This window comes from Halalkalibaculum sp. DA384 (genome assembly GCF_043951955.1).
Classification (GTDB): Bacteria; Bacteroidota; Rhodothermia; order Balneolales; family Balneolaceae; genus JAMQKA01.
In genome coordinates, this window is record NZ_JBINJE010000010.1 from 1 (window position 1) to 57,671 (window position 57,671).

At 49.5% G+C, this 57,671-nt stretch carries 51 protein-coding genes and 1 other RNA gene (1 of these 52 running past the window's edge); 29 read left to right on the forward strand and 23 right to left on the reverse strand.

The genetic code is table 11. The features are described 5' to 3' along the window. Positions 1 to 1,202: 1,202 nt before the first annotated feature. Positions 1,203 to 1,433, forward strand: a complete 231-nt coding sequence (locus tag ACG2E4_RS07470; protein WP_395257452.1) for a hypothetical protein — start codon at positions 1,203 to 1,205, stop codon at positions 1,431 to 1,433. A gap of 38 nt (positions 1,434 to 1,471) precedes the next feature. On the opposite strand, the gene ACG2E4_RS07475 is transcribed toward ACG2E4_RS07470, so the two are convergent. Then, the gene (locus tag ACG2E4_RS07475; protein WP_395257454.1) at positions 1,472 to 2,458 is read right to left on the reverse strand and encodes an endonuclease/exonuclease/phosphatase family protein; all 987 of its coding nucleotides are present in this window, start codon (positions 2,456 to 2,458) and stop codon (positions 1,472 to 1,474) included. A 188-nt stretch (positions 2,459 to 2,646) separates the two neighbouring features. On the opposite strand from ACG2E4_RS07475, the gene ACG2E4_RS07480 reads away from it, so the two are divergent. Beyond that, the gene (locus ACG2E4_RS07480; protein WP_395257456.1) at positions 2,647 to 3,111 is read left to right on the forward strand and encodes a response regulator; all 465 of its coding nucleotides are present in this window, start codon (positions 2,647 to 2,649) and stop codon (positions 3,109 to 3,111) included. A 6-nt stretch (positions 3,112 to 3,117) separates the two neighbouring features. Here ACG2E4_RS07480 and ACG2E4_RS07485 read toward each other — a convergent pair whose 3' ends face one another. Beyond that, on the reverse strand, positions 3,118 to 4,125 hold the full coding sequence (locus tag ACG2E4_RS07485) for a YhdH/YhfP family quinone oxidoreductase (protein WP_395276166.1): 1,008 nt from the start codon (positions 4,123 to 4,125) through the stop codon (positions 3,118 to 3,120). A 386-nt stretch (positions 4,126 to 4,511) separates the two neighbouring features. Here ACG2E4_RS07485 and ACG2E4_RS07490 point away from each other — a divergent pair, with 386 nt between their 5' ends. Continuing rightward, a complete protein-coding gene (locus tag ACG2E4_RS07490; protein WP_395276167.1) occupies positions 4,512 to 6,260 on the forward strand; it encodes a DUF2339 domain-containing protein in 1,749 nt (582 codons plus the stop codon). 64 nt (positions 6,261 to 6,324) lie between these two features. On the opposite strand, the gene ACG2E4_RS07495 is transcribed toward ACG2E4_RS07490, so the two are convergent. The 3 genes from ACG2E4_RS07495 to ACG2E4_RS07505 are packed head-to-tail and all read right to left on the reverse strand — an operon-like array spanning position 6,325 to position 13,061. Next, entirely contained in the window at positions 6,325 to 8,343 is a 2,019-nt protein-coding gene (locus ACG2E4_RS07495; RefSeq protein WP_395276168.1) for a hypothetical protein, read from the reverse strand. 48 nt (positions 8,344 to 8,391) lie between these two features. Continuing rightward, a complete protein-coding gene (locus ACG2E4_RS07500; protein WP_395276169.1) occupies positions 8,392 to 9,852 on the reverse strand; it encodes a SusD/RagB family nutrient-binding outer membrane lipoprotein in 1,461 nt (486 codons plus the stop codon). A gap of 32 nt (positions 9,853 to 9,884) precedes the next feature. Next, the gene (locus tag ACG2E4_RS07505; protein ID WP_395276170.1) at positions 9,885 to 13,061 is read right to left on the reverse strand and encodes a SusC/RagA family TonB-linked outer membrane protein; all 3,177 of its coding nucleotides are present in this window, start codon (positions 13,059 to 13,061) and stop codon (positions 9,885 to 9,887) included. Positions 13,062 to 13,749: 688 nt separating this feature from the next. Here ACG2E4_RS07505 and ACG2E4_RS07510 point away from each other — a divergent pair. After that, on the forward strand, positions 13,750 to 14,949 hold the full coding sequence (locus ACG2E4_RS07510; RefSeq protein ID WP_395276171.1) for an alpha/beta hydrolase family protein: 1,200 nt from the start codon (positions 13,750 to 13,752) through the stop codon (positions 14,947 to 14,949). Positions 14,950 to 15,044: 95 nt separating this feature from the next. Here the strand turns inward: ACG2E4_RS07510 and ACG2E4_RS07515 are convergent, their stop codons facing one another. From ACG2E4_RS07515 to ACG2E4_RS07555, 9 genes are all read right to left on the reverse strand, one after another. Next, a complete protein-coding gene (locus ACG2E4_RS07515) occupies positions 15,045 to 15,500 on the reverse strand; it encodes a HesB/IscA family protein (RefSeq protein WP_395257470.1) in 456 nt (151 codons plus the stop codon). An 18-nt stretch (positions 15,501 to 15,518) separates the two neighbouring features. Next, positions 15,519 to 16,202, reverse strand: coding sequence for a helix-turn-helix domain-containing protein (locus ACG2E4_RS07520; protein ID WP_395257472.1), 684 nt, complete (start codon positions 16,200 to 16,202; stop codon positions 15,519 to 15,521). Positions 16,203 to 16,344: 142 nt separating this feature from the next. Beyond that, on the reverse strand, positions 16,345 to 17,355 hold the full coding sequence (locus ACG2E4_RS07525; protein ID WP_395257474.1) for an NAD(P)H-dependent glycerol-3-phosphate dehydrogenase: 1,011 nt from the start codon (positions 17,353 to 17,355) through the stop codon (positions 16,345 to 16,347). Continuing rightward, positions 17,352 to 18,056, reverse strand: a complete 705-nt coding sequence (plsY, locus tag ACG2E4_RS07530) for a glycerol-3-phosphate 1-O-acyltransferase PlsY (RefSeq protein ID WP_395257476.1) — start codon at positions 18,054 to 18,056, stop codon at positions 17,352 to 17,354. The genes ACG2E4_RS07525 and plsY overlap by 4 nt, the downstream gene beginning before the upstream one ends. Positions 18,057 to 18,286: 230 nt before the next feature. Then, on the reverse strand, positions 18,287 to 19,165 hold the full coding sequence (gene lipA / locus ACG2E4_RS07535; RefSeq protein WP_395276172.1) for a lipoyl synthase: 879 nt from the start codon (positions 19,163 to 19,165) through the stop codon (positions 18,287 to 18,289). A 5-nt stretch (positions 19,166 to 19,170) separates the two neighbouring features. Then, positions 19,171 to 19,938 (reverse strand): lipoyl(octanoyl) transferase LipB, encoded by a 768-nt coding sequence (lipB, locus tag ACG2E4_RS07540; protein ID WP_395276173.1) that lies wholly within the window; start codon positions 19,936 to 19,938, stop codon positions 19,171 to 19,173. A gap of 46 nt (positions 19,939 to 19,984) precedes the next feature. Beyond that, positions 19,985 to 20,380, reverse strand: coding sequence for a GxxExxY protein (locus ACG2E4_RS07545; protein ID WP_395257482.1), 396 nt, complete (start codon positions 20,378 to 20,380; stop codon positions 19,985 to 19,987). A gap of 69 nt (positions 20,381 to 20,449) precedes the next feature. Then, complete coding sequence (gene lpdA, locus ACG2E4_RS07550; protein WP_395276174.1) at positions 20,450 to 21,871, reverse strand: dihydrolipoyl dehydrogenase; 1,422 nt, start codon at positions 21,869 to 21,871, stop codon at positions 20,450 to 20,452. A gap of 222 nt (positions 21,872 to 22,093) precedes the next feature. After that, positions 22,094 to 22,564, reverse strand: a complete 471-nt coding sequence (locus tag ACG2E4_RS07555) for a GNAT family N-acetyltransferase (protein ID WP_395276175.1) — start codon at positions 22,562 to 22,564, stop codon at positions 22,094 to 22,096. Between the two features lie 426 nt (positions 22,565 to 22,990). Between ACG2E4_RS07555 and ACG2E4_RS07560 the strand changes: the two genes are divergently transcribed. After that, positions 22,991 to 23,743, forward strand: coding sequence for a hypothetical protein (locus ACG2E4_RS07560; RefSeq protein ID WP_395276176.1), 753 nt, complete (start codon positions 22,991 to 22,993; stop codon positions 23,741 to 23,743). A gap of 72 nt (positions 23,744 to 23,815) precedes the next feature. Here the strand turns inward: ACG2E4_RS07560 and ACG2E4_RS07565 are convergent, their stop codons facing one another. The 3 genes from ACG2E4_RS07565 to ACG2E4_RS07575 all read right to left on the reverse strand — a co-directional run bounded on the left by ACG2E4_RS07565 (position 23,816) and on the right by ACG2E4_RS07575 (position 27,660). Next, complete coding sequence (locus ACG2E4_RS07565) at positions 23,816 to 25,432, reverse strand: peptide chain release factor 3 (RefSeq protein ID WP_395276177.1); 1,617 nt, start codon at positions 25,430 to 25,432, stop codon at positions 23,816 to 23,818. A 219-nt stretch (positions 25,433 to 25,651) separates the two neighbouring features. Continuing rightward, a complete protein-coding gene (locus ACG2E4_RS07570) occupies positions 25,652 to 26,518 on the reverse strand; it encodes a DUF72 domain-containing protein (protein WP_395276178.1) in 867 nt (288 codons plus the stop codon). Next, positions 26,509 to 27,660, reverse strand: a complete 1,152-nt coding sequence (locus ACG2E4_RS07575) for a serine hydrolase domain-containing protein (protein ID WP_395276179.1) — start codon at positions 27,658 to 27,660, stop codon at positions 26,509 to 26,511. The genes ACG2E4_RS07570 and ACG2E4_RS07575 overlap by 10 nt, the downstream gene beginning before the upstream one ends. 147 nt (positions 27,661 to 27,807) lie before the next feature. On the opposite strand from ACG2E4_RS07575, the gene ACG2E4_RS07580 reads away from it, so the two are divergent. Together ACG2E4_RS07580 and ACG2E4_RS07585 are read left to right on the forward strand one after the other, a co-directional pair. Next, positions 27,808 to 27,969, forward strand: a complete 162-nt coding sequence (locus tag ACG2E4_RS07580; protein ID WP_395276180.1) for a hypothetical protein — start codon at positions 27,808 to 27,810, stop codon at positions 27,967 to 27,969. 129 nt (positions 27,970 to 28,098) lie between these two features. Beyond that, the gene (locus tag ACG2E4_RS07585; protein WP_395276181.1) at positions 28,099 to 28,869 is read left to right on the forward strand and encodes a polysaccharide deacetylase family protein; all 771 of its coding nucleotides are present in this window, start codon (positions 28,099 to 28,101) and stop codon (positions 28,867 to 28,869) included. 100 nt (positions 28,870 to 28,969) lie between these two features. On the opposite strand, the gene ACG2E4_RS07590 is transcribed toward ACG2E4_RS07585, so the two are convergent. After that, positions 28,970 to 29,824 (reverse strand): transglutaminase-like domain-containing protein, encoded by an 855-nt coding sequence (locus tag ACG2E4_RS07590; protein WP_395276182.1) that lies wholly within the window; start codon positions 29,822 to 29,824, stop codon positions 28,970 to 28,972. Between the two features lie 275 nt (positions 29,825 to 30,099). Here ACG2E4_RS07590 and ACG2E4_RS07595 point away from each other — a divergent pair, with 275 nt between their 5' ends. From ACG2E4_RS07595 to smpB, 4 genes are all read left to right on the forward strand, one after another. Further along, positions 30,100 to 31,326 (forward strand): arginine deiminase family protein, encoded by a 1,227-nt coding sequence (locus ACG2E4_RS07595; RefSeq protein ID WP_395276183.1) that lies wholly within the window; start codon positions 30,100 to 30,102, stop codon positions 31,324 to 31,326. Between the two features lie 12 nt (positions 31,327 to 31,338). Continuing rightward, on the forward strand, positions 31,339 to 32,550 hold the full coding sequence (locus tag ACG2E4_RS07600) for a site-2 protease family protein (protein WP_395276184.1): 1,212 nt from the start codon (positions 31,339 to 31,341) through the stop codon (positions 32,548 to 32,550). Between the two features lie 202 nt (positions 32,551 to 32,752). Continuing rightward, positions 32,753 to 33,172 (forward strand): hypothetical protein, encoded by a 420-nt coding sequence (locus tag ACG2E4_RS07605; RefSeq protein WP_395257506.1) that lies wholly within the window; start codon positions 32,753 to 32,755, stop codon positions 33,170 to 33,172. Positions 33,173 to 33,382: 210 nt separating this feature from the next. Continuing rightward, a complete protein-coding gene (gene smpB, locus ACG2E4_RS07610; protein ID WP_395257508.1) occupies positions 33,383 to 33,856 on the forward strand; it encodes an SsrA-binding protein SmpB in 474 nt (157 codons plus the stop codon). A 424-nt stretch (positions 33,857 to 34,280) separates the two neighbouring features. Here the strand turns inward: smpB and ACG2E4_RS07615 are convergent, their stop codons facing one another. The 4 genes from ACG2E4_RS07615 to ACG2E4_RS07630 form a co-directional block, all read right to left on the reverse strand. Continuing rightward, positions 34,281 to 34,784: an OsmC family protein gene (locus ACG2E4_RS07615; RefSeq protein WP_395257510.1), complete on the reverse strand. Its 504-nt coding sequence runs from the start codon at positions 34,782 to 34,784 to the stop codon at positions 34,281 to 34,283. A gap of 204 nt (positions 34,785 to 34,988) precedes the next feature. Then, positions 34,989 to 35,368, reverse strand: an RNA gene (gene rnpB, locus ACG2E4_RS07620) — RNase P RNA component class A. Between the two features lie 491 nt (positions 35,369 to 35,859). Next, on the reverse strand, positions 35,860 to 36,597 hold the full coding sequence (locus ACG2E4_RS07625) for a zinc ribbon domain-containing protein (RefSeq protein ID WP_395257512.1): 738 nt from the start codon (positions 36,595 to 36,597) through the stop codon (positions 35,860 to 35,862). 18 nt (positions 36,598 to 36,615) lie between these two features. Beyond that, complete coding sequence (locus ACG2E4_RS07630; protein ID WP_395257514.1) at positions 36,616 to 37,671, reverse strand: Nif3-like dinuclear metal center hexameric protein; 1,056 nt, start codon at positions 37,669 to 37,671, stop codon at positions 36,616 to 36,618. A 235-nt stretch (positions 37,672 to 37,906) separates the two neighbouring features. On the opposite strand from ACG2E4_RS07630, the gene ACG2E4_RS07635 reads away from it, so the two are divergent. The 17 genes from ACG2E4_RS07635 (at position 37,907) to ACG2E4_RS07715 (ending at position 55,104) form a co-directional block, all read left to right on the forward strand. Continuing rightward, on the forward strand, positions 37,907 to 38,617 hold the full coding sequence (locus ACG2E4_RS07635) for a YggS family pyridoxal phosphate-dependent enzyme (protein WP_395276185.1): 711 nt from the start codon (positions 37,907 to 37,909) through the stop codon (positions 38,615 to 38,617). Between the two features lie 189 nt (positions 38,618 to 38,806). Next, the gene (locus ACG2E4_RS07640) at positions 38,807 to 39,127 is read left to right on the forward strand and encodes a hypothetical protein (protein ID WP_395257518.1); all 321 of its coding nucleotides are present in this window, start codon (positions 38,807 to 38,809) and stop codon (positions 39,125 to 39,127) included. Continuing rightward, on the forward strand, positions 39,124 to 39,396 hold the full coding sequence (locus ACG2E4_RS07645) for a hypothetical protein (RefSeq protein WP_395276186.1): 273 nt from the start codon (positions 39,124 to 39,126) through the stop codon (positions 39,394 to 39,396). Before ACG2E4_RS07640 ends, ACG2E4_RS07645 begins: the two co-directional genes overlap by 4 nt. 15 nt (positions 39,397 to 39,411) lie before the next feature. Next, complete coding sequence (locus ACG2E4_RS07650; RefSeq protein ID WP_395257522.1) at positions 39,412 to 39,762, forward strand: hypothetical protein; 351 nt, start codon at positions 39,412 to 39,414, stop codon at positions 39,760 to 39,762. A 54-nt stretch (positions 39,763 to 39,816) separates the two neighbouring features. Then, the gene (locus ACG2E4_RS07655) at positions 39,817 to 40,443 is read left to right on the forward strand and encodes a DivIVA domain-containing protein (protein ID WP_395257524.1); all 627 of its coding nucleotides are present in this window, start codon (positions 39,817 to 39,819) and stop codon (positions 40,441 to 40,443) included. Between the two features lie 442 nt (positions 40,444 to 40,885). Then, positions 40,886 to 41,722 (forward strand): purine-nucleoside phosphorylase, encoded by an 837-nt coding sequence (locus ACG2E4_RS07660; protein ID WP_395276187.1) that lies wholly within the window; start codon positions 40,886 to 40,888, stop codon positions 41,720 to 41,722. A gap of 195 nt (positions 41,723 to 41,917) precedes the next feature. Further along, positions 41,918 to 42,694 carry a hypothetical protein gene (locus ACG2E4_RS07665; RefSeq protein WP_395257527.1) on the forward strand — a complete coding sequence of 259 codons (777 nt, stop codon included), beginning with the start codon at positions 41,918 to 41,920 and terminating at the stop codon, positions 42,692 to 42,694. 133 nt (positions 42,695 to 42,827) lie between these two features. Then, positions 42,828 to 45,245 carry a DNA internalization-related competence protein ComEC/Rec2 gene (locus ACG2E4_RS07670; protein WP_395276188.1) on the forward strand — a complete coding sequence of 806 codons (2,418 nt, stop codon included), beginning with the start codon at positions 42,828 to 42,830 and terminating at the stop codon, positions 45,243 to 45,245. A gap of 60 nt (positions 45,246 to 45,305) precedes the next feature. Then, complete coding sequence (locus ACG2E4_RS07675) at positions 45,306 to 46,622, forward strand: AI-2E family transporter (RefSeq protein ID WP_395257531.1); 1,317 nt, start codon at positions 45,306 to 45,308, stop codon at positions 46,620 to 46,622. Positions 46,623 to 46,677: 55 nt separating this feature from the next. Further along, a complete protein-coding gene (gene xseB / locus ACG2E4_RS07680; RefSeq protein WP_395257533.1) occupies positions 46,678 to 46,890 on the forward strand; it encodes an exodeoxyribonuclease VII small subunit in 213 nt (70 codons plus the stop codon). A 9-nt stretch (positions 46,891 to 46,899) separates the two neighbouring features. Continuing rightward, a complete protein-coding gene (gene dxs / locus ACG2E4_RS07685; RefSeq protein WP_395257535.1) occupies positions 46,900 to 48,825 on the forward strand; it encodes a 1-deoxy-D-xylulose-5-phosphate synthase in 1,926 nt (641 codons plus the stop codon). 521 nt (positions 48,826 to 49,346) lie between these two features. Further along, positions 49,347 to 50,024, forward strand: coding sequence for a helix-turn-helix transcriptional regulator (locus tag ACG2E4_RS07690; protein WP_395276189.1), 678 nt, complete (start codon positions 49,347 to 49,349; stop codon positions 50,022 to 50,024). 95 nt (positions 50,025 to 50,119) lie between these two features. Next, positions 50,120 to 50,272, forward strand: coding sequence for a hypothetical protein (locus ACG2E4_RS07695; RefSeq protein ID WP_395276190.1), 153 nt, complete (start codon positions 50,120 to 50,122; stop codon positions 50,270 to 50,272). A gap of 27 nt (positions 50,273 to 50,299) precedes the next feature. After that, the gene (locus ACG2E4_RS07700) at positions 50,300 to 50,440 is read left to right on the forward strand and encodes a hypothetical protein (protein WP_395257539.1); all 141 of its coding nucleotides are present in this window, start codon (positions 50,300 to 50,302) and stop codon (positions 50,438 to 50,440) included. Positions 50,441 to 50,494: 54 nt separating this feature from the next. Beyond that, entirely contained in the window at positions 50,495 to 51,400 is a 906-nt protein-coding gene (locus tag ACG2E4_RS07705) for a CPBP family intramembrane glutamic endopeptidase (RefSeq protein ID WP_395276191.1), read from the forward strand. A gap of 110 nt (positions 51,401 to 51,510) precedes the next feature. Further along, complete coding sequence (locus ACG2E4_RS07710; protein ID WP_395276192.1) at positions 51,511 to 52,599, forward strand: HlyD family secretion protein; 1,089 nt, start codon at positions 51,511 to 51,513, stop codon at positions 52,597 to 52,599. A gap of 321 nt (positions 52,600 to 52,920) precedes the next feature. Beyond that, on the forward strand, positions 52,921 to 55,104 hold the full coding sequence (locus tag ACG2E4_RS07715) for a peptidase domain-containing ABC transporter (protein WP_395276193.1): 2,184 nt from the start codon (positions 52,921 to 52,923) through the stop codon (positions 55,102 to 55,104). Between the two features lie 211 nt (positions 55,105 to 55,315). Here the strand turns inward: ACG2E4_RS07715 and aat are convergent, their stop codons facing one another. After that, positions 55,316 to 55,903: a leucyl/phenylalanyl-tRNA--protein transferase gene (gene aat / locus ACG2E4_RS07720; protein WP_395276194.1), complete on the reverse strand. Its 588-nt coding sequence runs from the start codon at positions 55,901 to 55,903 to the stop codon at positions 55,316 to 55,318. Between the two features lie 364 nt (positions 55,904 to 56,267). Here aat and ACG2E4_RS07725 point away from each other — a divergent pair, with 364 nt between their 5' ends. Beyond that, positions 56,268 to 57,671, forward strand: the 5' portion of a protein-coding gene (locus ACG2E4_RS07725; protein WP_395276195.1) for a carbon starvation protein A. Its footprint extends 327 nt past the window's final position; the window shows 1,404 of its 1,731 coding nt (coding positions 1-1,404); it begins with the start codon at positions 56,268 to 56,270; its stop codon lies off the right edge, out of view.

The following is a 57,671-nucleotide window of genomic DNA, read 5'->3' on the forward strand; positions in this document are numbered from 1 at the left end:
TCAGGCGTTTTAATGGCCTTTTTTTGTTTCTTTTCCGCGCACAACGAAGGAATAAAAAGGAACGGAAAGGAACAAAAAGGAACAGCCATTTCCTCCCTTTTCCCCCTTAAGGGGTACAATTTTGGGTACAATTGGGAATACTCCTGAAATAAATAAAAGAGGAAAGATCCGAAATCTTTCGCCTTATACTGCAGTTTGCTGTAATTCACCTGGAAATTGTTTTTGTATAGCTAAACAGCCTGTCTAATTCCAACAGCTATTAGTATGCAAATATGTAGTGGAGTTCTCTTCAGAACCTGATGCTTAGTTGGGAGGTGGTTGTGTACCACCGACCAGCTCATAAAGGGGGAGTACAACTCCCTCAGAACGAGCATATTGGGGTTTTGCAAAGGCCTCTACAATAATGGCCACGCCCCATCCCTCCACCACTTGACCAATTTTGTCGTTTCAACAATATTAGGATTAATTTTTTCTAATATTTGAGAATTTAATCCCGCTCCTTTCCATATTAGTCATGTATCATCTTCAGACGGAAACGACGGCTGTGACTTACATACAGTCCAAAACAACTTAAAAAGATGGAACTAACCCCGGCGCAATACACTTGGCTGACCATCTGCCTGATCATTTTAATTTATGCTCTCTCAATTTGGAGTGTTAATCAACGATTTCGATAAACTTCAATTCTAAATGAGAGCCTATCCCTGGTCGCCTGACGGCTGCCGGGGTTTTTTATGGAGACGTTACAAATACACCGGGAAAAGTGCGCCCATGGTAATCCCAGGATGTACAGCCTGTCACAAAACAACCCGTATTTCTCACGGCAATTTATGAAAAACTCATGCAGCCTGATGGCAGGCAGTACCTTACGCCATATTTTACCGACCTTTTGGGTTGACAGGGTATAAAGCGCTGGGATATGTTCCCTCTCAACTGTTTTAAAGGGAACATCACCGGCTCAACGTACAACGGTACCTCTGCGCGGCCATTTCCCTTTTGCCTTGCTGCAAAACAAATTTCTTGGTGAAAAATCCAGGAACAACGGTTTTGTAAAAGCTCTCTCTTTTTCATACCTGCACTTACAAACCTGTGCTCCTCTCCCCTACAGAAGGTTTGAAAAATCCAGGTTACATTTCTCCCAAAATCATCTGCAAATACTATGGTGCTCGAATTCAATTTAATTCGTTCCAAATAACAGAACCATGTCTCAGATCTATACGGGGTATTTTATCAAAGAAAAGGGAGAAATTTGCGACTCCTGTGGCTTTACCAACACCCGAATCGAAGGCAACGCAATTATCAACACGAACGGGCAGTTTACCGGCTACAAGATTCACAATGGCAACATCATAACAAGCAGCGGGGAGAATACCGGGTACAGTATTATCCGGAATACTATTTTTGGACCATTTAAATGCCTGCCGTGGTTGTAGTCTGCCTGCAGGCAGCACACTTTATTGCCGCTGCTACGTTAATCCTGCTTTTCAAGGAGTATCATTGAGATGGGGTAATGATCGCTGTATCCGCTGTGGGGATTAAAGCTACTGCCTGAAGGGCGCCCGAACCGGATGGGATCTCTATAATCGCCATCGCTCACCATCTCTTTAAACAGATCTATTTTTGCCAGGTTGCCATCCGGGTAGGTGCCCGGCCGAATTGGCGCAGAACCCAGGAACAATCCCTTGGAGAGCATAAACTGGTCTATCACCAGTGGAAAGTTGTCGTAGTAGAACGTCCCCTGTCCCGTTCCATCTATCGGCCACATCAGGTTAAAAAGGCGGGGACTCCGCGCATTGATTACCTTTTGTACAGAGTTGGTAGCCAGGGCATATTCCGTTATCGAACGGTTGAAACACTGGTCGTTGAAGTCACCCATAATTATTACAGGTGTATCGCTTCCCCGGATTTCATATATCCGCTCCATCCAGTAGCTGAGCGTTTCAGCGGCCATCATCCGGAAGGGTTCTGACGGGTATTTTCCTCCACTTCTGGAGGGCCAGTGATTTCCTATAAAGATGATTTCATTTCCACTCCTGGTTCTCATATTTACCTGGAAGATATCGCGGGTGGCACTTCGTTTGAGGACAACATAGTTGAATTGTTCTTCCTTTGTGAACAGATCTGCATCGTATATAAAAGCGATATCGATCCCCCTGTTATCGGCAGTGTTGTGGTGCGCCACCTTATAATTCCGATTCAGGGGAGCCAGTTTTCCCAGCAGCTGATTGAGTACATTCTCATTTTCGACCTCGCACAATCCCAGGAGATCGGGTCCCTCTCCATCATTGAGCTGAATGATGATGCGTGCAAGTTGAGAAAGCTTCTGTTCCAGCACCTGCTGATTCCATCCCTGCAGTTCATGGTTCAACCTGTCATTCAGATAGGCCGGTCGTGAGGGCGTATCCTGTACGTCGAACAGGTTTTCTACATTCCACCAGCTAACATGGTATCTGTTCATCCGACTCTCCTCATATTTAAAATGCGGATTCTTGGCAGGCAGCTTTAGAAAAGCTCTATATAAAAACAAGAACCCAAAGTAACACTTTGCAACATTAATTTTTTTTAATACTTTAAAGTTAAGAAATTTTAATGCTTGAAAAGCAGAGCGCGTTGCCAAACACAAGCAGATAACAACTGGTGGTAGATATGGAACAAACGAATACAGATTCCCGGAAACGAATTCTCATTGTTGAAGACGACATGCTTCTTTCGCTGGTGGAAGAACGACTCATCGAAAAGCTAGGTCACAAGGTAGTGGGCAAAACCGTCAGCGGTGAAGAAGCGATTGAGAAGTTCATCGAGCTTGAGCCCGATCTTATATTGATGGATATCATTTTAAAAGGTGAGATGGATGGGATTGAAGCGATGAAAAAAATCAGGAGGATTTCTGACGTCCCCGTTATCTACTTATCCGGCAACTCCGACCGTTATAACTATGAGCGCGCCAAGCAAACCGGCTTTACGGATTACCTGGTTAAGCCTATTTCCAGCGCCGATTTGGCAGGCCCCCTCGAGAAGGCCTTTATCCAAAACGGCGAATCGGTAACCGGGGATCGAAGTATCAAGAATCTAAGTTCCCATGACCAACATATCATAAATAAATCAGCCTAGCTGCATTTATTTGCCTATGTTAAGGTTTACCACAATCCTTCCGGTTTGATCGCCGCGAAGGATTTTTTTTATCTCATCCCCTACCTCCTGCAGTGAAATCTCGCGTGCCACGCTGTCGAGCTGAGAAATCTTCCAGCGGGTGCTCAGGTAGCGCCATATTCTTTTGCGCAGTGGCATCAGGCATCGCCCCGAGTCGATTCCCATCAGGCTCACGCCCCGTAGAATGAAGGGATAGATATTGGTATTCAGTTCAGCTCCCAGAATATTGCCGCAACAGGTGACTGTGCCGTTTTGTTTGGCCTGTCGTATCGCCGTATCCAGCATGATTCCCCCAACCGTATCCACAACCCCGGCCCAGCGGGCACTGAGCAGTGACTTGTCGGATTCGGCCTGCACTTCCTTCCTGGAGATTATATTTTCGGCTCCCAGTTTCTTCAGGAATTGTTGTTGATCCTGTTTACCCGTGGCAGCGGTCACAGTATAGCCCGCATGGGCCAGGATTGCTACCGCCAGGCTCCCCACGCCCCCGGTGGCTCCCGTCACCAATACAGGTCCATTTTCGGGGAAAGTGCCGTTGTGCTGTAGCTTGTATATCCCCAGAGCCGCTGTAAATCCAGCTGTTCCCAGTATCATGCTCTCCCTCAGTGAAAGGTGAGCGGGCAGCGGCACAATCCAGTCGGCGGGTACCCGGATATACTGGCCAAACCCGCCCGGGGTATCTTCTCCCAAGCCAAAACTTGTGACGATTACCTTCTCCCCCTCCCTGAAGCGCCGGTCATCGCTGTGCTCGATAACACCCGCCGCGTCGATTCCGGGCGTATGCGGGTAGGAACGGGTCACTCCCTGATGACCCGTCGCAGAAAGGGCATCTTTGTAGTTGACCGACGAATAATGAACGCGAACAAGCAGATCGTGCCTGGGAAGATCCGCAACGCGCCTCGTCTTTATTTCACCTACATATTCTCCTTTGTCATTCAACCGGACCACATACGCCTGAAAAGTACGACTACCCATATTGTCCTGATAAATTTATTAATCCTTCTTTTTCGAGGCCTTTGTCAAACATTCTGTTTTGCTGGGAGGTGGTTGTACCACCGACCTTATTGGGTGTCAAGCGGGAGCACAACTCCCTCACGACGACAAATCGAAAAATTGCCAAGGCCTTCTAAAAACACTGTTCACGGTATATAAAACAGGTTATCAAACCGTGCTGTTTTTTCCAATCTCCTTTTTATCTCAGCTGGGACTCCATAAAATCCGGGTGGTTTTCCGGAACAAAATAATTTTATCTAGAAAAGAAAGCGTCAGATGTTATATTAGTTGACCTGTTTTGACAGGCCAGTACAGTTAACAGCCAGCGCAGCTGACATAATTTGAGTCGGTGGGATCACATCACTTCTATGCCAGAGGAAGAACATACAGATAACCTGGAGGAACGCGTAACCCGGCTGGAAAAGAAGGTCCGGTTTCTGGAGCAGGCTCTGCACCAGGCAGAGATCAGGGATAAAGATCAGCGACAAGTACATACCCCGCAAGAGCCTGACCTCGAATTTGAGGAAACGGAACCACCTGGTAAACGGTATCGCCGGGACGAGGGAAGCATCCCCGTCGGTGAAAACTGGCTGAACTGGCTTGGCATCGGTCTGCTGCTGCTGGGCGTGGGATTCCTGTTTAAGTATTCGGTTGACCAGGGCTGGCTGATTCCACCGGTCCGCAGCGCGTTTGGTCTGGCCGTGGGGGGCAGCCTGTTGGGAGCCGGATTTGTCTCCGGAAAAAACACTGTTCCACGACAAATTTTGCTGGGGGGCGGAGTCGCCACTTTTTATATCACCGGATTTGCCACCTTTCAGCTATATTCCTTTGTCTCCACCAGTGCTGTGTGGATATTTATGGTAGGCGTTACCCTGCTTGCGCTTTACCTGGCCATCCAGCACGACGAAATCATTCTATCGGTTCTGGGTACTCTCGGGGGACTGGCAACTCCCTTTATGCTCTATTCGGGGGAAGGTTCACTGGTCATGCTCATCCTTTATTTTGCGCTTATCCTGGCAGGCTCCGGCACAATATACCTGGCGAAGGGGTGGAAATCGCTGCTCTGGGCTGCTGTCACCGGGGGCTGGCTGGTCTTGATGGTCGGGTGGGCGAACAATATTTACAGTGTTGCTGATCCATTAACGGGCGACCGCTGGACGCTTCAGCTCGGGGCGCTTTACGCCGCCCTCATATTCTGGATTATACCCGTTATTCGCGAGGTGCTTGCCTTCCGAAATCCGGCCCGATGGCCCGATGCTCACAGGGTCAGGTCCAATACAGGTGAATCTTCAGACTTCATCGCAAATACCAGTGTCCAGGCACTTTCCGTAGCCACCCCGACACTCCTGCTCTTTTATTCCTTCGGGCTCTGGACGTTAAGCGATGAAATCCGGGGAATCATCGCTCTTATCAGTGCTCTTCTTGTCGGATATAGTTATTTACCCTTGAGAAAAGAGGGGCTCAACAGGCTTTCGCTCGTCCACGGATTCACCGCACTGATCCTTGTCACCATAGCACTGGTTCTGCTGCTTGATGGAGAGGTTCTGCTCATCTCACTGGCACTGGAGGCGCTCTGCCTGCGTATTATTGCCTCCAAAACTGCGGATACCGTCATATCCCTGTCTTCTCACTTCCTGTTCGGCCTGGTCGTGGTTTGGGTGGCCGACCGGCTGATGATAACCCCTGGTTCCGATCTCCCGATCCTGAATCTTGATGCTTTAACAGAGCTGTTTATTATAGGTATAGCCGGGATAATGGTTCCCCCGTATCTTACCGACAAACATAAAAACCTGGTCTCGGTATACCGCCTTGCCGCTCATCTTGCCCTGCTGGGCTGGTTTATGAAGGAGCTCTCGATTCTGCAGAACGGGCAGGCGTTCGTGAGTGTGGCATGGGGTATCTATGCCCTGCTTATTCTATTCCTGGGGTTCCGGCAGGAGAGCAACCGCATTCGGTTTGCTGGAATGGCCACCATCTTTTTAGTAGTCGGCAAGCTGTTTTTAGTCGACCTGTCTCAAATAAGTACGCTGCTGCGGATTTTACTCTTTATCGGGTTTGGCGTCGTATTTCTGGTGGTCAGCTACCTGCTGCATAAACGGTGGGGGGGAACGAAATAAATAAGACCTGCCAGGTTTTCAACGCCTGGCAGGTCAGTACCGATCGTTATTGGCGGCATCAGGTTTAATCCCTCATGCTCTCGATTATCTTTTCATGAACCGGGGGTTTGCCCCATACCGGATTCGATTCAAAGAAGGCCCACGGTGTGAGTTTGAACGACATGGAAGCGTGATTCATGATCGGCCAGTCTTCAGGGCGAACGATGTGCGACTTGCCCATGACGTACCACACGACAATGTCCTCATCCCTGATATTCCGGTTGTTCTTCGTCCACTCCGGCAGTCCCGCAAACTGCTGGTCGCTGGGCGGGTACATACCGGCAGGGTACATTTCGTCCCGTTCATAGGGCGTTACCCAGAGATGGTGCCACAGGACTTTCGCCCGGTTCGAAAGTGAAGACCCTTCCCGCGCCAGGGGAACCGTCCCTTTCTTGGGGACCAACACGTAGCCCGGGTGATGCCCATACTTTCCCCCCTCTTTGTCATCATTCATAATTCGCCACCGGCGGCTGCTGGGAGCATGGGAGTCTCGCATCGCGTCGTGCTCATTTTCAAAGACGTCGGTCTGGGCCACCACCGCATTGCGATACGGATTTTTCGGGCCCGGCGGCACGGCGATATTGTTTTTCTCTTCCACCGTGTTGTTGATACCATCCACGTCCAGATCGAGGCGCCACACGTGCCAGTGCTGGTGGTTGTTGGCTTCCACATTGGGATGAACCGTCACCCCGTACGGGGCGCCGTTGTAGTGCTCGTCTTCCGGGTATGAGCGATCATCTTGTCGGTCCACGCTGTGGATATGCACAATACCCTGCAGTTCATTGTTTACCTGAATCGTCCCGTCCTCCTTGAAAATCCATTCAAAACCGTAATCATAGTTTCCCGCTTTGATGTAGTATTTAATAGAGAGATCGGTGGCGCGTCTGCCCACTTTCCCGTGGCGCCACAGGGCTCCCCCGTATCCTTCAAAAATCGCTACGGCACTGTCAATTTTTACGGGATTAGCCTTGTCGTCATGTACCCAGGCATCGATGTAGGTGGCATTTTCGGGGGCGTCGGCGCCGGCGTTCAGCGGGCGGTTTTTCTCCTGGAAAAAGCGGAATTCCCCCTGGTCAAAGTAGTTGTTCGAGGCTTCATCGAGCTCCGGCGAACCGTAATTTACGATCATTTCGGCGATGGAACCCCGGTACATGATTTTGCGCCAATTTTTCTGGAATGGATCAAAATACTGGACATCGTAGATCACGAGTCCCTCGCGGTTGTGTATGCCGTACCGGAACTTCCAATAGGGGGAGATCACCTGGTGGCCGCGGATTTTGTAGTTCATCCCGTATGGCTGATCGATAATCACCGGCTTCATCGGCTCCAGCGTGGACTCGAGGCTGTCGGGATCAAAATATTTGAGATCCGACTTTTCGCTGAATCCTTCGCCCTCGTCAACTATTTTAAGCACCTTTCGATCGGTTAAATCGATGTGGGCATACAATCCCCTGATCCCCACGCGCGAGTCCTTGAACGAGGCGGAGACGATCTCTTCACGATTTCCTTTCCCGTTGATGCTCAAATCCGCCGCATAATTGCCACTGAATTCCACAGAATCGATCGGTACTCCGCGCCTTTTCAGCGCCTCCTGCATCTCGGGATCGGCCCTGGCAATTTCTGTAGCAATTGAATCCATCTCAAACGTACCGACCGGTTGTTTGCCGGGAATATGTTTGTAGGAGACAAGCTGCTCGGTGTTCAAGTCAATTATCGCCTCGTATAGCTTGTTGTTGGGATAGTCGTAGACCGAGGCAAATGCCTGCCGGGTAAACTCCTCTCCCTCTTTATACTGAAGGACTTCCTCTTTATGCGGTTCATGAAGGAATATCATCCCAAAAGCCACTTCGTGATTTTCAATCCGCTTGCTTTCCACCTTGCCTTCCTCCTCCAGCACAGATCGCACCGTCTGAAGTTCCCGGGCATTAAGGGGATCAAGGGGATGCTTGTAGCGCTCCACGCTTTCCTGTGCCGCACTCAGGTACACGCACACGAAAATGAATACTGTTGTAATAATTGATCTGCTTACAATGGAATTATTCATGATAAAATTTATTAGTTGATTAATGGATTGCTGGAATGTTGGTTAGGCTTATTCTGAATCCCACCAGATGCGGGTTGACATTTCGTCCGGACCCTGCCGGTCTATGGCGGCGTTGTAGTTCTCTCTGTTCAGATCACTTTCGCTATTCGGGTATCCTCGGCGGCGTGGGATATCGCGTCCCCGAAAAGCATCAGGGGCGGGTTGCAGGTCGGGATATCCCAGCCGCCTCCATTCGGCCCACGTTTCGAGTGGCTGTGTATAGAGGGCAAACCAGAGCTGGTTGCCGATTTTTTGCCTGTACGAGGCGGGATCGTAGGCCACGATGTTTTGTTGCAGGTAGGCATCGATATCGAACGTGTCGGGCACACTCCACTCCTCCATGCTGGCACGGATACCCTGCTCATAAAATGTGGCGGCATCACCGCTGATCCAGTCGCGCTCGGCGGCCTCCGCCTGCAGCAGCAGCACTTCGGAATAGTTCATGATTCTGCCGGGAGAGTTGTATACCACGTCGGTGTGGAACGAAACTTCTGCGTTGTCATAAGCCGAGGCCACGCCTGACTCCACCCCATAGGGGATGCCCGTGTACTCGCCACCATCCACAGAAGGAGCGGCAAAAACATACAGCCGGGGATCGTCATACGCTTTCAACCTGTCAATAGCCGTATTCGTTACCGCCAGGTTGAAACTGCCCCCTTCCACATACGCTTCATGGTACCACGGGTTAAAGTTGGGCGAAGAGGTCAGGTAAGGGAAATACACGTTCACTTCTATGGAACTTATGACTCCTCCCTGCACCGCTTCGCTGACAACCTGTTCTGCTTTGGCCGGTGCTACCTCCGACAGTCGCATCCCCAGCCGCAGTTTCAGGGAGTGGGCAAATGTCTTCCAGTTGGACATATTCCCCTCGAAAATAAGGTCGCCCTCCGGGGCTCGTTCACTCTCTTCAATCCTGGAAATGGCACTGTTTAATTTGCCAATCATATGGTCGTAGATCTCTTCCTGACGATCGTAGGACGGGGCGAAATTTTCACTGGCTTTCAGTGCATCGGTATACGGCACATCGCCCCAGATGTCGGTGACATTGTGGAAACCCCACACCTGTAAAATCTCTGCAACTGCAATTTGATTACTGTTGCTCCCGTACTGGCTGGCTTTTCCCATCCGTTCCGGATCGCTGTTTATATTGATAATCTCCTGCAGGTCGGCCAACCCTTCATTATAGAAGGAACTCCAGTCCGCTTCGACGGTCTGGTAGCGGGTGGTTTCCGTGTACAGGGTATTTGACCAGTATTGTACATACTGCATCGCCCAGTTGGTATGCCCTGTATTGGAGTCCATGCCAAGCACCTCCTGTACCAATTCTCGCTGGGCGTTGGCCAGCAGGTACGGGGTGGGGACTTCGGTGGGATTGTTGGGATCGGTGTTGATCTCTTCGAAATGGTCGTAACAACCATACAATGCGATGGAAGCTGCTAAAACAAACAGAACAGAGGTTAACTTCTTCATAATATTGATATTCCTGGATTATCGATTGACGATTAAAAGGAGGTTTTGATATTGAAGCCTATGGACCGGGGCGTGGGAAGCTGGGCCGACTCATACCCCTGAATATTGCCGGATCCCATGGCCGTTTCGGGATCTACGTGGGGTATGTTTTTGTGCAAAATCAACAGGTTTCGGCCGACGAGTCCCACAGAAAGATCCCGCATCGGGAGGTTTTCCAGCAACCGCTGGGGCAGCGTGTAGTTGATCGTCACCTCCCGCAGCTTGATAAAGCTGGCGTCATAGATATGCTGGCCTTCAAACATGTTTTTGAAATAGTCGATCGCTTCGACATACACATCGTTGGCCTGCCCATTTTGTTTGACTCCCTCCAGCTTGATCCCTCCCCCTTCGCTGACCGGGTCTCGAATGGGATTACCCTTGTCGTTAAAACCCACAGTTTCCTCCAGCAAGCCCGCGTATATACCGGTGGCACTGGTTACGGAAAAGATATCACCGCCCACCTGGTAGTCCACCAGCGCGCTTAGCCTCAAACCTTTGACCTTAAAGGTATTTCGGACGCCACCGGTAAAATCAGCCAGCACATTGCCCAGCACTTTATTGGGCTCGCGGACATATAAGCCGTTCTCGTCAATCAGCTTCTCTCCATTTTCATTGGTGGCGACCCCGTCTCCGATGAGCGTACCGTAGGGCTCTCCCACCCGTGCGTTCAGGGAGACGCCATTCCCCGAACTGGCATCAACCAGCTGATAATTTTCCTGTCCCTGGGCCAGCTCTACCACCTCATTTTGATTGCGCGCCCAGTTTAGTTTCAAATTCCAGTTTAACCCATTGGGATTGGTGATGATGAACCCGTTCAGTGAGACCTCTATACCCTGGTTTTTTATTTCTCCCGCATTTATGATCGCCGCGGAGTACCCGCTGGTGGTGGAGACAGCCAGATCCACAATTTGGTTCCTCGATCTTGTCTGGTATACCGTAGCATCCAGTTCCACGCTGCCACTAAAAAATTCAAGGCTTGTCCCGATTTCTGTTGATGTGGTGATCTCCGGCTTTAGTTCGGAATTGTTGAGGATGTCTGGGACATTAAATGTGGGGGTGCTCCCGTACCCGGTTTGGGGTTCATAATACCCGCTTAACCGGTATGGATCGGTGGCATTTCCAACTTGTGCCCACCCAACACGCAATTTCCCGTAACTCAAAAACTTGTTCATCGGAAGCAACTCCGTAAAAACAATGCTGGATGAAAGGGCCGGGTAGAGATATGAGTTGTTGTCAACCGGCAATGTGGAAGACCAGTCATTTCTCAGGGAAGCATCCAAAAACAGTGTCTCCTTGTAGCCGATGTTCGTACTTCCAAACACCCCGTATACCAGGACCTCCTCCTCATAATCATCAAGAAATGGTCGATCAACCGAGGCTTCGATATTGTAGAAGTTGGGGACAGTAAGTCCGCCAATGGTCTCCATCTGCTCGTGGTGCAATGACTCGTTCCTGATATTTCCTCCCAGGGTGGCGCCGAGCGTAACATCCCCGTAGTCATTATTGTATTCTGTCAATACCTGCAGGTTATCCTCTCTTTTGGAGATAATATCCTGGCTGTACATGCTCGGATTGACGTGCCCAACGGCCACCCTGCGCTCTCTCCGGTCATCATAAAAATCGGTGCGAGCCCAGCCGGTTATGCTCAGATTTTCCCGTATATCATACGACAGGGACAGAAAACCGTAGACCCGTTCCCTGCTGTCGTTGTTTGTATTTTCATAGACCTCGAAATAGGGACTTACCCAGTAAAAGGGATCGAGATTGGTGGGACTTGACAGGTTCCAGTGCTTAAATGAGGCGTCGTCCGCCTGGTAGTCCCGCAGTTGATCCATTTCAAGCTGGCGCTGGAACCAGGTATTAAAAGAGGACATCACGCCCATTCGCCCGGTTCCGCTGTAGTCGCCCACCGAGGCGCGGCCCTCTGCCCTGTTACTTATGTAATTGATCTTCGAGGATACGTGCAACCTGTCGGTCAGATCCAGCCTTCCGCTGAGCGCCACGTTGTGCCTGTTGATACCGCTGTTGGGCAGGGTCCCCCGCTGATTTAGATTGGTATATGAGGCCCGGTAGGTTGCGTTTTCCCCACCCCCGTAAAAGGAGATGCTGTTGGAAAGTTTTGCGGCATCCTGGAAAAAATTCCGGATGTTATCAGGGTTGGCACTGAAGGGTTCCAGCTGCCCGAAGCTTTCATTATCCGGGTACCAGCTGTGCCAGGGACGGACCATCTGGCCATCCAGTTCTGGACCCCAGCTTTCATCCGAGGAGTAGTCCACCATACGGTGACCATCGAACTCCGCATAACTTGACGGGTGCAGCGTCGGATCATACTCGAAAACGTCAAATTCGCGCACGTATCCACCGCCGTAGCTGTTTTGATAGTTGGGAAACAGGTACGGCCGGTCAACCATGATACTGGAGCTGAAATCGATACCGATTCCTTCGCGTGCCTCTCCGCTTTTTGTGGTGATTAAAATGGCACCGTTTGCGGCCCTTGAACCGTACAGGGCGGCGGCATTGGGACCTTTTAAGACTGAGATAGACTCGATATCGCTGGGATTGATATCCTGGGCGGCGTTGCCGTAATCCGGGGCTCCTCCTTCACCCGACTGGGTTAACGCACTGTTAAAGTTCGAGTTGTCTATCGGCACTCCATCGACAATAAACAGCGGCTGATTACTGCCCGATATGGAGTTGATCCCCCTCAGCAAAATACGGGAGGATCCCCCCATGGTTCCGGGCGAACCCACCATTTGCGCCCCGGAAACCGATCCCTGCAGGCTGTTGACAAAGTTGGTTTCACGGGCATCCGCCAAATTTTCGGCCTCAATTTCCTGTACCGAGTAGCCAAGCGACTTTTCTTCCCGCTCTACTCCCAGGGCAGTCACTACCACGCCGGATAAGGCCTGGGCACTGGGGCGAAGCGATACCTCAATAAAATTGCTCGAACCAACGGTAATTTCCTGTTTCTCATATCCGATAAAAGAGAATACAAGCACCCTGTTTTCGCTGTCAACAGACAATGAAAACATTCCCTCGGCATCACTAGTGGTGCCTCCGGTTCCATCTTTAATCGTAATATTAACACCGGGAAGTGCCTCTTCTGAATCTGCGGAAAGGACTTGTCCTTCAATCGTGCGACCCTGGGCCAAAAGCAGGTCAGAAGTCACAGTCGTGAAAATTAGCGCAGCAATGGCGTAGAAAACAGCTCCAATTAATCTTGAAAGGATTTTAACAGGGGATGAGGGGAGAAACGTATTTATTTTCATGACAAAAAATGTTAGCTTTTATTAGAAAAGCAGAAAAGGCACACGTTCTCTTCTGAGAAGAAGAGTTGTACAATACCATGTATAGTGACCTGATCTGTTTATTACGGCCGGAAGTGCTACCACACTTTCGGCCTTTCTTTTTTGATTATTACGCTGTTAGCGTTAAGAGTTTGTTGCCTTTTTTAAGCACGGAACCGTGCCTTTTTCAATACGGTTGAAATATACTGGTTTATTTTTCAAATAATCAAAATTATTTAGTCAATTAAATTTATATGACTTAATTATTTAATTTAAATATCTTTTTAGGGAAAATTATTTACGCCAACCGAGCTCGTAGTTATGCTTTTATTTTCTTCACCGGCACTCTTTACACAACAACTGGTTGCCCGGCTGGAAATGGTGGTTGTTATAGACTATTATTACCTGATGAAAAGCGGTCATAAAATTTAATGGTCGCCGGTGGATAATATGACAGGGTACAATCTTTTGGAAAGTGCCGGAGCCCGCCGGTCACTTACCCGATTCTCATGCTTCAGGAATGTCGGGATATGAAATCCAACCAGTAACAGCTAACAATACCGATCAACTTATGACTCAATTTCGCTGGATCGCGCTCTTGATATGCCTTTGTTCTTTTCAAATCGCACAGGGTCAGGAGACCAATTATGATGAATCCAACGTCCCGGATTATACCCTGCCGGACCTCTTTACAACCTCTGAAGGAACGCTTGCAGAAACCACAAACGAGTGGGAGTTTAATCGGCGTGTGGAAATTATTGAGCTTTTTGAAGAGCACGTTTACGGGCAGGCTCCAGACCATTTCGACTCTATCGAATTTAGCACCGTCAGTTCCAATCCTGAAGCGCTCAATGGGTCAGCCACCGCTCGGCAGGTGCAGATAACAGTCGGCCGCAAGGGGAAAAGCATCTGTATTGGACTAAACCTGCTCATTCCCAACGACGTACAGTCCCCAGTCCCCGTAACAGTACTCATCAATCACCGGGGTCCCGAAAACATGGATATAGCCCGGCAGGTAAAAAAAGATTTTTGGCCAGCTGAATACATCGTTAAACAGGGATACGCCGCAGCCGTTTTTGATGTTGAGGACCTTTCCGATGACAATCCCGAAACCTACGATGAGGACCTGTTGAAGACCTTGTATCCCGAACAGCTGGAGAAAAAGAGTGGCATGCGAACCATTTCAGCCTGGGCATGGGGAGCCATGCGGGTGATGGATTACATCGTCCGGGCTCCAGAGCTTGACCAGGAACGGTCGGTGCTGGTTGGGCACTCCAGGGGAGGAAAAACCGCGTTGTGGGCCGGCGCACAGGATTTCAGATGGGCTGTCACGGTCTCCAATGAATCCGGTGCCGGCGGAGCGGCCCTTTCCCGGCGCAGGTTCGGGGAAACGGTACAGCGCATCAACAGCGGTTTCCCCTACTGGTTTACTCCCAACTTTAATACTTACAACGATAATGAGTCTGCCTTGCCGGTAGACCAACATATGCTCATCGCCCTGATCGCTCCCCGGGCGGTGTACGTTGCCAGTGCCCAGGAAGACCAGTGGGCTGATCCACGCGGGGAATACCTGTCCCTGTTCCACGGATCCCGGGTCTATCAGCAAATTTATGGCATCCCGATCTTTTTACCGCCTGAGCTGCCCGATGAGAATACACCCGTTCACACCTCTCACGCAGGCTACCACATTCGAAAAGGCGAACACGATTTGACCCTGTATGACTGGCAGCAGTTCCTCCATTTTTCGAACCATTACTTTGGACTGGAATAGCCTCAATAACTCTTGGCATTCATCTGATAAAGGCAGCTGCAGTGAGGACAGGCACGAACCGATTTCCTGGTGAAATTGAAGTACGGGAGGCTACATTACGTCGCAAACGAACTGCCGCAGCCGCAGGTTTCCTCGGCGTTGGGGTTATCGAAGGTAAAGCCGCGCGCATCGAGTCCGTCTGGATAGTCGATGGAAATGCCTTCCAGGTACATCAGGTGTTTCTTGTCCACAATAATTTCGATACCGTTGCTTTCAAATACCTGGTCGTCGTCCGATTTGTAATCAAACCCCAGCTTGTAGCTTAACCCGGAGCAGCCTCCCCCCTCGACGGCCATTCGCAGGTAGAGATCCTCATCCAGCCCTTCATCTTTCTTAATCCTGTTGACCTGACGGGCCGCCCGTTCGGTAAGTGAAACCTTGGGCCCTTTGGTGGTGGTTTTGGAAGTATCAATACCTGAAAATGCCGATTCCTCGGTTTGCTCATCAGATACATCATCATCCACTAAATCCGCAATTACGGAATCTAAATCATCGTCTTGTGCTGCTGGCATAACTCTAAGTTGGAAAATTCAGGATTCACACTTTTGGGAAAACGTAAAGTAATCAATATTGTCTTTTGTAAACAAGTTGAGCACCCCGGCACTGACTAAATTCACCAAAATACCGGAGGCTTTCCCTGACTGCACATCAATCAGGTGAGAAAACTTCTCAACCGTAATTTCTCCATATTCATTCAGATAGCGAAATAATTTCTGCTCATTGGGACCGTACTGAAAGGTAACGCCTTCGTCGGAATGCCTGTTTTTCATGACGGCCACAAGCTCGCGGCTGGCCACTTTATTCTGGTCACCCTTCCTGACATAGACCGTTTTCCTCTTCTTGTGCTGCACAAAAATCGGTTTATTTTTGGCTTCGGGCACTTTAATCACAAGCAGGTCCCGTTCTCCGAAGTGTACAACTTCAATGCTTATTTCCACGGGCGGCAGACATATTTCGCGGGTGGCCCGGTTAAGCAGGAACTCCTCTTCGTGGTAGCCCTCCACGCCCACAATCGATTTGTCGTCGTCTACGCCAATGAGCAGGGTTCCCCCTTTTGTATTGGCGAACGCAGCAATTTCTCGGGCGATCTTTTCGGCCGAAGGTATTGTACGCTTGAATTCCAGAAACTTGCCTTCGCCTGTTTGTGCAAGATTTTTAACGTCAAGATAGGACATTTCCGATTGGGTAGCCGCGCTGGATTTCTCAAAGTACATAGCCACTCAATTAATACGATTAGCCTGTTACCTTCACTAAATTAACAAAGTTTTTGACAAAACCATGAGCCAAACATTTGCTTCCACGCTCACCCGATTCAACGGCTCGCCACCGGGAATAGTACACCCAGAGGCAGGATATTTATATAACGATCTCCTCTTTGGGATCCCGCGTCATCAGATCGTACAGGATATCTTCGGGATTTTCACCTTCAAAAAGAACCCGGAATACGGCATCGGTGATCGGCATTTCAATATTCAGCTTGCGGCTCCAGTCGTGTACAGAACGGGTCGTTCGCACGCCCTCCGCAATCATTTCCATGCTGTCAACAATCTCATCCAGCTTTTTGCCCTGCCCGATCTGGTACCCCACAAAACGGTTCCGGCTGTGTTCGCTGGTACAGGTTACAATCAGGTCTCCCACTCCTGTCAGGCCAGAAAACGTGTCCTGCGACGCTCCCAGCGTCATCCCCAGCCGTTTTATCTCGTGGAGCCCACGGGTGATCAATGCCGCCTTGGCATTATCTCCGAGTTTTGCCCCGTCAATGACGCCCGCTGCAATTGCCATAATATTTTTTACCGACCCGCCGACCTCCACCCCGATGATATCATAGTTCAGGTAAACACGAAACATCGGGGTCATAAAGGTTTCCTGAATGATCCCGGCCGTTCGTTTCGAATAGGAGGTGGAGACGACCGTAGTGGGCCGAAACTTGCTGACCTCCTCGGCGTGACTGGGACCTGAAATCACCCCGATATGGTCCTGGATGATGACCCCCTCCAGCACCTGGTCCAGCACCTGTGACATCGTCATAAACGTATCGTTCTCAATGCCCTTGGCCACGCTGACGATAATCTCATCGCCGGAAAGATGACTTTTCACCCTTTTCGCCACCTCCCGCATGGCGTGTGAGGGGGTTGCGAAGACAATCATATCGCGTTTATGCAGGCACTCTTCAAGGTTTGTGTAGCATACCACGGAATCAGGAAGGGTCACATCCGGTATGTAGGTGGGATTCCGGTGATTCTGATTTATTGCATAGGCAATTTTCGATTCGCGTGCCCACAGTTGCACATCATTCCCCGCACGTGCCAGAACCACCGACAGGGCAGTTCCAAAACTGCCGGCCCCGATTACAGAGACTTTCTTCACGATGTGGCCTGCCCTTTTTCATCCTTGTTCAACCATCCGACCGCGGGCTTGAAGGAGCTGATCCGGTTTTCTTCTCCCTTCAGGAGACGCCGGATATTACCGCGGTGCTTTATTATGATTCCCAAACCGATCAGGGCCCCGAATATTAAAATACTGCCATCCAGGGGCCATCCGAACAAGTACCGGAGTATAACCAGCATGATGGGATAGATAAATGCGGCTACAAGAGAAGCCAGTGATACGTAGTGGCTGACCAACATGACAACCAGGAATACACCCGCCGTTATGCCGACGGAGATCGGCTCAATACCGCTGAGCATCCCGGCCGCTGTGGCCATCCCCTTTCCGCCGTCAAAGCTGGAATAAAGGGGGAACATATGCCCGACAACAGCCACCACTCCACATAGAATTTGTAGAAATGGGTCTACACTCCAGTTGGGGATCACGGAAATGGGACCAGACCCAATAAAATAGGCAAGCTGACTGATCCAAAACGAACTGGCAAATCCTTTCATAAAATCGATTAACAGCACAACCACCCCCGGCTTCCATCCCAACAGGCGAAATGTATTGGTAGCCCCGGCGTTACCGCTGCCAAAATTCCGAATATCGACTCCTTTCACCAGCCGGCCCATCCATATAGATGAAGGGATCGAACCCACCAGGTAACTCAATATGACTACTACCGCAAGTGCTAACATACGTTATTTATTTTTTAAGGTATCTGTTGAACTTACGACTTCCCGACAACCTGCTTTATCAATTTCAACATCCGGCAGCCGGATCCGCCAACATATATACTCTGCCTGATCATGCTCCAACTGAGCCGGCCCGTGAGCTAACTATCGGCGTTTCTCCTTCAGTAACGGATTTCCCCCCGATCCTATTCTAATCCTCTGCCCGACAGATAACAGAAAAGACCCTCACTTTTTTACACATGGCGCTCCGCATGGTAGGATGAGCGGACAAGCGGCCCACTTTCCACGTGTTCGAGTCCCATTTTTTCACCAATCCGCTTATACTCCTTGAACTGGTCGGGATGTACCCATTCTTCCACGGGATGGTGCATCTTCGTAGGCTGCATATACTGGCCGATGGTTAGCACATCCACCCCGTAGTCAACGCAATCCTGCATCAGCTCGTGTACTTCTTCAGGTCGTTCTCCCAGACCCACCATAATACCGGTTTTGGATCGCAGGCCTGCCTCTTTTACGCGCTGCAGGAGTTCCAGAGACCGCTTGTATTTGGCCTGGGGACGAACCTCGCGGTACAATCTCGGCACGGTCTCCAGGTTGTGGCTCAATACATCGGGCGGGGTATCGATCACAATCTGCAGGGCGTCCCAGACACCGCGGAAATCGGGAATGAGCGACTCGATGGTTACGCCCGGAATTTCTTCGCGCAGCATGCGGTGGCACTCGGCAAAAATGGGAGCGCCGCCGTCGTCGCGCTCATCGCGGTTTACAGATGTAATGACGACATGCTTCAGATCCATCTTTTTGGCTGCATCGGTCACGCGGCGAGGTTCATCCCAGTCGAGCCCCTGCACCGGGCGGCCGGTTTTGACGGCGCAAAAGGAGCAGGAACGGGTGCAAACATCGCCCAAAATCATAAATGTGGCCGTTCCGTTGCCCCAGCATTCACCAATATTGGGACAGCGAGCCTCTGCACAGACCGTATTCAGTGAATTCTTCTGGATCGTGTCAGCCACCTGCTTAAACTTCTCTCCGGAGGGCAGCTTCACGCGCAGCCAGTCCGGGCGTCGCTGGGTACTCTCTTCGCGGTCTATGACATTTAGCTCTTTAATCATGGAATTCATTCTTGGTTAGATACAGCCTTTTTTTCGGATGCTGTAAGATATGAAAATTGTCCTTCGAGTTCAGGCAATGTGCCATCTTTAACAATCACGGCATCGAATACGTTTTCGAAATGGGTGACAAGCTTTTTTTTGACTTCAGCGGGATCTGGCACCTGTTCCAACAGTTTTTCGAGACTGGTCACCTCCTTGTCGGTGATACCACATGGCACAATATGTTGGAAATAACTGAGATCGGTATGCACATTGAACGCAAAACCGTGCATCGTCACCCAGCGCGAGCACTTGATGCCCATGGCACAGATCTTTTTATCCCCCACCCACACGCCGGTCAGTCCCTCGATGCGCCCGGCCTCAATGCCATAGTCCGCGCAGGTGCGGATAACGACCTCCTCCAGGTAGCGCAGGTACTTGTGGATATCGGTGAAGTAGCGATCCAGGTCAAGGATCGGGTAACCGACGATCTGGCCCGGCCCGTGGTAGGTAATGTCCCCGCCGCGGTCGATCTCCACGTATTCCGCATCGATGTCGGAGAGCTCGGCCATCCCTTTAAGGAGGTGGGTGGAATCCCCGCTCTTGCCGAGGGTATAGACATGGGGATGTTCCACGAACAGCAGCACATCGTTGGGCTCATCCCCCGGCTTGTAGAGTTTCTGCTTGCGGCGCTTCAGCTTCTCATCCACCAGTCGCTGCTGAATAGCGGCCTGCAGATCCCAAACGGGCTGGTAGGGAGCGGTGCCGATATCGTGTAGTTGGATGGTTGGCATGGTAGTTTATTTTCTCGCAGAGACGCGGAGGCGCAAAGATCAAAGTTTACAGATTATTTACGACACGCTTAATGCCGTTTTTTATAAGCTTTTCATTGAAATTTATTAACAGACCAAGTTTGAGGTTTGTCAACTTCAAATACGTCAATACCTGCTTGTAGTGAAGATCAGCTAAATCTTTTACAGATTTTAGTTCTACAAGCACTTTGTTCTCGACAATCAAATCGGCACGAAAACCCAGCTCCATATTAATATCATCCCAGACTACCGGGATCGGTTGTTGGCGCTGCACTGCCATATTTTGCTTTCGTAATTCATAGAACAAGATTTCCTCGTACACCGATTCAAGGAGTCCCGGTCCCAACTCTGTGTGAATATGAAAACAAGTATCCACAATAATGCCTGAAAGATAATTCTCCGGTTTGGAGCTAATCTCAGACATTGGAATGGCAACTTGATTAAAATAAACTAACCAAAATTTCTCTGCGCCTTAGCGACTCTGCGTGAAACTTTACTTCCTGCTCGGTTGCGTACCTAAGTGCACACCAACTTTATACGCCTCGGCTACAGCCTCCATTACGGACTCGGAAAGCGTGGGGTGCGGGTGCACGCCGTGGATGATTTCGTGGCCTGTGGTCTCAAGATCGCGGGCCACGACAGCTTCAGCAATCAGCTCCGTCACGTTGGCGCCGATCATATGGCAGCCCAGCCATTCGCCGTACTTCTCATCAAAGACCACTTTTACGAAGCCTTCCTCGTGTCCATAGGCCGTGGCTTTACCGCTGGCGGAGAACGGAAACTTACCAACCAGGACATCGTAGCCTTCTTCTTTGGCCTGCTCTTCGGTGTATCCAACAGAAGCAATCTGCGGCTCACAGTATGTACAACCCGGAATGTTGTTGTAATTCATGGGATGTACCTCCTCACCGGCCAGGTTTTCCACGCAGAGAATGCCTTCATGCGTAGCTTTGTGAGCAAGCCACGGTGGGCCGGCCACATCGCCGATCGCGTAGATATTTTCAACCGAGGTTTGATAGGTCTCCTTGTCCACTCCGATGGCGCCTTTTTCATACTTCACACCGATTTCGTCCAGTCCGATGCCTTCAACGTTTCCAGTTACGCCTACAGCAGAAAGCACCACATCGGCTTCCACTTTCTCTTCCTTGTCACCCGACTTAATAGTCACTTCCACGCCATCGCCTTTCTCTTCAACGGCTTCCACGGTGCTGCCGGTGCGGATATCCATGCCTTTTTTCTTGTAGATCTTGCCCAGCTCCTTGCCAATATCCTTGTCTTCAACGGGCACCAGCGAATCCTCCAGCTCCACGATAGTCACTTCGGTGCCGAGGGTATGGTAGAAGTATGCAAACTCAACGCCGATGGCCCCGGCGCCTATAATCACCAGCTTTTCGGGTTGCTCTTCCAGCTTCATCGCCTTTTCGGAGTCGATCACCAGCTCGCCGTCGATCGGTATGTTGGGCAGCTCGCGCGGGCGGGCTCCGGTGGCGATAATAAATTTGTCGGCTTTGATCTGTTCCCTGGTCTCATCGTCTTCGTCAACGACCTTGATCTGATCTTGTGATTCAAAGACGCCCTTACCCTCGAATACCTCAATTTTGTTGGCCTTCATCAAAAACTGAACGCCCTTGCTCATTTTGTTAGCCACGTTGCGGCTCCGGTCAATGATGCCGCCAAAATCTGCAGAATAGTCTTTGACCTCTACGCCATAATTACCGGCGTGCTCAATATTTTCATACACCTCGGCCGAGCGCAGCAGGGCTTTTGTGGGAATGCAGCCAATATTCAAACAGACACCGCCGAGATGCCGCTTCTCCACGATTGCCGTGTTAAATCCCAGTTGCGATGCACGAATGGCAGCTACATAACCGCCGGGACCAGATCCTATTACGCAGATATCAAATTCTTTAGCCATAATACTCTTTTATCAGGGTTTAATGGTTGTATTAAAAATCTTATCAAACAGAACGATTCAGCTGATTGAACGACAGCATCAAAAACGGATAGGAATATAGTGTTTTTCGTGGAGAGATATAAGCGTGGTCGTGGCTGATGGGTCTTGGAGCTTGAGTGGTGAGTGGTGGGTTGTGGGTGACAGTGCGGGAATCCGCTGGAAGTTGTAACTTGAGTATTTCCGTCAATACAGCTCCTTGCTCATGAACAGCATGCGGGGATCGCCGTTGTCAAAACCGAACCGCTCATACAGGTCGATGGCGGGATTATCTTCCCGGACCTCCAGCGTAATCCTGCAGCACTTCAGTTTCCTGGCTTTATGCTGAACGGCTCTCAGCAGTTTCTTCCCGATTCCGAGTCCCCTCCACTCTGGTACCACGGCAAGATCGTGGATATTGATTAATTTTTGTCCCTCAAATGTGGAGAAACCGACAAAACAGTTTGCAATGCCCACCGCAGATCCATCCCTGAAGGCCAGGAGTGTAAATGCATTGGGCATTTCTGCCAATTCATGGATCAGGTTGATTCGGGTGGCATTGGGCAGCGGTTCTTCCATTCCCATCACATCGCGGGCATACATGTCGGTCAACCGCAATACTTCCGCAGCTTGCCCTTCATCACGGTAATCAGCCTCCCGTATTTCAATATCCAGCATGATAGATCCCCTCTTACTGTTGCCGTTTCTTGCCGATGATCACTATCCTGTACCTGAAACGTTATAGTTTTTTTCACGAAATTCGAAATCTTAACTATTTCCGTCCCTCTTCGACCGTGTGATTGTTTATTGCATCAACTTACGGGAATGCTGTTCCGCGTTTAAAAAGTAACTCAGCTTCTTTTTTTGAACAAGCGTTCAGTTTTACCACTCATGGAAAAGAATTCTGAACCATCAGCAGCGGTCGGTTTGGATGCAAATGAAATTATTTTTCCGTAAAAATTGATGTATCACAAAATAACGGAACAATCCGTAACACTCTGAGTAACAATCGAATAGAACATACCATACAAATAAGTTACAGAAATGATGCAGTTACCACGACAATCTTTCCCGTATCTTTCTATTGTTGTCATACTATTATTTATGCTTTCATGCAGTGATAGTGCCACGGGACCCAATGGGTCGGACGACAATGGTCCGGATGACCAACAACCGGATCCGGCACCCTATTCCCATACCCGAAATCCAGGCACTTCGGCGAACGATTTTTTGGCGGACTCCAACTATACTGAGCTGGAAATTGAGATCGACTACATGGAGGGCTATGAACCCAACAGTGAAGCTTTGTCCAGCCTCGAAACATTCCTGGAGGAACGCCTGAATAAAACCAGCGTTACCATTTTGGAACCCACTCAAATTCCGGGCGGAAACCAAGAGCAATACTCGGCGGAAGAGATCCGCGATCTGGAGGAGGAGCACCGCGACAACACCACGGAAGGGGAAACCCTTTCTGCATATATGATCATAGTTGACGGTAAATACGACCAGGACAACGTACTAGGAATCGCCTACTATAATACCTCATCTGGCTTTTTTGGAGCCGCCTATGATGAGGTGAGTGGTGGAGTTGGTCAGCCGTCCCGTTACCAAACAGAGGCCACCTCGTTCCGCCACGAGTTCGGCCATCTTTTCGGTCTGGTTAACGTAGACGGATCGGGCACAGAGATGCAGCAAGACCACCAAGATGAAGAAAACGGTCACCACTGTGACAACGACAGCTGCCTGATGTACTACGCCATGGAGAGTACCGACCTGTTTGGCAGCGTATTCGGAGGAAGCATCCCGTCGCTGGACCAGAACTGTATTGATGACCTGCAAGCCAACGGCGGGAGGTAGAGGTGGTTTCAGGTCATGGGTCGTGGGTTATGGGCAGAACCAAATTTACAACTCACGACACATGACCCATGACTAACCTCGCTTGAATTTGAACAGGTTTTCGGCACCAACTTTGTCCTCGGCCTGATTGAGGGCGTAGCCGCTGTCGAACAGTACGATGGGATTCCCTTCCATATCTTTCGTGACGTGCGTGGAGTAGCTCGTTTTCAGTTTATCAATCACGTTCTCATCTTCCGGCAGCCATCGCGCCGCGTGGTAGCTGACGCTGCTCATATTCAGCTCCACATCGTATTCGGTGAGCATGCGGTGCTTGACCACATCGAACTGGAGGGCACCAACGGTTCCAAGCAAGAGCTCATTCCCGACCCCGCCCGGCACTTCAAATACGTGAACAACCCCCTCCTCGGCAAGCTGCTTCAGGCCCTCGCGCAGCTGCTTCCGCTTAAACGGATCTTTGGTCGCCACCTTCATGAAATGTTCGGGCGTAAACAGGGGAATGACGTTAAATTTTACAGGAGTATCGCTGTAGATCGTCGTGCCAATACGGAACGAACCGGGATTAAAAAGCGACACCACATCGCCGGGATATGCCTCCTCCAGGATATGGCGCTCATCGCCCATCAGGGTATGGGGTGTCGACATTCGCACTTTTTTCTCCAGTCCCGCCTGCTTTACATCGAGATCGCGCTCAAACTTCCCGGAAGTAATCCGCACGAAGGCCGCGCAGTCGCGGTGATTCGGGTTCATGTTGGCCTGTAGCTTAAACACAAACCCGGAAAAATCGTCGCCGATAAGTCGTTCCGTGCCATCCTCATTTTCATACGGCTGCGGGGGATTCGCAAGATCCGAGAAATAATCGAGGAATACATCCACCCCGAAATTATTCAGGGCTGACCCGAAAAACATCGGCGTGCACTTCCCGTTCAGGTAAGCCTCGCGATCCATCGACTCAAAAATATCCTCCACCAGCAGGGCCTCCTCGTAAAACTCCTCCTTCATGTATTCAGAGATACTGGCCTGCTCCAGCCCTTCTTCCAGTCCGTACACCTCGGTTTCCGCTTTCTGCGCCCCGTGCTTTTCTTTGCGATAAAGATAGAGCTTTTTGCCAATCAGGTCGTAGATGCCCTCAAAATCCTTCCCGTAGCCCAGCGGCCAGGAAGCGGGAATCGGCTCAATGCCGAGCTGGTTTTCCACGTTGCTCATGATCTCCAGCGGCTTCAATCCCGGGCGATCGCACTTGTTGACAAACGTGATAATCGGGATCTCCCGCATCTTACAGACCTCAAACAGCTTTTCAGTCTGCTCCTCTACGCCCTTCGCCACGTCGATCACCATCAGCGCAGTATCAGCGGCTACGAGCGTGCGCAGGGTATCCTCGGAAAAGTCCTTGTGGCCCGGCGTATCCAGCAGGTTGTACTTGATATCGTCTTTCTCAAAACGGAGGACAGAGGATGTTACCGAAATTCCCCGCTCTTTCTCAATCGCCATCCAGTCGGAGGCGGCATAGCGGCTGGCTTTGCGCTGGCGGATGGAGCCGGCCTCGTGGATCGCGCCCCCGTAGAGCAGCAGCTTTTCGGTGAGCGTAGTCTTCCCGGCATCAGGGTGAGAGATGATCGCGAAGGTACGCCGCCGCCGGGCCTCCTTCTCGATCTTGTTTTTTTCTTTCGTCGCTGTATCGGTATTGGCCATAGTCTAGTTGGAGCTGGGAAATTCTTGTTTTCAGAAAGCCTTAAAGATAAGGGTTTTGGAGGGGAGTTTCACTTGCTATAGTCATGGGTCTTGGGTCGTGAGTCATGAGTCGTGAGTTGCGAGAGGACAGCCCTTTTTTAAGCACTGGAGTCAAGTCCCACTCAAATGAGATGCTAGCCCGTTTCATTATTCAACATCCACCTGTTCAAGAGCTAAGATTCAAAAAAGTCCCAGCTGCTTGTCCTGCTTCTCCACTGGCCAGGCGGGCATCGGGTCGATATCGATCAGTTCCGCCAACAGCTGGTGAAACCGGCGGGCGATGGGGGGCTGGCGTGCCGGGTCGGGCGCGTGGGTAAACACGTAGGGATGCAGTCCCTCCTTGATCCAGTCGGCGACGATGATGGCCCACTCCTTCAGGTAGGGCTCATTATTGATGGGATCGTTGGCGCCCACAAAGCGGACAAACGGGCGCGAGCCGGTCGTCTCAAAACGAACTGGCACCTTCGGCTTCTTTTTTTGGGCTTCTCGGATCGACTTTTCGTCCGATTTCATGGCGTGCAGTTTCCGGGTGTCGAATACCACGCGATCGATATTATAGCTTTTGAGCAGCCGGTTCAGGTGCCGCTCCTGGCGGCCGTGATCGAAAAAACCGGGATGCCGAACCTCTACGGCGTAGCTGAACGCGCTTGGGAGCATCGCCAGCAGATTCTCCAGCTTGCCGATCTCATCCGGGGAAAACTGCGGGGGCAACTGGATGTGGTACGGTCCCAGCCGATCTTCAATCGGCTCAAACAGATCTATAAAGTTACGGACGTCCTCCTCCACACCATGCAGGCGTTTTTGGTGTGTAATCGATCGGTGAAATTTGAAACAAAATTTAAAGCCCTCCGGCGTCTGTTTTCCCCACTTCCTGACCGTTTCAAGATCGGGCAGGTGGTAAAATGTCGTGTTCCCTTCCACCGAATTAAACACCGACGCGTACTGCCGCAGGAACTCCTTTTGTTTGGCATCATCCCTATAAAAGGTCCCGATCCAGTCTTTCAGACTCCACACCGTACATCCCAAATGATATTTAGTTATTGCCATGGTTGTCCCGTTTTATTGAGCCCGTATGACGCCGGTCCCGAAAAAAGATATAGTCCCATATTACTCCTTGATTCCCGCTGGTCGTTGAGGCCTATCTGCTGTTTCAGAAGTGGCAGAATCCTTTTGCCCAGAAGATTAAATACCGGCTGCTTATAGCTGCGCGACTGATTGGCATTTTGCAGCGAGGAGGTGAGGACGACCACCGCTTCCAGCTCCGGGATGATGAAGATATACTGCCCGCCGAATCCCCATGCAAAATAAACCTTGTGTCCGGCCACCGGGCGGTTCCACCACATATAGCCGTAATCATATGGGTTGTATTTGCTCCGGGTGTATGTTTGAAAAGATTGAGCCAGCCACGCCTTGGATACAATACGACGGCCTTCATACGTCCCCCCGTCCAATATCATCTGCCCGATCTTTAGCATATCCAACGGCTTCAGTGCCAGGTTGTTTCCCCCGAAATAGTAGCCGTCAGGATCCTGCTGCCAACCGCCCGGCTGAATATCCATCGGCCCAAAAAGATATTCTTGGGCAAAATCCCGGGTGCTCATCCCTGCGCTCTTCTCGATAATAACGGAAAGCAGGTGGGAGCTGCCGGTGCTGTACTCCATGTCATCGCCCGGGGAATCGACCATCGGCTGTTCGAGTGCAAATTTTATCCAGTCGTCACTAACCACCCAGCGCCCGTAGTTATGAAAGCTGGTGGTTTCGAGCCCCGAGCGCATCGTGAGCAGGTCCTCAATCGTAATGGTTCGTTTTTCCGGATCGGAGATCTCTTCAAAATATTCCGGGAAGTATTGCTCAACCCGCACCTCCTTGTTTTCAATGAGTCCCCTGTCTATGGCGATACCCACGAGCAAAGAAATAATGCTTTTGGAAGCTGATTTTATGTTCATCGGGCGGTGGGGTGGCTGACCGTCAAAATATTGTTCCAGCAGCAGTTCTCCATTCTTTTGAATCAGCAGGCTGCGAACAGACGTTATGGCATCGGCCTGCTCGGAAATGGCGGTTAAGGATGAGCTGCTGTCTTCAGGCACGGCAGCGGGTGCCGACAGGGCCGTTGGCGCAATATTCAATAACATCCCCAAAGCGAATAACCAAACAGTCCCGAGTGGTTTTTTACCAAAAAAAGAGTTCATAGTTTAATTAAGCCGATTTGTGTGTGGCACGTTGCATTTGCCTAATGCTGATAACAGCAATTATCATTCCAAAACATGTGTATTATAGCCAATCTGAACCACAGATATGAATGCCGCTGATGAAATTCTAATAAAATACCTGTTGCGATGAAAAAAATTACTGCTCACTGGGTGGCCGTCGCGTTTTCAGCGGTGCTGCTGGGTGGAATGGGGAAACAACCCGTTCCGGCTCACCGGCGATATCAACCGGCTGCTCACCTTCCTGAAAATCTCTTTATGAGAGTTAGAGGTCGCAGTCTATTTGATTAAAAAGCCCTGTCTTCGTAAATAGCTGTTTTTAAAAATCAACAGCCACCCTCACCTAATCGCGGGGATACAATACTCATGGAAAGTAGCACGCTCGGCAAATTCTTAAAAGTGTCATTTTTAATTGGGATCGTGAGTTGTACGGGGGCCACCCTGCCTGCTCACGCACAAAACAAGGCAGACTGGAACAACAGGAAGGCTGCTGTCTCCCTCACGTATGACGATGCCCTGGCAGCCCAGCTGGAAAACGCCGTGCCCCTGCTCGATTCCCTCGGCCTTAAAGCCACCTTCTACCTCTCCGGCTATTTTGAGGGCTTTCGCAACCACACCGGAGCCTGGGGCAGCGTGGCTGAAGCCGGTCATGAGCTGGGCAACCACACGCTGTATCATCCCTGTCAGGGCGGACCCGGCCGCGAGTGGGTGCAGCCCGACTACGACTTGCGCAGCTATACCGTCAAGCGCATGGCCGATGAGATCCGCATGACCAACACGCTGTTAAGCCTGCTGGATGATCGACCGGCATCCGCCCGTACCCTGGCCTATCCCTGCGGCGACACCGAAGCGGGCGACTCTTCATATGTCAGGGCCATCAAAGATAACCTGGTGGCAGCACGAGGCGTACGGGATGGTATAGAACAGATCGGCAACATCGACCTTTTTAACATCGATTCGTACCTGATCAGCGGGCAATCTGGCGAGGAGCTGATCGAACTGGTGCAAAAGGCAATGGACGAACACGGACTGGTGGTGTTCCTGTTCCACGGCGTTGGTGGCGGACACAACCTGAATGTGTCGCTCGAGGCGCATCGCAAGCTGCTTCATTTTCTGAAAGAACACGAGCAGGAGCTGTGGATTGCGCCGCTGATTGATATTGCAGAGCATGTAAAAAACCACCACCGGTAACATTTGAGGGCATGCAGATTCTCACCGGCGGTCTACAAGGAAGCTGGTAAATCACGAAGGAATTTCGCAAAATCGTTCCAGAACGGCCTGATAAGACACGTTACTTGCACATCATCTCCACCGTATTCAGCAGCTTTTTGAGCGACTCCACCTTGTGCTCTGCATTAAGCTTGGCGTAACTCTGGATCAGGTTGCGGATGCAGCGGGCCAGTATTTCGGCCTCGCTGGTTATCTCGAAATGTTTGGATTTGGGGTCGACTCCGTTCTGCTTCAGGAAAAAGTAGCACTGGTTGTAGCTCACCACCTTGCCGCTGTCGAACGGGTCGATCAGCACCTCCTCCTTGTCTCCCTTGAACTTCAGCATAAAATGGATCGGCATGTTAATACCGTAAAAAGGCATGTTTAGCCGGCGGGCAAGAAACAAGACAATCAGCGCCAGGGAAATGGGCAGCCCCTGGCGGCGGTCGATCACCCGGTTAATATAGCAGTTGTCGGGATTGTAGTAATCCACCGTACTGCCGGTAAATTTGAGCTCCTCAAAGACGAAATCCATCAAAATATGGATCTGGCGGGTTTCGTCGGGCTGATACTGTATTTTACCGGAAATCATGTCGGCAAAACGATCCAGTTTCCTCATATATTCCTCCTCTCTCAGGGTCGGGTTGTCGAACCTGGAAAGGATGAAGACCGCTCTTTCAAGCTGCCTGAGATTCGAAAGCCCCCCGTCCAGCACATCCAGGAAATCCTCTTCCAGGTTCCCGTATGTAATGTACTGTATGATCTCGTTAATCAGTTCTTTTTCAGAATCGTTTTTAGTCTCATTTTTCTGCTGGTCCAGCAGCGGCACCGCTTTCTCACCGAGCTCAAACAGCCGGTTTTTAACCTCTGATTTCACATACGGATCAGGATCATCCAGCAGGTAAACAAGGGATTCTATTTCTGTCTTTGTTGCCATAGCACGCTTTCTGTTCTTTTGAACCTATCTCCAACAGCATTTGAGTATTTTTCGTGCGGTAAAATAGAGAAAAAGAAAATTCTTTATCCAATCTTCCGGCAAGTTTTAATATTTAGTAATCGAGGTCGGAAGTTTTATATTTAAAGGGCTTGATACGGTGAACAATGCGTTGGAGCGTCATCAACAGATACTGGCATTCCTTTTGATTGGAACACCTGATCCTTGTTCACTGGTCACCGTTTACCGTTAATTGCTTATTGCCAGTTGCTTATAAAATGAAATTGAATGTCAGCTCAGAAACAGGTCGGCTGCGGGGCGTAATTGTACATACGCCGGGACATGAGGTATCGCTGGTAAACCCGGAACTCAAGGACGAGCTGCTGTTCGATGACATCGTTTTTGAGGAGGATGCCCGCCGTGAGCACCTCGACATGCTGGATATTTTCCGCGCTGCGATGCCGCCGGAGGGTAAAATCTACGAAATTACCGATCTTTTCCTGGAGTGTTTCCATATGGACCAGCAGGAAGCGCGGGCATTCTTTATCGAAGAGCTTATTCGGCGCTACCCGCAGGGCAACCTGCATACCGTTAAAGAGGAGCTGCTCAGTATGCCGCCGGATGAACTGCTGCGTTTTGCCATAGAGGGCATTACTACCCATAAGGATTTGGTATTAAATCCGACACCCAATCTGCTTTTTACGAGAGATCTTGCCGCCGTGGTAAACGACAGCATTCTGCTTTCGCGCCCGGCCAAGGCGGCTCGCATCCGGGAATTTCTGCTTATGGAGATGCTGGTTCGGTACCATCCGCTTTTCAGTGAGCTGAAAGCCAATATCCTCACCATTTCCGAGCAGGAAACCATCGAGGGCGGGGACGTGCTGGTCGCCTCCGGTAACCTGGTGCTAATCGGCATGAGTGAACGCACCTCGTTCAGTGGCCTGATGACCGCAGCTGAAGGATTACTCAACAGAGGGGTAACGCAGGTGCTGGCCATTGATATACCCAAACAGCGCTCCTCCATGCACCTCGATACCATCTTTACCTTTGCCAGCAACGACGAGTGCCTGGTATTTCCGCCCGCCATCACCGAAAGGGAACGGAATGTAGTGAAACTCAACAGCGAAAACGGTAGCATAAGAGCGGAGATCAAATCCTCCCTGAAGGATGCGCTGGAGGAATGCATGGGACATTCTTTTACGTTTATCAATTGCGGTGGAAATTCGCGTACGAATCAATTCCGCGAACAATGGACCGACGGGGCGAACGTTTTTGCCCTTGCACCCGGCGTCATTGTGGGATATGAACGGAACACCAATACGTTCAACGCCCTTAAAGAGCATGGCTACGAAGTCATCAACCAGTTTGATTTTATTGAAGAATATCGAGATCGACCGTTTAACCCCGGCAGTAAAAAAATTGCCATCGGCTTTGAAGGTAATGAATTGTGCCGCGGACGTGGCGGTGCACGATGCATGACATTGCCAATTTCCAGAGAATCTTAAACTACTATTTCATTGGACAACCAGCGTTTATCTTACGACTACCAGGAAGTTAACACCCACTCCCCCGAACCCCCGACACCCCAGAAAGAGTTCGGCACCAAAACGATCCTGAAACATCTCGGGCTCTTTATCCTGACATTTATTTCAGTCTCTTTTTTCGGGGGACTTTTTGTAGCCCAAACCGCAGTCACTGACACCATTATGGGACAGATGGGAGATGGAGCCCTCTTTGCAGCTCTCCTGCTCGCATTCCTGGGAACCCATGAGTTCGGTCATTTTTTTGCGGCACAGTTTCACAATATTAAAGTAAGCCTGCCCTATTTTATCCCGGTACCCCTGGGCATCGGCACGCTCGGGGCTGTCATTCGGATCAAACAGAAAATAAACGATACCTACAAGATGTTTGATGTTGGCATCGCAGGTCCGCTGGCCGGCTTTGCGGTCTCGCTTGCGGTGCTGCTCTATGGGTTTTCCACACTGCCTGATCCCTCATTTATCAACAATTTTGCCGGGCACGAAGAGGTCCAGGCCTATGTCGCCCAGCACGGTGTGTATCCCGACCACCCCCCTTCGGCCGAATCTTCAGACGTACTTATTGTGGGAAATACGCTGCTCTATTCATTTCTGGCACAGTTTTTCGAAAATGTGCCCCCGATGTTCGAGATGTACCACTACCCATTTCTGTTTGCGGGCTGGCTGGGATTGTTTTTCACGGCCCTCAACCTGATGCCCGTCGGCCAGCTGGATGGAGGACACATCCTGTACTCCCTGCTGGGATTCAAGAGGCACCGGGTCGTTGCCCGGGTCTGTTTTGCCCTGCTTACGGTAATGGCCGGTATCGAGTCGGTTCCGTTTATCCATATGTCGCTGGAGGCGTGGGACCTGGCCAACCCGTACGGCACGTTCAGCTGGCTGCTATGGGCCGGGGTCTTGTTCTTCCTGCTGCGCAAAGCCTATCATAATGACCACCGCTGGATCGCCCCCGTACTTTTCGGCTCCCTGCTGGCCTCCGCGGGCTACATCTACCTGGTAGTGGGATCGCTGCAGACGATGAGCTCTCTTATCTGGATTGTCTGGTCCTTCTTCATCGCCTATTTCGTAAAACTCGAACATCCACCTGCGCTGTATGAACAACCGCTGGATCCCACGCGCCAAAAGCTCGGGTGGCTCAGCATGGCGATCTTTGTGCTCTGCATCAGCCCGAATCCCCTATATTTTGTGTAAAGATGCTCGATATTTTATGGAGATCCAGGCAACCTCTCCTGGTGCCAGATCGGGTTGCAGGACTGTAACGGGAAGTGGCCCGGCCAAACGCACGATTTTTAAACCTGAATACTTGTCAGAGACACAGGTTAAGCTGTACCTTTGCACCAGCTTTCTATACCTTTGAAATCACCATTTTTCACTGTTAATGTCGAATAATACAATGAAATATTTTCTTGCTTTTTTCTCGCTGTTTCTCTGTATCGGCTGCTCCGCTGACCAGCCGGAAAATCTTTCCCAGACTGTGGACCAGCTCATTGCTGAAGATAACTATCCCAAAGCGCTGGAGTATATCGAAAATGCGGATCCTTCAACCACTGATGCCGACCTGGACAGGCTGCGTGAAAAGACCCATCTCAACTACGGGCTATACCTGGAGTACCGGGGACCGGAAGACAGCAGCATGCGTGACCGCATGACCAGCGCCCTGCAACAGTATATCGCCGTGTTAAAAATCAATCCCAACAATGAAAAAGCGCGATCTGAAATCCAGCAGATCATGGGTATCTACGGCACCATGCCCGATCGGTCGCCGGGAGAGGAGATCATCCGGGAACTGAATGAGCTTGGATTTGATTATTAAACATGAAACGGCAGACGTGAAACGTAAGATGTCGTGAAACGTGAGATGCCGGGGGATTTCAGAACCTCTTTACCCTTTCAGCACTTGAGTTATCTCGTAATCCAATAACAAATGGGCCGGTGTAAATACTTGCTGAATATTTCACATCTCGCGTTCCAATCGGTTATGTTTAACAGTCATTAGTTCAAAATAAGATCAGATCCACCAAAGATGGGCAACAAAAACAGCACTCCCACCATAAAAAATCGGAAGGCACGGCACGAATTCAGCGTTGAGGAAACCTTTGAGGCGGGCATCGCCCTGAAAGGAACCGAAGTTAAGTCGCTGCGCGAAGGCAAGGCCAGTCTGCAGGAAGCCTTTGCCTACCTTATGGACGGGGAGGTGTGGCTGCGCGACATGTATATAAAGCCCTACAAGCACGGCTCCTACGCCAACCACGATGAGCGACGCAAACGCAAGCTCCTGCTAAAACGCCGTGAAATCCAGGAAATAGAAAAATATATCAACCAGAAAGGGTATACGCTGGTCCCGCTAAAACTTTACTTCAAGGGAGGATATGCCAAAATCCTTCTCGGCCTTGCCCAGGGTAAGAAAAAGTACGACAAGCGTGAAGATATCAAAGAGCGGGATACCAAGCGCGAACTGGAGCGAAAGTACAAGGGCACCTACAAGGTAAATATGTAGAGTTGACCGGTGAGCCAGAAAACCTTGTCAAGCTTCCGTGCGCCTGTAAAATTGTGAAGCTAATTTGGAGGCGGTTCACCGTTTGTTGTAATTATTCGGAGGGTACACCTGCATATCATTATAAGCCTGAAATAACTGGATCTTATTCGGATATTCTCAAAAGGTCCTGGTACCTATTTCCCATGCAGACCTGTTCTTTCTTAGTCATATAAAATGAACATGCCATTCCAAACAGCCAATTTATTCTCTAGATTTCTGGTATACAAACAGTTAGCCCGCATATCTCACGAGTATTTTGGATAAAATTATGTAACTTCATGAATGGCCATAACTTATACCATTTTTTACTGCCAAATTATCATTACAGTCTGTAATAGGCTGCGAAATCCGGGTTAGGCTGAAGAATACTTGGAAGGAATACGGATTAAGTGCGTACCTCTGTTACTATTTCAGGGCTTTGCTGCAGGGTTTGATATACCACGCAATACCGTTCAGTTAGCTCTATGAGCTTGTCGATGCTTTCCTGTGGGGCATCGGTGTCCAGCTTAAAAATCAGCTTAATATTTTCGAAGCCGACGGCGGCCTCTTTGGATACCCCGAGCGTGCCGCGAAAATCCAGCGAGCCTTCGGCCCGGACAGTGGCATCCTTCAATGTTATCCCCATTGCAGTAGCCACGGTATTCAACGTGACCCCGGCGCACCCGACAAGCGCCTGCAGCAACATATCTCCAGAACAGGCCTGGCTGCCGTCACCGCCCGTAAATGGATGCAGACCGGCCTCCACCATCCCGTTGTCGGTTTCCACCCTGCAGCCCAGGTTCGTACCGATGCTGCCTTCCGCATGCAAGATGGTCTGAGCCGCCCCCGGCTCTTTCAGGTATTTTTTCTTAAGAGGGGCCTGTTTGGCGCGAAGTTCTTTTGAATCCATTATGATCTGACTTTTTATTTTTTACGATTTTTTAAAATTTTTTCGTTGTAAAGTTAACAAGGATTAAACCACTCAACAACAAGATAAACCTGCACTTGCCCGTATTGCTCATTATTTCCCAAGCTGAATTCCAGTACATTATTGACTGGCAGTGTCGCATACAAACACAAAAGGCCGCCTTTTCAGGCGGCCTTTTCATCTAATTGGAACGGATGATCTGTAAGCCGAATTCTGTCGAGGGTCGATCATTTATCTGGGCTCCGAATTGCTCCGAAGCTCCAGCACTCCACCCGGTCGTATAGCGACGAGCGGCGCACGACCTGCATGAGCTTTCACCCCGTGAGGTTTACCCTGCCTCCGATGTCGCCACCGGAGCGGTGGGCTCTTACCCCGCCTTTTCACCCTTGCCCCGAGGTCTGTGCCCCGGGGCGGTCTGTTTTCTGTGGCACTGGCTAACCGGTTGCCCGGATCTTCCCGTTAGGAAGCACGGTGCTCGTCGGTGTTCGGACTTTCCTCCCCGCACATAACGATTAAGACAAAAAGCTATTTGGCAAGATGTTAGAGGGCTTTTACGGATAAACCCTGTTGTCTCACTCTGAGATTGAGGTACCGACCAAGCCGCTCGATCTTTGCATCTTAAAGCAAACTGTGGCAATCGATTTTAACCGTTATGTGCGGGGCGATGACCCGATCATCCGCTAAACAAGTTAGCATAACAACGAATTGAAAACCAGTTTAGTTTTGAAAATGGACAGCGATCTGCAGGCGGGTTTTGTTAATCTTCGGTTATACCTCACGCAAATATTTTGCAGAACTTTTTATTTCGTTGGGTGGCAGGTTGACTACCGAACTTGTTGGAGTGTCAGGCAGGAGTATAACGCTCCTCGCAACAACGATCCCGGAGGCTTACAAGTCTCAACTACGGCCAATTTACCCTGGTCCCAAAAAGCCTTTTTAGCCACAAAAAGCGAGATGCAGAAGAGTTAATGAGTCGAGCTTCGACCGATCTTTTCTGCTTCTCGCTTCTGAACCTTTTCCCTTCGCTGTGAACAAAAACCGACAGCTGCCGGTGCTGCTAGTCGACCGAAAGCTCCTCTTCGGCCTTCTCGAAGAATGAGGGATCAACGACGATACGGCCGCTATTCTCATCGATGATGATTTTATTGCCGCGTTTCACTTCCACCTGTGTTTGGGGAGGCAGGGCCATACCTAGTGCAGCGCCGCGTTCCATCGCCACTACCGCGAGCCCGTTGCTCAGGCCATTGCGCAGCCGGTTATAGCTTTTCAGGTACCGCTTGTCGATGTTCTCTTCAATCTCTTCGCGTTTTTCCAGGAGTTTCTTCTCCTCTTCTTCGGTCTCCTGCTCCAGCTTGTCAAGGTTTTTCTGCTTTTCATCATGAAGAGCCTGCGTTTTTTCCAGGTTTTCCCTGGCTTCTTCAAGCTCATCTTTAATCTGTTCCTGCCTTTTGAGAATCTCTTCCTGTCGCGACTCAGAGTTCTCGACAACCTGTTTTTGAGCTTCAATCTCTTTTGTCAGGGCATCATACTCACGGTTGTTGCGGACGGAGAGCTGCTGCTCTTCATACTTCTCCATCTTGTCCTTCGCATCCTGAATCTCAAGCTTAAGATTGTCGCTCTCGACTTCAAGCTGCTTCTGCTCCTCTTCCAGCTTGTTGATTTTGGCTTCGTAGCGATTAATATCGGTCTCAATATCGAGAATTTCCTCCGGGAGGTCGCCACGCAGTTGTTTTAGCTCATCGATTTTGCTGTCGATATATTGGAGGTTGGTTAACTGTTGGAGTACTTCTTCCATAGATTGCTGAGTAATCGTTTAGTCCTGTGGGTTCTGTTTTACATTAGAGATAAACACGTTCATCGGGTTTGTTACAACATCGGTTGCATAGACCCTCAGTTCTTCAAATGCTTCCTTCAGTTCCTGCTGCAGGGCATGCACGACCGGCACTTCACTTTCATAATGGCCTACATCCACCAGCAGAAAATCTTTCGTATCGGTAAAATAATCATGGTATTTGATATCAGCCGTAACAAAGGCCTGGGCCCCTTCAGCAATCGCCTTGCCGGCCAGCGATACACCGGCTCCTCCACACACCGCCACCTTCTTGATCCGCTCGGCATGCCCTGAGTATCGGATCGCCTCCACTTGCAGGCTGTCAGAGATCCGTTCCAAAAACGCTTGCTGGGTCAGTCCCTTGTCGTGATAAAATCCAACCACGCCCATCCCCACATTGTCGGAGGGACTCGCTACATCCATCACCTGGTAGTTTCCCTGATCGAGCAGCCCGTTGCGTCTCAACTCCTTGATCAACCCGGATACATTGTGCTCGTCAATTATCGCTTCAAAAGTACGCTGTCCATCTTTGCGACCTTCCACGTTGTAGTAGTGAGCCTCTTCCGCCGAGTAGTAATTCAACATTTTGAGGACCGACTCACTGTCGGAGTATGAGGTAGTCAGCACAATTTTCCGGGAGATGTTGTAGCCCTTGTCCAGGAACTTGAGATTGTCAAGCCCAAGCTTCTGGGCCAGCACAAACGAGACCCCGTCAAGCGCCGCATCCAGGTTGGTGTGGGCGGCGATCAGTGCAATATTGTTCCGGATAAGCTTATAGATAATCTTTCCCTGCTCGTTGGTTGGATTGATGCGGGAAATTTTCTGGAAAATAAGAGGGTGGTGGGCAACAATCAGCTCGCAGTCTTTCTCAATCGCCTCTTCCACAACGCCCGGGGTGACGTCGAGACAGGTAAGGATATTGTTGACCGGCTGTTCCGGATCTCCTACCAGCAGCCCGACATTGTCATAATCCAGTTTGGTACTTGGGGGAGCCCATTGATGAAGAAAGGTGGAAATATGCCGGACCTGCGTGTTCATTGTGGTTATCCGCTACCCCCGCATTTTAATTTCCAGGTCGGGTGAAGGCAACGTGGATCTGGTCGCTCAGTTAGAATCAAAGTAAAAAAGTTGTTCAGAGCCAGACTCAAATAGGTTAAAATTACCCAATTCAGTTTCCAAAAATACGATTTAAATCTGACTGTTAAAAGGTTATTTTTACATAAATCGTTCTTTTCAACCTACAACCTGAGTACAGTCTAACCACCTACGTCAAATGAGTGAAGATATCTGCGCTAATTTATCGTCAGTACAACAGCGAATCAAAGAAGCATGCGAAAACGCCGGGCGGAATCCCGACGAGATCACCCTGGTGGCCGTCAGCAAAATGAAGCCGCTCGAAGATATCAAGACGGCCTTCGGGTGTGGACAAGTCCATTTCGGTGAAAACCGGGCCAGGGAGCTTCAGGACAAGATGGATGCCTGGCAGGAAGAGCAGGTTCAGTGGCATATGGTCGGGAACCTGCAGACAAACAAGATCAAGTATATGGTAGAGCGGGTAAACTGGATCGACTCGGTACCCAAAAAGAAAACCATTCGTGAAATCGAAAAGCGGGCCTCCCGCATCGACCGTGCAATAAATGTATTGATCCAGGTCAACATCAGTGGTGAATCTCAAAAAAGCGGATGTGAACCGGACGATCTTGCGAACATCCTGGAATATGCGCAGGGGAAATCGCACGTGCGTGTTCGCGGGCTCATGGGCATGGCCACCTATCTTGATGATGATGAGGACCTGGAGAAAATCCGTCCGGAATTCAGGTTGCTTCGCAAGCTGAAGGACGAGCACCAGACATACAACAGCGAAAATATTCAGCTGAAGGAGCTCTCCATGGGCATGACCAACGACCTGGAAATTGCGATACAGGAGGGTGCTACCATGGTCCGCGTGGGGAGGGCTATTTTCGGTGAACGCGATTATGGCTGATTCGTACTGCGTATTGCGTATTACTGTACAAGTAAAGAGGATTTGGGCAGATCCAAATACGCAGTACGCAATACGGGATACGTCACGTAAATGCTATAACAATTTATCATTCGGTCCGTATCAAATGTTTCAATCTTATTAATATTTAGTACATTATATTATTAACGTACAACAATACAGGGACCTGTTATGGCTGCATGGATCTGGGTACTTATTCCGCTGGTTGCAATTATAGGGGGATTCATCCTCGACTACCAGAAAAACAAGATGAAAATGATGAACCAGGGCCGCCAGAACGAGCAGGAAGTCGATGAACTTCGCAAGCTGGTGGACTCCCTGAAAAAACGTGTCGAGAATCTCGAAGCGATTGCGGCCGGGGAACCGGAAGAGTTTAGCCGTGGCGCTGGTCTCGGGATGAGCGAAATTGAGATTACCGATGAAGAAAAGGTAAAGCGGGAACACCGGCAAAAAGTATCAGAAATGGCAAACAACAAGCGAACAAAATCATGAGTTGGGAAGTGTTACTCATTGCACTTGTGGTAATCGGCTGCACAACGGGATTGATTGAGGACTGGATCTCCAGGAAAAACAGTGCCGAGTCGATTGACAAGGAAAGCTTCAATCACATCGTACAAGACCTGAAGCGGCAACAAAGAGACATGAAGAAACGGATACGGCAACTTGAAGCAGCCGTATCAGAAGAGGATTACAAGGAACCCTACCCGGAAATTGATGAAGAAGACCGCAACGTGCGGCTTACGAATGATCTCCAGGAATAAAGAGAGGACAGTATAATGAGTTTTGAGGAAATGGTCGTTGCCCTGGTAGGCGCTATCGGGGCTTTTGCACTTGTCGGATATCTTGCAACCAAGGTGATCGACCTGATAAAAACATGGATCAACCGAAAACAGGGTGGGTACGACGAAGAAACATTCAACCGCCTGGCCAAGGCTTTTATGCAACACAAAAAAGATACCGAACGACGGCTGCAAAACCTGGAGGCTATTATTGCGGAAGAGGACACGGAACAAAAAACGGGGAAACAACTTTCAGAACCCCGGGACACCATTGAAATTGACGAGGAGAAACCGGCACAAGACCGGCAGCAGGACAGTTCAAAGCTGAAGAATATGCTGAAAAACTGAAGCCATCATTTTCATTGACATTTAATAGCTTTAGGACAACAATATCATCTCATCATGAAACTTACAGCACTTGAAATAAAACAACAGAGCTTCGAAAAATCTTTCCGCGGATACGACCAGGGCGAAGTGGACGCATTCCTGAACCTGATGTCCAATGAGTGGGAGCACCTGGTAGGCAAGAACCGCGAACTCGAAAAACGGATACAGGAACTTGAGGAGAAACTCAAGCACTACGAGCGCGTGGAAGAAGCCCTGCACGAAACCCTCCAGACCGCTAAGGAATCGGCCGAAACCAAGCTTTCGGGCGCGCGCAAGGAAGCCCGCAACAAAATAGAAAAAGCGGAGATGGAAGCCGAGTCCATCGTTCGGGAAGCCATCCAGCAGCGGCAACAGATCCGCCAGAACATCCTGCGCCTGCTCGATCGGCGCAAGGAAATTGTGGGAGGCATCCGGTCTTACCTGGAACTGGCCCAGGAGTCACTCGACCAGTTTGCAAGGGACGAAGCCGACCTGTTTGACATGCCGGCTGAAAGTGACGCCGATTTTGAGGAGCATTTCAAGAAACAGGTCCAAAACAGGAAACAGCAATTCTCTGAGGAGGATCAGGACACAGGCGAAGAAGCCCAAACGATCCCCCCGGGCGCCGAAGATGTTGACGATATCATTGATGAGCTGGATTAGGTGAACAGCCAAGAGGGCTGTAAACCGTTGTTTGGCCCTGTTTTCGGCCTGTTCTCATGTGCCAAAACCTCAATTGATGGACAAGCGGCGGACTCGAATCTACTCAGCCGTTGATCTCTGGAAACACCTCCGCTTATAAAAGTTTAACCTGACAACTAACCCGAATTTCTCACAAGTATTTCGGATAAGATCATGTCACTTTATGGATGACAATACCTTATCCCATTTTTTACTGGCAAATTATCATTACAGCCTGTAAAAGGCTGCGAAATTGGTGAGGTAATCCGGGCTAAAACCGACTTCTAACGGCTAACTGTCAGATCAAGTCGTGGCTATCATATTTAAAGCCCGCTTGTCGATATTTTCATGTAGATTTTCCTTTCTTTGAATTTTATATATTTCGCTAACTCAATTTTTTCTAACCGAAAAACTCTCTGCTTTCATGCCGCCAGATTCTGTCGAAGAATTCCGCTCCAAACGCGACGAAGCGCTCGCACATATCCAGCATAAAACCGATCTCCGTCCCAATTACCTGCTGATACTGGGAACAGGTCTCGGCAACCTGGCTGATGAAATTGAGGTGGAGATCCGTATCTCATACGCCGACATTCCCAACTTTCCCGTCTCCACGGTGGAAAGTCACGCCGGCCAGCTGCTCTTTGGCACCCTGGCCGGCAAAGAGGTGGTGGCCATGCAGGGACGCTTTCACTACTATGAGGGCTATTCGATGCAGCAGATCGTCTTTCCCCTGCGAGTACTCAAAGAAAATGGAGCCGACACCCTGCTGGTCAGCAATGCCTGCGGCGGGCTCAACCCCAATTACCGGCGGGGAGACATCATGCTGATCAACGACCATATCAATATGCTGGGTGACAATCCCCTTATCGGCCCCAATGACGATGAGCTTGGTCCCCGGTTCCCGGATATGAGCGAACCCTATACCGAACGGCTGCTTGAACTTGCCGAAACGGTAGCCCTTGAAAAGGGGATCAGGATGCACCAGGGCGTCTATCTTGCGCTGAGTGGACCAATGCTGGAAACCAGGGCCGAATACCGCTTTTTGCGGCTTATCGGGGCCGACGTGGTGGGAATGAGCACCGTACCCGAAGTGATAGCGGCCGTCCACATGGGGATGGATATCATGGGGATCTCCGTTATTACCGATGAATGTTTTCCCGACGCGCTCGAACCGGTCAATATTGAGGATGTCCTGGAGGCCGCCGGCATGGCAGAACCGAAACTCACCCAGGTTATCATGGGAGTGCTAAAACGGCTCTGAATATCCCTTCCGGGGCTGTTTTGGACCCTGAAGGCCGTGAGCATCAAACCTTAAAAAATTATAACTCCACTCCCACCAAAAAGGATACCAACAAAACGAGAAAAACGTTATTTTCCTGATGTATCTATCGACCAAAAGCAACAACTTCTGTTTTGATAGGAAAAATATACTAATACTAACCCATCCATCAGCCTTATGTTTACCGGAGGTTTCAACGACGATATTTGGGATGAGTATAAATGGGAAGCTCACCTGGATGAAATTGAGAAAAAGAGTGAGCAACTGCGCCGCTTCATAGCTCCTGATCCCGCAGGAAACACCCCGCGATGGGTCACCCTCCTGCAGGAAAACTCGGACGAGCTGGATGCGGTGGACGCATTTATTGAGGAAGAACTGCAGATTGAGGAAGCCTATTTCCCTGACGAGGATGATGAAGACTGGGATGAGGATCTGGAAGACGAAATGGACGACTTCTTCCTCGATAACGAATATGAGGATGAACTTTTTTTCGATGAGGAAGAGGACGACTTTGACTATGGGGAGGACTGGAAGGAACTGAGCAATGATTTTACGATGTCCGACAACGGCTCCATCGACACGCTCGAAATATACAATACAGCCCGCGGAATAGCCGCCTACATTCTGCAGTGGGCCGAGGGTGTGCACGGAAGATACCGTTCAGAAGAATACAACGATTTTGTAAGCAACGTCCTGAAAATCGGAGCTAAACTTGCCGGGGGCTACTCATTCGGATTTGAGCAGGATTTTCTCGGGGGTAATATCGCCTATACCAAAAAGGCGCTCCACTGCACCAATATGTCGCTGATCCTGCTCCAGGATCACTTGAAAGAGGCCCCCTATATCAAAAAAGAAGAATACGTACTGCTTCACGAACAGCTTTTTGAGCTGCGAAACGATATCGGTATTTACGTGCAGGAGCTGAGAGAACAGTTTTATCTGGGCCTGGAATAAAATGAAGTGATCAAATTTGTTGCAGAAGGCTTTGCAAGCCGTTTTTTACCCAATTCCGCCATTCTTCTGAATCGGGTTTCTTCATTTATGGGGTTTTTGTAAGGATTGGCCCGAATGACGGTCTTACCAGTAGATGCGTGGCCAAAGCACATATCAGTTTCCCTTTGAAAAATATCCTGCTGTAAGAATTGCCCTGCTGTTTGCCGCGGGCATCACGGTCGATTACTATTTTAATCTCTCCCTTTCGCTCACCGTCGGACTGCTTGTTCCGGCTGTCGTGCTGCTGTTTGCTGTGGAATTCAAATCCACAGCAACCCTCAATCCGCTGTTTCACCAACTTTCCGTGGGGACCTACCTGCTGCTTGTTTTCCTGTTTGGCATGGCGTGGCATTCAATTCATGACAAGCTCGATCGTCCGGAGGCCGCCGATATACTGGAGGCGTATACCTGGGACCAGATCAGTGCAAAAGGCAGCGTATACAACATTAAACCCACCAGCACAGGGAAGCTCCAGGTGGACGTGGCCGTTGACACCACTTTGGTGGTTGACTCCCTTCGCTGGGTTGAATCGTACAATCTCCGGGCGGTGCTTGATCCCGAGACTGATCATATACCGGACCAACTGCAGCTGGGGTCCAGCATCAGGTTTTCGGCGACGGTCTATCCGCTGGAACAACCGAGAAATCCGCACCAATTCGATTACAAGGGATATCTGGAATCGCAGGGTATCTATACACAGGCGGGAATAGAGTCGATCGATTCTGTTCACAACCCGAAAACCCTGCTCAGCTGGCACCACCTGCGGCAGCTGGTGCTCGATCAGATTGAACAAAATTTTGATTCAACCTCACAATCTCTTGCCAAGGCGTTGCTCATCGGGTACAAAAATGAACTGGACCGGGCGGATAAAATAGCCTTCTCGCGGGCGGGTCTTTCCCACATCATGGCTGTATCCGGGCTGCACGTGGGATTTATTGTCGCTCCCTTCTGGGTGCTCATCCCCTGGTTCTGGACCCTGCGGTACGGAAAGGAGATCGGGCTGGCCCTGCTCCTGACTTTACTCTTTTTCTATGCGGGGCTAACCGGATTTTCCGCTTCTGTGTGCCGGGCCTCTCTCACTGTGGGGCTCATCACGTTTGGCAAGCTGTTCCACAAAGTGCGCGACTCGCTGAACCTGACCGCCGTTTCGGCGCTGATCCTGCTACTGGCAAATCCCGCCGACCTGTTTGCGCCCGGCTTCCAGCTATCCTTTTCTGCTGTCTACATCATCTTGCTTACTGTTCCCGTCGTCGAGCGCTGGCTTCCCCACTGGGTTCGCTACCGGTGGTATGGCACGCCGGTTATGGTAGTTATCGTCTCCATCCTGGTGCAGGTGGGACTGTTCCCCTTGTTGACCTATCACTTTGGGGAATTTTCCCTGATCGGGCCCCTTGCCAACGGCGTGGTTGTTCCGTGGCTCGGATTTGTTGTACCGTATGCCCTTTTCCTGCTGCCGGTTGCAGCCGTTTTCCCTGCTGTCGGCCTACCGTTGAACGTCCCCAACCAATGGTTTTTAAATGAATTAAGCCGCTTTACCGAGTGGGCTTCCCGGCTGAACTGGAGCTGGATTCAGCTGCACGTCGATTCACCGCTTGTTTTTGGCCTCTGGATAGCGGGCCTTTTTTTAATGGCGACCCTGCACATTTCGCGCCTGCGATGGAAAATACTCTCCATACTCCTGCTTCTTTTAACCGTTCAGTCCGGCAGGCAGCTGGTCAAAAAAATCCAGCCGGCCAAACTAACGATCACCGTTTTTGATGTTGGCCAAGGAGATGCCACACTGGTGAGCACCCCGGGTGGCAGGCACTTCCTTATCGACACCGGTCGCTGGTCGCCCGGGTACAACAGTGCCAAATATGTTATCCTTCCCCACCTGAAGGCCGAGGGTATCGACAAGCTGGATGCCGTCTTTCTTACGCATCCGCACGCTGACCATATCGGGGGAATTAGTGAGCTGATAGAGCATGTAGCGATCGACACGATCTACAATTCGGGCTACGCCTACAGCTCCAACCTATATCAACAATATCACTCCCTGGCCAGGCGTCATTCAATACCGGTCAAAACAGTTAACGCCGGGCAGTCGATTGTGCTGGACCCCTCAGTACTCCTGCTGAGTTATGGCCCGATCGGCCGCAACTACGGCTCCGATCCCAACGATCACTCGCTGATCCTTGAGCTTATTTATGGGCAAACCGAATTCCTTTTTGTGGGGGACGCGGAACGGGGACAGGAACAGCGGCTCCTAAACCATTACGGGAATCTACTGGATACCGACTTCCTGAAGGCCGGTCACCACGGCAGCCGTACCAGCTCCTCTTCCCGGTTTCTGCACGAGGCCACCCCCGATATTTCAGTCCTGTCACTGGCCAAATCGAATCGCTTTCAGCATCCCCATCCCGAAGCCGTGCGCCGGCTGCGTCGCTACAGTGAGAAAATGAAATTCACCAGTCTTCACAAAGCCCTGATCTTCAGCTCCGACGGAACAAGTATCCGCCAGATTCCCTGGTAAAATTGGTAGATTCCCCCTGATATCTTAACTTTGCCCTATTCTCATCAACCACTAGTCCCCATGTCTAAACATCTACATTCCTGGTTAAGCGATCGTGGTCAGCTGGTGCTCCTTGCCGGCGGCGTACTGGCGCTGCTGTTCCTTATGTATCAGCTGGAACACCTCATCAACCCGTTGGGGTATGGCCTGGTTATCGGAATTATACTCTACCCGATACGCCAGCAGCCGGTGGCACGCGCCCTGCTTTATGCCACCGCCTTTTCAGCCGGCCTCTGGTTGATCTATGATTCCGGTCACCTGCTGGTACCCTTTATCGTGGCCTATATCATTGCCTTTATCATCAACCCGCTGGTGGAAAATCTTGAAAAGCGGCAGGTTCCGCGTGGGCTTATCGCCGGCCTCTTTACCTTTGGATGTCTTGGGTTGCTTACCGTCCTGTTCGTGCTCACCGTACCCACTGTACTGGATCAACTCTCAAAACTGGGCACCCTGTTAAACGAGGCCTCAACCAACACCGAAGCCTGGATCGAATCCACGGGACTCCTGGCCCTTTTTGATCGAATTGGCCTGGAAAGCACCACGCTGAAGCCGCAACTGGTCAACCAGATCAACTCCGTGGTTGAAGGGTTTTACCAGGACCTGACCGATCTTTCCTCCGGGTACCTGACGGGGGTCGGCAGTGCGGTTGCCGTGCTTTTCTTCATCATTTTGACCCCGTTCCTCTGCTTTTTTATGATCCGTGATTACCAGAAAATCGGAATTTTTGTGCGATCGCTGATCACCCCCACCGATGTCTCCACCGATTATACTACAGAGATAAGTCGCATCGTTGGCTCTTACCTGAGGGGACAGTTTATTGTTGTGTTGATCAGCAGCGTGAACCTGAGCCTGGGATTTTACCTGCTGGATGTGCCCTACGCGCTGGTCCTTGGCATTTTTTCCGGATTGACAAACTTCATCCCCACATTCGGACTTTGGTTCAGCGTTTCAATCTGTACGCTCGTGGGCGTCTCATTCGGCGATCCCTGGTTTCAATATCTCCCGGCGATATACATCGTATTTGGTGTGGAGCAGGTACTCGAGTCCGGGTTTATCGTTCCCCGCGTGGTGGGTAAGCATGTAGGACTGCATCCGCTGCTGGTGATGGTTTCGCTGCTGTTTTTTGGATTTATGCTGGGTGTTGTGGGGCTGCTGATCGCCGTGCCCACTGCCGCCCTGATATCGGTTTTTTACCAACAGTACCGCGAGACGAAGAAAATTTCATTTTTAAGTGGAAGTGAACTCGATTCATTTATCCAGCAATTCGACCGGGAAACCAAAAAGGAAGAGAAAAAAAAGAAAGAAAAAATGGAAAAAGAATTGGAATCAACTCGCTGAATCTGTTTTATTTATGAGTCTGTAGAGCTATCAACCTTTTATATTACGCGTAATTATGTCAAAAAAGGAACGGCTGAGTTTCGAAGAGGCTTTAACCAGGTTGGAAGAGATCGTCTCCAAGCTGGAGGACGAATCGGTTTCTCTTGAAGATTCAATAGAGTTGTACGAAGAGGGTATTACCCTCTCCAACATCTGCACAAAAACCCTTGAAGAGGCGGAACTGCGCATCGAAAAAGTGCATGAAGAGCACAATGAAAACAATCAATAATGATTGATTATGGATCAAGAAAAAATAGAACCCGGTCCCCTGCTCGGAACGGTAAATACGCCGGACGACCTGAAGAAACTGGAGCCCGGGCAGCTCGTTGAGCTCTGTGATGAGCTCCGGGATTTTATTATCGATTCCGTTTCTACCCACGGCGGACATTTTGGAGCCAGCCTGGGTGTTGTGGAGCTGACCGTTGCCCTTCACTATGTATTTAATACACCCGAAGATCGCATTGTATGGGATGTTGGGCACCAGGCCTACGGCCACAAAATTCTAACCGGCCGGCGAAATAAATTCCACACCAATCGCAAATACGGCGGGCTCTCCGGTTTTCCCAAACGGAGTGAAAGTGAATACGATGATTTTGGAGTCGGCCATTCGAGCACCTCTATTTCGGCGGCCCTGGGGATGGCGGTAGCGCGCGATCTCAGCCAAAAAGAGAACAACGTGGTCGCCCTGATCGGCGACGGGGCCATGACGGCCGGTCTGGCGTTTGAAGCGATGAATAACGCCGGGGCGCTCGACAAAGATATGCTGGTGATTCTGAACGACAACAACATGTCGATTGACCCCAACGTCGGCGCATTGAAAGAATATCTTACCGACATCACCACCAGCAAGACGTTTAACAAGATTCGTGACGAAATTTACGATCTGCTCGGTCACTTCAAGAAGGCCGGTGAACAGATGCGCAAAGCAGCGTCCAAACTGGAAAAAGCGATCACGGCCGCCATTACCCCCGGTGCCCTGTTTCAGGCTCTCGGTTTTAAATACTACGGTCCGGTGGACGGTCACAACGTAGATTCACTTCGCCGCCACCTCGAGGATCTCAAAGACATCCCGGGCCCCAAGCTGCTGCATGCCATAACGGTTAAGGGAAAGGGTTTTGCTCCTGCCGAACGCGAGCAAACCAAGTGGCACGCCCAGAGCAGTCCGTTTGATAAAATTACCGGTCAATCCCTGGCCCCTGAAAAGACGGGTCCGGAGATTCCCAAATATCAGCATATTTTCGGGGAGGCGGTTGTGGAGCTGGCCGAAAACGACGAGCGCATCGTGGGTATTACGCCCGCCATGCCGAGCGGCTCCAGCCTGTGGCCGCTGATGAACACCTTCCCCGACCGCGCTTTTGACGTGGGTATCGCCGAGCAGCACTCCATTACGTTTGCTGCGGGCCTGGCGACAGAAGGCAAAAAACCGTTTGCCGCCATCTATTCCACCTTCCTGCAGCGCGCCTATGACCAGGTCATTCACGACGTGGCGATCCAAAAGCTGCCGGTCGTGTTCTGTATCGACCGCGCCGGGCTGGTCGGAGCCGACGGTCCCACGCATCACGGGCTGTATGATATCTCCTACCTTCGGGCCGTGCCCAACATGGTGATCTCTTCTCCACTCAATGAACAGGAGCTGCGCGATATGATGTACACCGCCTCCAAATATGAGGAGGCCGCCTGGGCGATCCGATACCCGAGAGGGCGGGCGACCGGGATGAGCTATCGCAAAAACTTTCAGCCGATTGAGATCGGCAAGGGTCAGTGCCTCCGCGAGGGCGAAGATATCGCCTTTCTAAGCTTTGGTCCCATGGGCAATTACGTCATTGAAGTGGCTGACAAGCTGCAAACCGAGGGTATTAACATCGGTCACTATGACATGCGCTTTGCCAAGCCGCTGGACACGGATTTGATCGACGAAATTTGCCATTCCTACCAGCATATCATCACCATTGAAGATGGCACCAGGCTGGGCGGTTTCGGAAGTGCGGTAGCGGAGTACCTGGCTGACAAACCATACCACATTCCCACGACCATCATGGGCGTGCCGGATCGCATTGTGGAACATGGTACCCAGCAGGAGCTGCATCACGAGGTGGGACTTGACCCGGAGGGGATTGAAAAGAAAGTACGCGAAGTGCACAGCTCTCTTTCAGTAAAAGCCTGACTGTATTCTACGCTGGATGATTTGCTTAAATTTTAAGCCTTTTTGCAATCAGGAAGCGTTTTGAATTCCGACCATCAAAACGTTTTGAGCAATCTTCCCTAGATTTTGACAGATTGGTGCGTGGTTTTGAACTATTCAGGGCCTACCTGCCCAACGGAAACCAAGCCTTTTTTTTTCTCAATAATCCGGGTGACCGCTTGCAGATGCACACTGTGATTGAGCAAAAATCGGTTTGTTGGAAAGTGGTTGTACCACCGACCTAATTGGGAGCGGGAGTACAACTCTTTCATAACTACGAGCTGATAGATTTACAAAGGCCTCTCATTAAAACAACCTTATGACCTGCTTTTCCAAGAAGTCCCTCTCTAAATTGGCAACATGGTGTTTGCGCTTCCTAAAATTCATACCTTCTGGTAAATAAAGTATCGGCAGTGAACTTTTAAAATTTTTTTGTAAGGAATTGCTTTTAAAAGTCTCTCTTAAGTAAACGCATATCAAAAAAGCCAATACCAGGGAGACCCATGTATTTGAAAGTAATATATGACAACTATTTAGAGGGAGAAGCTCTCCTGCATTTTTTAGACGAGAATGGATATAAGGTATCTATCGAAAAAAGGGGATTCAACCCCGGGAAACGATCCGATCAACATTTATATGTGATGGATGCCGTATCGGCTCGAAGATATATAAGTAGCAATAACAGGGATGTAACCCGTCATTTAAGAACAATAGTTGTAGGGAAATTAGAACAATTGTATATCCCGTTTACCAGCCGTTTTGACCGCGTGGCTTACGTCACAAAAATGGATTCTATTACCGAGATGCTGCACGGCATGAAAGCCTTTAAACAAAAAAAGATATATGTAAGCCAGAGGGTATTTGGATTCTTAAAAAGGAAGAGAGCAAATCAACAAGATGAATTGCTTGCGGCCAATGTGCAACAGCCCTTGACAAAGACAGAGCTGAAAATTTTACAGGAAATTAGCGGGAAAAAGACGACTCGCGAAATCGCCGGCGACTGGAACCGAAGCATCCATACGATTAACAACCACCGGAAAAATATAATCCGGAAACTGAATTTGGACGGGCCTCATGGGCTTGCGGTGTTTGCCGTCAGAGAGCAGGAAGCAATTCGAACCCTGACAGTGTTAGACAGCAAACAAAAAATCATTAAGAAATTAAAAAATGACTATCGGTAGCTATTTATTTTTTAATTCAATTTGATGTGATTACGTACAGGCCTCATCAAGGAGGTAAAGAAAACCTTAACAACTAAATAGATAGAGAGGATCTTATGGAAAACTTAAGCAGCGTTGGCGTAATAGAACTCAGTCAAGAGGAAATGATAAAGACTGATGGGGGACTCATTATGTTTAATGTAGAACTAATTCAGTGGGCTTATTCTGAATTTAAAAAAGGTGTACATGATGGGTACTACGATAAATAAAAAAACTAGCAAAAAAAGGAGAATATTATGAATGATTTAAGAGAACTTACCTTACACGAATATTTGGAAATATCAGGAGGCAAACCGGATCTAAATACATCGCCCTTCTATGATGTTGGCTGGTACATAGGTGCGGCTATCCGTGAAGTTGAAAGCTGGTTTAAGTAAAAATAACCGGGAGCAGGCTCGTACTGCTCCCGGAAAATAATAAGTGACTGACATATGCCTTTAACAAAGAATTCGCCGTTAAGATCAGCCGTCTCTACGTTGGCAAAGTCTTCTAGCGTGTTCTTACTCTTGTTTGCTACAATGATACTTGTACATGGTACAGTTTTACTTGTAGGGCTTTCTTTGACTCAAAACAAATTTAGTCCAGAACAATTATTTATTGAGCGTTTATATCCCATACTCTTGGCAATAATTTTACTTTTTTGGACCAAGAAAACAACACATGGTATTTATAAGCGCATAACTGAAGCAATTAAACTAAACAAACAGAACCTGAAGAGCTTTATTAAATACATACTGATATCTTTTTTTATTTTATACTCAATATTTTATTTATCAATATTATTTGGATATGCTAATTTTATAAGTTATGGATTTTATAATTTTGAAATATACAATATAGCAAAAATATATATATTGGTAGGATTATTAGGGAATCTGTTTGTTGCAATAGGTGAAGAAATAGTTTTTAGAGGTTTCTTGTTTAATTACATAAAAGGGATTTCAAGAAGCGAATATTTTAGTCTACTATTCACCTCACTTGTGTTCTCATTTCATATCTATCCGGATTTCCTGAATAATGTAATTGCCTTTTTGGGAGGACTTGCGATGGGTTACTCCTATATCAAGTTTAAAAATTTATATATTGCTATCGGAATTCATTTTGCCTACGGATTTTTCAACCTTTCTATCGCATCAGAATTTTCCGGAGGACAGGAATTCCCTTATCTCATGAAATTTGATTATCCCATGATCGCCGATGGGTTTGGCGCCTGGGTTGATCTGTTCATAATAGTTGGAATGCTGGCTATTCTTGTCTTCCTTTTTTTCCACAACGTTCCCACCAAAGAAAAAACTCAAAAGCTATCTGATTTGAAAATGGAAGCGATGGAAAGTTAAATCGGGTTTAAAAGCACAGAATAATGCTGTTTCCTGAAGAAATCATCAAAGAGACCACACAATACCACTTCTGGCATCATTCAGTCCGATCGCAAATCATCTATTCATCCATGCTTTTTACGCTGGTCGGCATCCTCGCTCTATTACCCTTTATACACATGGATGTGAGTGTCAAAAGTCAGGGTATTATACGGCCTGAAGTGGAGCGAAAGGTGCTACTAAGCCCGGTATCCGGGAAAATTTCACACTTGGCCTTAAAAGAAAACAAGACCTTCGCTGAAGAGATGCTGGTAGCAAGAATAGCATCGCCCATTTTGGAGAAACGGCTGAACTACAATCGAACACGCCAGCTAGAAATCGAACAATTTATTCAAGACTTAACGTATTTGGTGCAATTGGATTCTGCACGGATTTTCAACCGGTATACAGGTTTTAAATCAGCTTTGTTCAAACGATCGCTGATTGCTTTTCAACAGAAACTGCAAAAGGCGGCAATTGAATGGCACAATGCCCGGAAAAGGCATAAGAGACAGCAGGCCCTGTATCATAAAGAGGCGATATCTGTTGCTAAACTGGAGGAGAGTGAGTTCGCTCTGGAAGTCGCTGCTAACAACTATCGCTTGATGTTTGATCAGCAGCTGGCTGAATGGGAAGCAAAGCTGATCCAGTACCAGCAGGAAAAAGATGAATTGAGAACCGAAGAGATTCAGTTGATGGACGAGCAGCGGGAGTTTGAAATACATATGCCGGTAACCGGAACCGTACAAAACCTGGCCGGAATTTCAGAGGGCAGCTATGTCCGGGTCAATCAGCAACTGGCAGAAATTTCTCCCGATACCGGCCTGGTGGCCGAATGTTATGTGTCTCCCCGGGAGATAGGGTTGCTAAAAGAGGGGATGATAGCCTATTTCCAGGTAGATGCTTTTGATTATAATCAATGGGGCATGCTGACGGGCAAAGTCATTGAGATTTCAAACGATGCGATTACAAATAATGATCAACCGTTTTTTCGGGTGCGTGCAGAACTGGATCGATCTTACCTGGAGCTTCCCAATGGATACAAAGGATATCTTAAAAAGGGGATGACCCTGCAGGCACGGTTCAAAGTAACGGAGCGGAGTCTGTTTCAGTTGCTGTATGACAATGTGGATGACTGGCTAAATCCTGTTACGGATGGAACCGAAAGGAATAACACATAAATGACAGATATCTCATGGAAGAAGAATTACAGTGTACTCAATATGGCAAAATCCTCCACCTCGTTCTAAAGGCAGGTACCATTGCTCCGCATTCCGGGTACATTTATGTTATTGCAAATACTGCAAAATCTCATTTGGGTAAAACGAACTTAAAAAAATTGAGTCCTACTTAAATGACCCTTAACCGGCATTTAAAGCTTTTTCAGGCTTTTAAAATAGATCATTCTAATACTAGAGCCCGAGATTAATTAAGGCTTGAGCGCTATTTAGGCAGATACAGAATTACGGGGTACAAATCTGCCTCGAAAAATCGACAGAGCTATGAACAGGAGAAAAATCGAGATAAAACAGCACGATATTACCGATTGCGGGGCCGCCTGCCTTGCGTCGGTGGCCGCTCATTATAATTTGGAATTGCCTATTGCCCGCATCCGCCAGTATGCTTCCACGGATAAAAAGGGTACCAATGTGCTGGGTATGGTTGAGGCCGCGGAGGAGCTCGGGTTCGAGGCCAAGGGAGTTCGCGGAAACTTTGAAAGCCTGTTTAATATTCCCGTTCCGGCAATCGCTCATGTTGTAGTCAAAGATGTACTGCACCATTATGTGGTTATCTACAATACCACTGACAGCCATGTTGTGGTAATGGACCCCATGGACGGCAAGCTGCACAACATTCCCCACAAAGAATTCAGGGAACAGTGGACCGGAGTGCTTGTTTTATTAATGCCCGCTGAAAATTTTGAAGAAGGGAATGAAAAAATTTCGATTTCAAGGAGACTCTGGTTTCTCGTAAAGCCGCATAAAAAGGTGATGCTGCAGGCCCTTTTCGGAGCAGCGGTTTTTACAATTATCGGCCTCAGCACGGCCATATATGTGCAGCTAATTGTGGATCATGTCCTGCCGGGGGGAAATGAAAATCTGCTGAACTTACTCAGTTTGTCCATGATCGTTTTATTACTGCTTCAGATTTTTTTTGGAGCAACAAAAACGATCTTTACACTCAAAACCGGTCAACAAATTGATGCCCGTCTTATCCTGGGCTACTACAAACACCTGATCAAACTGCCTCAGCGTTTTTTTGATTCCATGAGGACAGGAGAGATTATTTCCAGAATCAACGATGCCGTAAAGATCAGGACGTTTATTAACGATGTTTCCATCAATCTGGCGGTCAATATTTTTATTGTGCTATTCTCTTTTGGCCTGATGTTCACCTATTTCTGGAAACTGGGAATGGTGATGCTGGCAATTATTCCCGCTTACGGGCTTGTCTACTACATAACCAACAGGATTAACCGACAGACCCAGCGACAGCTCATGGAAAATGCCGCTGATCTGGAATCCCAGCTTGTGGAATCGTTGAACTCGATAAAAACCGTTAAACAGTTCGGGTTAGAAGAGTTTGCAAATATCAAAACTGAAACGCGATTTATCCGGCTTCTCAAAACTGTGTACCGTTCCGGCTTAAATTCGGTATTTTCCGGTAACGCTTCCAAGTTTGTTTCCAGGCTGTTTACTATCATCTTGCTCTGGGCAGGCGGATATTTTGTACTTCAACAAGTTATTACACCCGGTGAGCTACTCTCGTTTTATGCGGTTATAGGCTATTTCACCGGACCTGTTGATGAGCTTATCGGAATGAACAAAACCATCCAGGATGCTATGATTGCTGCCGACCGATTGTTTGAAATCATGGACCTGGAAAAAGAGAAGGAAGGACGGCAGGTTCAATTAAAACCTGAGTTGATCGGGGATATACAATTTCAGGACGTCACCTTTCGCTATGGCTCTCGCGCCATGGTATTTGAAAATCTGAATCTAACCATTCCAAAAGGAAAAATAACAGCTTTTGTGGGTGAAAGCGGATCGGGAAAGACAACCATCATCAACATCCTGCAAAAACTTTACCCTTTGCGGGAGGGACGGGTGCTCATCGGGGATTTAAACCTGGAATATATTGATAACAGAAGCCTTAGAGACAATATCTCCGTTGTACCTCAGCAGATTGATCTATTTGCAGGAAATGTAATTGACAATATTGCAGTTGGAGTGTTCGATCCGGATATGGAGAAAATCATTACCATTTGTAAAAAACTGGGTATTATCAACTTTATAGAAAACCTGCCGGCCGGATTTGAAACATACCTTGGCGAAAACGGCGCCACGTTGTCCGGCGGACAGAAGCAGCGTATCGCCATCGCCCGGGCTCTTTATAAAAATCCAGAAATTTTGATTCTTGATGAAGCCACTTCTTCTCTCGACTCATCTTCCGAGCAGCATGTACAGCATACCGTCGATATGCTGATCGACCAGGGAAAGACGGTCATTGTAATTGCCCACCAGTTGGGTTCCGTGATTCAGGCTGACAAAATTTGCGTGTTGAAACAGGGCAACCTCATCGAGGAGGGAACCCACAGGGAGCTGATGGAAAACAGGGGATCATATTACAAACTGTGGAAAAAACAGATGCCGGTATTGAAGGACAAGCCAATTGCGAATTGGTGATTTGAAACCTGATAACAATCCACTTTTACATGAACACAACAAAGATTAAAAAAACACCGATGGAAAGTCTCTTGATGGGGGACCTCTAACATAGAGAATAACATCCCTCCCGCCTTCGGCGGCGCTCCCCTCCAGGGGACAGGGGAGATTAAAGCCATGCCCCAAGAAATTAAGAAACAATGTTAAAGCTGGAAATTATTTCGAACATACATTAAATCATGAACTCTGCACGCTTCCCGAGCGCTTCCTGTAACCGTTGCTGGTACTCCCGGTTAGAAATTTCAATGCATCCGAACCGGGCCAGGTGTTCGGTCCAAAACTGGGTGTCCCAAAGTTCAAATCCACCCTGCACCAGTGCTTTGTGGCAGTAATACAAAGCCACTTTCGATGCCTCTTTAGCCTCGTCCCGCTCAAACATCGATTCCCCAAAAAAGGCCGCACCCAGCGAAACACCATATTGTCCCCCGACCAGGTTCCCGTCGTGATCAAACACATCCACCGAATGGGCATGGCCCAGCTCATGGAGCCGGCAGTACGAGTCAATAATCTCATCTGAAATCCATGTCGATTGCCGGTCGGCGCAGCCCTCCATCACTTCGCGAAAAGCGGAGTCAATACGCACTTTGTAATGGTCGTTTCGAATTATACGCCGCACGTTTGATGACACCCTGAAATTATCCAGCGGTATAATTCCCCGGCGGCTGGCCGTGTACCACTTGGCATCGGTATCGTAACGGGAATCGGCCATCGGAAACACCCCGCGGGCGTAGCCCGAAAGCAATACGTCTGGTTCAATCATTCCGGTATTTGTTGATTTGAATACTGCAAGAAAGCTTTAAAAAACCTTCAACTCCTCGTTCTGAGTCGTTCTGAGGGAGTAGTACTCCCGTTTCGAAGGTCAATAAGGTCAGTGGTACCACCACACAATAGTAGGTTGTGCAAAGGTCCCTACTGCAAAATAGCCTGTTTCGGTTGCATCGCAAAGCCCCGCAAAGTAAGCACATAGTGTTAAAAACACCTGTCTTCGTATAACGCTGTGTTTTAACTACAGATAACCAAGGTGGTGTATGAAACGCACTTCAAATTAAATCTATTTATCCTTATTGTGGGTACGAAATACGCAATGGGGAATTTTTAATCGCACAATAAAACGGGACTATACTGTGAACGGAATCTGGTTGGCGACAGCAGCGCTGTTTATCTTCATTTTGGGGTATCGTTTTTACTCTAAATTCATAGCCGAAAAAATTTATCAGCTCGATCCCACGCTGACCACACCAGCCCATGAGCGTGAGGACGGAGTCGATTTTGTTCCAACGAACAAGTGGGTGGTACTGGGCCACCATTTTACATCCGTGGCGGGAGCTGCCCCGATCGTGGGACCCGCCATCGCCATTTACTGGGGCTGGCTTCCGGCAATTTTGTGGGTGGCGCTGGGTACCGTCTTTGCCGCGGGCGTCCACGATTTTGGGACACTCGTGCTCTCTGTCCGCCACAAAGGGCGCTCCATCGGCACGCTGGCAAGTGAGCTGATCGGCGAACGAGGGCGCATCCTGTTCCTGTTTATCATCCTCATACTTGTGCTTATGGTTAACGCGGTGTTTGCGTGGGTGATCTCCAACCTGTTTATCTCCTTTCCCGCCAGCGTGGTCTCCATTTTTCTGCAGATACCGCTGGCGGTGGGAATCGGGTATTATACCTACCAAAAAGAGCGCAATATGCTGATCCCCTCCATTATCGTGCTGGCAGTCATGTACTTCTCCGCCATCCTGGCAACCTACGTGCCCGCGCTTCAAATCGACCTGGTTCGCTATTTCGGCGGAGAAGAAGCTACGGTGCTATTCGGACTCAACGGCGTTTCGATGTCGTTCCTGGTCTGGATCGTCGTACTGATGATCTATGTATACATCGCATCGGTATTGCCGGTCTGGAAGCTGCTGCAGCCCCGCGATTTTATCAATGCCGAACAACTTATCCTGGGATTGGCGATCCTCTATCTGGGGCTTTTCTTCATCTCTCCCGACGTCACTGCCCCCTGGTCCAACCCGGCGACCGAGGATGTAAGCTGGTTCCCGCTGCTCTTTATCACCATCGCCTGCGGGGCGGTATCCGGCTTTCACGGGCTGGTCTCATCGGGCACTACCTCCAAGCAGCTCGACAAGGACACCGACGCCCGGTTTGTGGGATACCTGGGAGCGGTCGGGGAAGGTGCCCTGGCCGTTATTACAATTGTAGCCATAGCCACGTTCTTTAACTCCAGCGAGGGCTTCCACGCTACCTATTCCTCATTTTCCGCCGCCGGGGCCAACGGGCTCAACGCTTTTATCCAAGGCGCCGGGGAGCTGGCAACGGGACTCCTCATCCCCGCTGAAGCCGCACGGACCATCATTGCCGTGATTGTCATCAGTTTTGCAGCCACCACGCTCGACACTTCGGTGCGACTGATGCGGTATATTATTTCAGAGCTCGGGGAGGTCTACCAGGTAAAATCTCTCACTCGTATTCATGTGGCCACCTCTATTGCCGTACTCTCAAGCGCGGCCCTGGTACTGCTGCCGGAGGGGCCC

What these genes read in the sequence shown, in the direction of transcription:
- ACG2E4_RS07470 (WP_395257452.1), top strand. Translation starts at nt 1,203, where the DNA reads ATGTCTCAGATCTATACGGGGTATTTTATCAAAGAAAAGGGAGAAATT.
- ACG2E4_RS07475 (WP_395257454.1), bottom strand. Translation starts at nt 2,458, where the DNA reads ATGAACAGATACCATGTTAGCTGGTGGAATGTAGAAAACCTGTTCGAC.
- ACG2E4_RS07480 (WP_395257456.1), top strand. Translation starts at nt 2,647, where the DNA reads ATGGAACAAACGAATACAGATTCCCGGAAACGAATTCTCATTGTTGAA.
- ACG2E4_RS07485 (WP_395276166.1), bottom strand. Translation starts at nt 4,125, where the DNA reads ATGGGTAGTCGTACTTTTCAGGCGTATGTGGTCCGGTTGAATGACAAA.
- ACG2E4_RS07490 (WP_395276167.1), top strand. Translation starts at nt 4,512, where the DNA reads ATGCCAGAGGAAGAACATACAGATAACCTGGAGGAACGCGTAACCCGG.
- ACG2E4_RS07495 (WP_395276168.1), bottom strand. Translation starts at nt 8,343, where the DNA reads ATGAATAATTCCATTGTAAGCAGATCAATTATTACAACAGTATTCATT.
- ACG2E4_RS07500 (WP_395276169.1), bottom strand. Translation starts at nt 9,852, where the DNA reads ATGAAGAAGTTAACCTCTGTTCTGTTTGTTTTAGCAGCTTCCATCGCA.
- ACG2E4_RS07510 (WP_395276171.1), top strand. Translation starts at nt 13,750, where the DNA reads ATGACTCAATTTCGCTGGATCGCGCTCTTGATATGCCTTTGTTCTTTT.
- ACG2E4_RS07515 (WP_395257470.1), bottom strand. Translation starts at nt 15,500, where the DNA reads ATGCCAGCAGCACAAGACGATGATTTAGATTCCGTAATTGCGGATTTA.
- ACG2E4_RS07520 (WP_395257472.1), bottom strand. Translation starts at nt 16,202, where the DNA reads ATGTACTTTGAGAAATCCAGCGCGGCTACCCAATCGGAAATGTCCTAT.
- plsY (WP_395257476.1), bottom strand. Translation starts at nt 18,056, where the DNA reads ATGTTAGCACTTGCGGTAGTAGTCATATTGAGTTACCTGGTGGGTTCG.
- lipA (WP_395276172.1), bottom strand. Translation starts at nt 19,165, where the DNA reads ATGATTAAAGAGCTAAATGTCATAGACCGCGAAGAGAGTACCCAGCGA.
- lipB (WP_395276173.1), bottom strand. Translation starts at nt 19,938, where the DNA reads ATGCCAACCATCCAACTACACGATATCGGCACCGCTCCCTACCAGCCC.
- ACG2E4_RS07545 (WP_395257482.1), bottom strand. Translation starts at nt 20,380, where the DNA reads ATGTCTGAGATTAGCTCCAAACCGGAGAATTATCTTTCAGGCATTATT.
- lpdA (WP_395276174.1), bottom strand. Translation starts at nt 21,871, where the DNA reads ATGGCTAAAGAATTTGATATCTGCGTAATAGGATCTGGTCCCGGCGGT.
- ACG2E4_RS07555 (WP_395276175.1), bottom strand. Translation starts at nt 22,564, where the DNA reads ATGCTGGATATTGAAATACGGGAGGCTGATTACCGTGATGAAGGGCAA.
- ACG2E4_RS07560 (WP_395276176.1), top strand. Translation starts at nt 22,991, where the DNA reads ATGCTTTCATGCAGTGATAGTGCCACGGGACCCAATGGGTCGGACGAC.
- ACG2E4_RS07565 (WP_395276177.1), bottom strand. Translation starts at nt 25,432, where the DNA reads ATGGCCAATACCGATACAGCGACGAAAGAAAAAAACAAGATCGAGAAG.
- ACG2E4_RS07570 (WP_395276178.1), bottom strand. Translation starts at nt 26,518, where the DNA reads ATGGCAATAACTAAATATCATTTGGGATGTACGGTGTGGAGTCTGAAA.
- ACG2E4_RS07575 (WP_395276179.1), bottom strand. Translation starts at nt 27,660, where the DNA reads ATGAACTCTTTTTTTGGTAAAAAACCACTCGGGACTGTTTGGTTATTC.
- ACG2E4_RS07580 (WP_395276180.1), top strand. Translation starts at nt 27,808, where the DNA reads ATGAAAAAAATTACTGCTCACTGGGTGGCCGTCGCGTTTTCAGCGGTG.
- ACG2E4_RS07590 (WP_395276182.1), bottom strand. Translation starts at nt 29,824, where the DNA reads ATGGCAACAAAGACAGAAATAGAATCCCTTGTTTACCTGCTGGATGAT.
- ACG2E4_RS07595 (WP_395276183.1), top strand. Translation starts at nt 30,100, where the DNA reads ATGAAATTGAATGTCAGCTCAGAAACAGGTCGGCTGCGGGGCGTAATT.
- ACG2E4_RS07605 (WP_395257506.1), top strand. Translation starts at nt 32,753, where the DNA reads ATGAAATATTTTCTTGCTTTTTTCTCGCTGTTTCTCTGTATCGGCTGC.
- smpB (WP_395257508.1), top strand. Translation starts at nt 33,383, where the DNA reads ATGGGCAACAAAAACAGCACTCCCACCATAAAAAATCGGAAGGCACGG.
- ACG2E4_RS07615 (WP_395257510.1), bottom strand. Translation starts at nt 34,784, where the DNA reads ATGGATTCAAAAGAACTTCGCGCCAAACAGGCCCCTCTTAAGAAAAAA.
- ACG2E4_RS07625 (WP_395257512.1), bottom strand. Translation starts at nt 36,597, where the DNA reads ATGGAAGAAGTACTCCAACAGTTAACCAACCTCCAATATATCGACAGC.
- ACG2E4_RS07630 (WP_395257514.1), bottom strand. Translation starts at nt 37,671, where the DNA reads ATGAACACGCAGGTCCGGCATATTTCCACCTTTCTTCATCAATGGGCT.
- ACG2E4_RS07635 (WP_395276185.1), top strand. Translation starts at nt 37,907, where the DNA reads ATGAGTGAAGATATCTGCGCTAATTTATCGTCAGTACAACAGCGAATC.
- ACG2E4_RS07640 (WP_395257518.1), top strand. Translation starts at nt 38,807, where the DNA reads ATGGCTGCATGGATCTGGGTACTTATTCCGCTGGTTGCAATTATAGGG.
- ACG2E4_RS07645 (WP_395276186.1), top strand. Translation starts at nt 39,124, where the DNA reads ATGAGTTGGGAAGTGTTACTCATTGCACTTGTGGTAATCGGCTGCACA.
- ACG2E4_RS07650 (WP_395257522.1), top strand. Translation starts at nt 39,412, where the DNA reads ATGAGTTTTGAGGAAATGGTCGTTGCCCTGGTAGGCGCTATCGGGGCT.
- ACG2E4_RS07655 (WP_395257524.1), top strand. Translation starts at nt 39,817, where the DNA reads ATGAAACTTACAGCACTTGAAATAAAACAACAGAGCTTCGAAAAATCT.
- ACG2E4_RS07660 (WP_395276187.1), top strand. Translation starts at nt 40,886, where the DNA reads ATGCCGCCAGATTCTGTCGAAGAATTCCGCTCCAAACGCGACGAAGCG.
- ACG2E4_RS07665 (WP_395257527.1), top strand. Translation starts at nt 41,918, where the DNA reads ATGTTTACCGGAGGTTTCAACGACGATATTTGGGATGAGTATAAATGG.
- ACG2E4_RS07670 (WP_395276188.1), top strand. Translation starts at nt 42,828, where the DNA reads ATGCGTGGCCAAAGCACATATCAGTTTCCCTTTGAAAAATATCCTGCT.
- ACG2E4_RS07675 (WP_395257531.1), top strand. Translation starts at nt 45,306, where the DNA reads ATGTCTAAACATCTACATTCCTGGTTAAGCGATCGTGGTCAGCTGGTG.
- xseB (WP_395257533.1), top strand. Translation starts at nt 46,678, where the DNA reads ATGTCAAAAAAGGAACGGCTGAGTTTCGAAGAGGCTTTAACCAGGTTG.
- dxs (WP_395257535.1), top strand. Translation starts at nt 46,900, where the DNA reads ATGGATCAAGAAAAAATAGAACCCGGTCCCCTGCTCGGAACGGTAAAT.
- ACG2E4_RS07690 (WP_395276189.1), top strand. Translation starts at nt 49,347, where the DNA reads ATGTATTTGAAAGTAATATATGACAACTATTTAGAGGGAGAAGCTCTC.
- ACG2E4_RS07695 (WP_395276190.1), top strand. Translation starts at nt 50,120, where the DNA reads ATGGAAAACTTAAGCAGCGTTGGCGTAATAGAACTCAGTCAAGAGGAA.
- ACG2E4_RS07700 (WP_395257539.1), top strand. Translation starts at nt 50,300, where the DNA reads ATGAATGATTTAAGAGAACTTACCTTACACGAATATTTGGAAATATCA.
- ACG2E4_RS07705 (WP_395276191.1), top strand. Translation starts at nt 50,495, where the DNA reads ATGCCTTTAACAAAGAATTCGCCGTTAAGATCAGCCGTCTCTACGTTG.
- ACG2E4_RS07710 (WP_395276192.1), top strand. Translation starts at nt 51,511, where the DNA reads ATGCTTTTTACGCTGGTCGGCATCCTCGCTCTATTACCCTTTATACAC.
- ACG2E4_RS07715 (WP_395276193.1), top strand. Translation starts at nt 52,921, where the DNA reads ATGAACAGGAGAAAAATCGAGATAAAACAGCACGATATTACCGATTGC.
- aat (WP_395276194.1), bottom strand. Translation starts at nt 55,903, where the DNA reads ATGATTGAACCAGACGTATTGCTTTCGGGCTACGCCCGCGGGGTGTTT.